Origin of the sequence: Rheinheimera sp. (assembly GCF_030824435.1) — a bacterium.
Taxonomy (GTDB): Bacteria; Pseudomonadota; Gammaproteobacteria; order Enterobacterales; family Alteromonadaceae; genus Pararheinheimera.
On sequence record NZ_JAVBXS010000037.1, the window covers coordinates 1 to 52,217 of the forward strand.

Here is a 52,217-nt window from a genome sequence, read left to right on the forward strand (position 1 = left end):
TTCAATATGGGTTTGCATCACATAAAAAGGGCTGCAGGTTTGGTTAATCATGGCTTTGGCCAATAAAGCCAGTTTGCCATCATCACTGCAGGATGGCACCAGGACTAAAAATTCATCACCACCAAAGCGGCTTAAGACCGCCTCTTGGGGCATCACCGCCAACAACCGCTGCGCCAGCTGCTGCAATACCAAATCACCGGCCGAATGGCCGAGCGAATCGTTTACAGGTTTAAAGTTGTCCAGATCCAGAAACAACACCGCCAGACGCTGATGTTGGTCACGGCATTGTTTTAACAATTGCTGATAACTGAGTTCGGCCAAAATACGATTGGGTAAAGTTGTGAGTCTGTCATGATGTGCCAGTCGTTCAATTTCCAGCTGACTTTGCTTTACCCTTTCGTTTTCAAGTTGCAACGACTGTAATAAACGGCGCAGATCCTTGGTCAGCAAAAACACACTAAAGCCAGTGATTAATAAAATAACGGCCACGTAAACAAGGCTGTTCCAGCCGACGGTCTGGAGCTGGTTCACCAGTACACCTTGCATGCTAAGCAATGCCAACAGACCACAAAAGCCAAGGCAATACAGCAACAAAGACAAAAACAACCCATTGCTGCCAAGAATGGCGGCATACACCAACACACAGGGGTAACCAAAAATAGCGATATCGTGCAAGCCGCCATTGGTATAAGCGAGGCCAGATAACATTAACACCAGCGACCACAGCAGAATATAAGCCGCCAGCAGGGTTTTGTGATAACAAGCCACCACGCCGGCCACAGCCAGTGCCAGACAACCACCGAGCAGCCATAATTTGGTGCTGCCGGCAGCAACCGCCATGGCCAGCACCAGACCAACAAAAGACACCGCTATAATTTGCAGCAGGCGTTTTAAACGAAAACCGTTCAGTTGTTGCAACGGATCTGCAGCACCGACCGGCTCAGCCAATTTTTCCAGCATAAAAAACAACACCAACCCACTGCGTTTATCTAATGTTGTAAAGATAGTTCTGATTTTGCTGATAAAGCCTGATTTTGCAAAGAAAATCAGCCATCTGATTATTTTTCAATCAGGATGTGCAGCGCCAGCCCTGCCAAAAAGCTGTGGTGGCATCAGGTGATGTCGTTATAGCCTCTGGCTAAAGGCAATCACAACAGAATTTCACCTTGCTGCCGGCGCAATAAGCTGGCTTGTTCCTGCACCCGTTTAAGTTCAGTGTTGACCATCAGCTGCCAGGCCTGCCAACAGCAAAATACCAGCACCAGCATTAACAAAGCCACTGTGGTTGCCAGCACAGGCAGCTTGGCTAGGTGGTTAAAACGGCAAAATAACAACAGCTCCGCCGTCAATAACAACAAAACCCCGTTAAAAGCCCAGCCCCGGCAAATACGCTGCCTGCTTCTGCTGTATTCATACAACTGGGCAAAACGCTCCGACTGCGCCAGCACCAGAGTTTTATCCAGATGAAACTGCGCCTGTCCGCCCGGATACAGCTGTTGTTGTTTGTGCTCAACCCACCACAGATTAAACAACCTGTCGGCAAAACGGTCAGTCACTATGCCAAGCAGATAAATCAGCACCAGCGCAGGCAATGCAGCGGCCGGCTCTGCCAGTAGCTGTTGTAACAGCGAAGGGTCAACCCCCAACACAGCGAGCAATAACATGGCAAGAGCGCCAAAAGCGCCCAGCCCAACAACAATAAGTTCAACAAATAAATCTGTGGTCGACATAACGGCTCCGGTAAATAACCAACACCATCTTCCGGCCGGACTGATGGCAAAGCGCTGTGGGGCATCAGGGTACCAAAGGCGACAACAGCGCTGGCATAGGTGTAGCTGATATGCGCCATAACAGCCAGATCCGGCCTTTGCCATGACGTGCTTGCCTCAAGCAGCGTTGCAACCAGGCTGTAGCTCAACTTACAATCCGGTCTTTATGCTATTTAACAGGCAACAACCATGGATTATCAGGCCGCCACCAGCTTGTTATTACAAAAAGATGCTTTTCGGTTGCGTTGCCTGCAGGCTGCTTTGTCGCTGCAACTGACGGATTGGTATCTGGGCGCCGGATTTTTGCGTAATGCCATCTGGGATCACCTGCACCAGCATGCAACTGCAACCCCACTGAATGACATAGATTTAGTCTATTTTGACGCCACCGATCTCAGCATCAGTGCAGAACAACGTTATACAACAATGCTCAGCACCTTAATGCCAGATGTACAGTGGGAAGTAAAAAATCAGGCCAGAATGCATCTGTATCATCAGCATCAACCTTATCAAAATTGTGCCGAAGGCATTCAACAATGGGTAGAAGTGCCAACTTGTGTTGGTGTACGGTTAGAAGCTGACGGTAGCTTCAGTTATTACAGCACTTTTGGTTTACAACACAACTGGTCACTGGAGCTTAAGATCAATCCGCTCAATCCAAGACCGGCACTTTTTCAACAAAGAATACAACAAAAAGGCTGGCTGCAACTCTGGCCAAAATTGCGGCTTATCACAGCTGAATAAACGGCGTTTTACACCATCAGACTGGCGGTTAAGGTCAACCGGAGCGGATATGGGTCGGGCTTTTACTGGCAACAACAGTGCTCAGCGGCCAGATGATTGCCGCTGAACACTGACAATAAGCTCAATAACAGATGGCAGCTGCTGCGCCTTGTTATTTTGTTGATCGCGACAGATCCCGCGCTGCTTTAAACTCTTTGCCTTCATACCAGTTTGGCCACAGGGCAGAATTGGCAAGTTCGGTACCCACCTGATAATACAACCATAAATCCTGTTGTGAACCACGCAGGTCCCAGGCCGGACTAAATTCATCATTTACTTTATGGTAATAGTTGGCGGTGTAATCACGCCTTTTTGCCAGGCCCCATGCTTTGCCATGCAAAAAGCTGTCGACCCCCCCTCTGGCATACAACATAGGCACCCCAAAACGCGCCAGCTGGAAATGGTCTGAGCGGTAATAAAAACCATCTTCAGGGGTTGGCTCGGGCCCGATATACCGGCCCTGTGCTTTGGCGTATTTATCCAACAGAGGTTCAAGTTCAGAGGCGCCATAGCCAAACACCTGCACATCCCGCATCGGGCCATACACGTTCATCACATCCATGTTAATGCCCGCCACTGTTTGCGACAGCGGAAACAGCGGGTTGGCAGCGTACCAGCGCGAGCCCAACATGCCACGTTCTTCAGCTGTGACGGCAATAAACACCACTGAACGTTTTGGCGCGACGCCCTGGCTGAACTTTTCCGCCAGCGCCAGCAAACCGGCAATACCACCGGCATTGTCCTGAGCGCCGTTAAAAATTTTGTCTTCTTTGCGACTGAAATCGAGGCCAAAGTGGTCCCAATGCGCCATATAAAGCACGGCTTCATCCGGTTTTTCGCTGCCTTTGATATACCCAATCACATTGTGTGAATCGATTTCCCTGAGCTGATTTTTAATTTGAATCGACGCTTTGCCATCTAGCGGTATCGCCTGGAAATCAGCTTGAATAGCTTTGGCACGCAAACTTTGCAGACTGTGGCCACGGGCAGCAAAAATCTGCTCGGCACTTTCAGTGGTCAACCAACCTTCAACTGCAGCTTTGTGCATATTTTTGTTAGGAGCGCTTAACTCAAAACGGATCGGGCTGGTGCCTGCCACCACATTCCAGCCATAAGCAGCGGCATCGGTTTCGTGCACTATCAGCGCCATAGCAGCACCTTGTCTGGCCGCTTCTTCAAATTTGTACGTCCAGCGGCCGTAATAAGTCATGGCTTTGCCGGTAAAAAGTTTGGCATTGCCGGTGGCAAAACCCGGATCGTTCACCAGAATCACCACAGTTTTGCCTTTTACATCGACATTTTTGTAGTCGTTCCAGCCGTATTCAGGCGCCACTATGCCGTAACCAACAAACACCATGTCGCTGTTTTGCACCGATACTTCAGGCAACATCCGGGTCGACCAGGCCATCATCTGGCTTTTATAGCTCAGCGCTTTCGGAAGCTTGTCGCCACTGAGTTGCAAGCTGGATACAGCCACAGGGTCAATCTGCACCACAGGCACTGCCTGGCGGTAACTTTGTTTGGCAAAACTTTGCAAGCCAAGACGTTGAAAGTGTTGCTCTATATAAGCAACAGTGCGCTCTTCCCCCACAGTTGCCGGTGCTCTGCCCTGCAACTCATCGGACGCTACTTCGGCAAAATAACGGCCAAAGTTTGCATTAAATTCTGTTTGCTGCAGCTGCGCTGTCGCAGTTTCTGCCGCAGTTGCCGCGCCAGATCCAACCCCAGGCCAGCTGAATATCAGCAAGAACAGGCCTGAATAAAACATCATTTTTTTCTGCATTTTCTTCCCCCCTTTTTCGGTTCACGAAAAAAAACGGCGGTACCAACCGCCGTTTTTATCAAAGCTGCCGTTATTTGCCGGCTAAAGATGCATCCCGTGCTGCTTTAAACTCTTTGCCTTCATACCAGTTTGGCCAGGCGTTCGAGTCGGCGAGGTCGCGGCCAACACGGTAATACAGGAATAAATCCTGCTGCGCGCCGCTTAAATCCCAGCTGTCGTTATATTCATCTTCCACTTTGTGGTAACAACAAGTGTTGAAGTTCTTCGCTTGCTCTAAACCCCACTCTTTGCCGTTGGCAACACTATCCACGCCGCCTTTGGCGTACAACATAGGTACACCGGCTTTGGCCAGGTTAAAGTGGTCTGAGCGGTAATAAGAACCAGCTGCCGGATTTGGCTCAGGTGCAATATAACGGCCTTGCTCTTTGGTGTATTTTTCTAAAATCACTTCAAGCTCTGAGTTGCCATGGCCAACCACCACCATATCTTTCATCGGACCATTAACGTTCATCACGTCCATATTGATACCAGCGATGGTTTTATTCAGTGGGAACAATGGGTTTTTTGCATACCAGGCCGAACCTAATAAACCACGTTCTTCAGCGGTGACAGCAACAAAAGCTACACTACGTTTTGGTTTTGGCTGGGAGGCATAATATTCAGCCAGGGCCATTAAACCACCAGTGCCTGAAGCGTTGTCCACAGCACCGTTAAAGACTTTATTTTTCGGGTTAGAAAAGTCCACGCCCAGATGATCCCAGTGCGCCATATACAGCACCACTTCATCCGGTTTTTCTGTGCCTTCAATAAAACCAGCGACGTTGCCTGATGTTAATTCACGCACGTTACTTTTTACCGAAACAGAAGCTTTGATATTCAGCGGCACTGGCGCAAAATCTTTGCTCAGCGCTTTTTTACGCATAGATTCAATATCTTCGCCAATAGTGGCAAAAAGTGTATTGGCAGACTCTGTGGTGACCCAACCTTCAATGGCGGAGCGATCGGCATTTTTGTTGGGGTTAATTAAGTCAAACTTGGTGGCAGAACCGCCGGCAACCACATGCCAGCCATAAGAAGCAGCTTCGGTTTCATGAACTATCAGCGCCATAGCTGCGCCCTGACGGGCCGCTTCTTCAAACTTGTAAGTCCAACGACCGTAATAGGTCATGGCATTACCGGTAAAAAGCGCCGGATCTTTAGTGGCAAAACCAGGATCGTTGACAAACATCACCACTGTTTTGCCTTTTACGTCCAGGCCTTCATAGTCGTTCCAGTTGTATTCAGGCGCCACTATGCCGTAACCCACAAACACCATGTCGGATTCTTTCACTTCTGAAAGCTCAGTGACGCGGGTGGTCCAGGTAAACATCTGGTCGCGGTATTTAAAAGGCGCCGGCGCTTTGTCACCGCTAAAAGTCATGTCTGACACTTCTTTCGGGTCAATTTGCACCAGTTGCACCGGCTGCACAAAACTGTCGCCGACCAGCGGTTTTAAACCGATGTTTTTAAAATGGTCAGAGATATAAGCCAAAGTGAGTTCTTCACCTTTGGTGGCCGGCGCCCTGCCCTGAAATTCATCTGACGACAAAGTTTTAATATATTCACCCAGTTTTGGGTTCATTAAAGAGTCTGGCAGTGCGGTATTAGCGGCTGCTGTGGCGGCCGGTGCAGTGCTTTCGGCACTTGCTGTGGCAGCTGCTGGTGCTGCTTTGTTTTCTTCTGCAGGCGTTGGCGGCTTTGAGCAAGCAGCCAGGCCAAGGCAGGCAGAAAGCGCCAGCGATGTTCCTGATAACCAAAAATTCGCTTTCATAAAAGCTCCGGTGGATTGTTATTCACATCATTATTATTGGAATAGATTGTGCCATTCAAAGCACAGGCGGTTGGATGTTAACAAAGCACAGCAGCTACTGGCTAGTTCATCTAACGCAGCAACTGCTCTGTCGGACTGAATCACAGTGTCGGGCGGAAGCGTTTTATTTGTGGCCCCATGGCGCCGGTGGTGCTGTCACTGCTTTGGTTAAATCAAATTCCACCATAAATTCACGGCCTTCCCGTTTTAAACCATAACGGTAAATTTTGCCGGGCTGAATTTCCAGCAGCCAGGTGTTGCCGTTGGACACGGCCATCTTATTGGCAATAAACATGTTTTTGGAATATTGGTCGGCCGGGAATAGCTGGAGTTCTGCAGTGCCTGTTGTGGTGGTGTCACCACCATACATTGTGACTTTATCGGCACTGCCGTCTTTGTGGCGGTGATCGTGTTTTAATCTCAGGCCAGTGTCGGTTTTACTAATCACCCAGGTGCGGGATCTGTCTTCGCCAACATGGAACGGCACTTTAATTTCAGTGTCACTGCATTCACGCACATGCATCAGCAGTGGCTGGCTGCGCATTTTGTCGTCGCTGGCATTACCTTTCACAACTGTGCCCACAAAAGCTTTGCCACAAAGCGCGGTAAGATTCTGAAAAAACTGCTGTTGTGTTGCTGTTATGTTATTAGCAAAAGCGCTGTTGGCACTACACAACAACACAGCCCCCAATAAAGCTTTGTGAGTAAAAAAGCGGGAAAAAATCATAAAGTCTCCTGTTCAGTTGCGCCGACTATACAAAGTGCATTTTTAGTCTGCAAATAAAAGCGGTCAGCACGCCAAAACTACCGCCGGATCAAGCCTTTGTTGCCTATCGCCTTTGTTGGCAAGTCATTTGCTGCTCACCCATACTCAACAATACCCTAAGCTGAGAACTTGTTGTTATGTTGATCATGCCCGCGCCACAGCTGCTGCTGAGTGTTTTTGCCAAAGTAGAAACTTTTGGTCAGATTGCAGACACGCCTTTTGGCGTGGGTTATCAGCTGGATGGTTTACAGGTGGCGGTGAGTTTTTTTGGTCATCAGGTGTATTTTTGTTATCAGGGTGCTGTGCTGGTGCTTGAGAGTGACACCCGACTGAGTTTTGCTGAGCCTGAGCACTGGCAAAATAGCCCTCTGCTGGACAACATCAGCGCCATTGACCGGCGTTTTACCAGTTAAACGCAACCACTGGCCCTTCACCGCTCTGGTCGGCTGCATACGTTTGCAGGAACAACGCCGGCAACAGCCTTTATGCTAGCATGGAGCTCAAGTTAGCCGAATGAATCATATAAATGAACAAATTCAAACACTTATCATCAGCTATTGCCACTTTATTGCTGCTGGGCTGTCAGCCGGCAGCAGAACAAAAAGCCGAAACTCAAGTGAGTAAACCACTGCAGGTTCAGGACACCAAAAATCAAATTGCTGAAAAGCCGCAAGGTAAAGTTGTGATTTATCAGGCCTTTACCCGTCTGTTTGGCAACAGCAACAACAACAATCAGCCTTGGGGCACAAAAGCGCAAAATGGCGTGGGTAAATTTAACGATATCAATGACGCAGCACTGTTGTCGTTAAAAGCTATGGGCGTCAGCCATTTATGGTTAACCGGGGTGCCACACCATGCGTTGGTCGCTGACTACAGCGCTTATGGCATCAGCCATGACGACCCTGATGTGGTGAAAGGTCGTGCCGGCTCCCCTTATGCGGTGAAAGATTATTACAGCGTCAATCCGGATCTGGCGGTTGATCCGGCCAACCGTATGGATGAATTTAAAGCGCTGTTAAACCGCGCCCACCAGCAGGGTATTAAAGTGATCATCGATATAGTGCCCAACCATGTGGCGCGCCATTATCTGTCTTTAGGCAAACCTGACGGCGTGCATGATTTTGGCGCTGACGACAACACAACGCTGGAATATCACAAACACAACAACTTTTATTATGTACCTGGCCAGGCTTTTGTGGTGCCAGATACCAATATCAAGCCACTTGGCGGTGAAGCTCACCCGCTTGCTGATGGCAAATTTGCTGAAATGCCGGCCAAATGGACCGGCAATGGCGCACGTGCTGCCAAACCCGACCAAAACGACTGGTACGAAACAGTTAAAATTAACTATGGTGTCAAACCAGACGGCAGTTACGATTTTGACCGCTTGCCCGCTGAATACAACACAAAAAGTTATGCTGAACATGCCACTTTCTGGCAAGGCAAAGAGCTGCCAAATTCCTGGCTGAAATTTCGCGATATCACGCAGTTCTGGCTGGATTTGGGCGTCGATGGTTTTAGGTTTGATATGGCCGAAATGGTGCCGGTAGAATTCTGGAGTTATTTAAACAGCAACATCAAACTAAAAAAACCGGATGCTTTGTTGCTGGCCGAAGTGTATCAGCCCAAGCTTTACCGCGATTATGTCCAGCTTGGCAAAATGGATTATCTGTACGACAAAGTAGGGGTTTACGACAGCCTGAAACTGTTGATGCAAGGTAAAGGCACGGCATCTTCGGTGCTTGGTAAACAAGCCGAAGTGGCCGATATCGACCAGCATATGTTGAAGTTTTTAGAAAACCACGACGAGCAGCGTATTGCCAGCCCGGAGTTTGCCGGTTCTGCACAAAAAGGCAAACCCGCTATGGTGGTGTCCACCCTAATAGGCAAAGCCCCTACTCTGTTGTATTTTGGCCAGGAAGTGGGTGAAGCAGCTGCGCTTGACGCCGGTTTTGGCAAACCAAGTCGCACCAGTATTTTTGATTATGTGGGCGTGCCTGCCCATCAAGGCTGGCTGAATGGCGGCAAGTATGATGGCGGCGGCTTAACAGCAGCGCAAAAACAGCTGCGTGATTTTTACCAGAAACTGCTGAGCTTCAGCAGCCAAAGTAGCGCACTTCAGGCTGAATTTTATAACCTGCATCAGCCAAACCTGGCGGCCAGTGGCAAGAACCAGGCCAACAGCAAAAGCCAATATAGCGAACAACAACTGAGTTTTGCCCGCTGGAACACAGCGGAAAAGCTGGTTGTGGTTGCTAACTTTGCTGATACCGAGGCCAGTTTTACCCTGCAACTGCCGGCAGATCTGCTGCAACAATGGGGCTGGCAACAAGGTGAATACCAGTTCACCGATATACTGACAGGCCAGACTCAGTCACTACACATTCAAACTGACGCGAGATCGCTGCAGGGGGCGTTCACACTACAATTAGCACCACTGGCTTCAGTGGTGCTGCAGCATAAAACAACTGCGGCACAAGGGCGCTAACAACCACGCCAGCAGAAACGGAACAGCATCAAGTCACTTTTGGCAATGGCTTGATGCTGTTATTGTAAAACTCAGATAACACTTGAAATTAAACACTGGCCGGGGAATTTATTTTCATGCTGCTGGTCAGTTGCATTCAGACATCATCCTCACAATACAATCAAGCGGAGCAACAATGCTGAAATCAGGCCGGTTATTGGTGGTATGGCTGCTGGGTGCAGCCGGCTTTGTCTGCACGCTCAACCAGGCAGTGGCAAAAGCCGACATCACATTTGAAATTTCCACTCTGGCGCCTATGCCTATCGCAGTACAGGAAATTTACCCCACATTACATCAAGGCGAAATTTATGTGGCGGGCGGTTTAAGCGATAGCCTGCCGCTTGCACAGGGCCAGATGACGGATGCGCTGCAAATTTATAACCCGGCACAAAACCGTTGGCTGATGGGGCCCAAGCTGCCTGAGCCGCGCCATCATGCCATGCTGGTCAGCACCAAAGATGCGCTGTGGATTATCGGTGGTTTTGTCAAAAACCCAACAAGCCTGACAGCCAATACTGCGCTTAGCGACAATCAACAGCAAAATGCACAAGTCAAAGCCAGCGATTTCTGGCAACAAGGCAACTGGATGGCCAGTGCCGATGTGTTAAAGCTGCCAAATGGCAGCAAAAACTGGCAAAAAGTGGCAAGGTTGCCGGCACCTTTGGCCGAAACTGTCAGTTTTGTGTTGGGGGATCATATTCATCTGGTGTCGGGCCGAAGCCCACAAGGCAAAGACAACAGCGAATGGGGCCATCACCAGGACACTGCTGTGCATTATGTGTTGAACGTCAAAACCCTGCAGACCCAGCAATTAGCACCAGTCGCAGCTGCCAGAAACAGCGCAGCCCTTGTTATGGTGCAGCAACAAGCTTATTGGGTTGGTGGCCGCCATCGCAACCTTGGCAATCTGGCCGGCAGCGCCCGTTTTGACCCAAACACACAAAGCTGGCAGAGCATCAATGATATGCCTCAAGCTCAGGCCGGTCTTGCCGCTGCCGCCATCGGCAACAACCTTTATGCTTTTGGTGGTGAAGGTGCCAACAATAAAAGCGGTGTTTTTGCCGGGATTTGGCGTTTTGACATCACTACAAAACAATGGCAGAGCGCCGGTGAAATGCAGCCAGCCCGGCATGGTCATGGTGCTGTGGCCGACAAAGATGCAATTTATATTTTAGGTGGTGCCACCACACAAGGCTTAAAACACAGCACGGCGTTAATGCAGCTATACCGCCCCACCCAGCCAACGACAAAAAGCAGCCAGCGTTAAACTGTGGTGGCTACTTATTGTGCCTTAGCTGACAGCGCCGGCTTTTGCATGGGCAGTCAGATAATTTACATATCTATTTTCTGTAACATGACAAAAAAGTTGCGGCTTATTTTCTGAAAAAGCCGGACTGTTAGCAGATTTTCACTGGAAAAAACTCAGATTTCAGGTATGGTGTGCAGGTTTTTTACCCCCTGAAGGCGCGGGGGCCCTGACCGACGTTTAATCAGCTTTGGCACCCGGACAGACTGCATAGCAATGCAGCCTGCCGTTTTTGCTTTTATAAAGCTGCTAGTCTGTTGTTGATGCTGTTATTTTTGCTCCTTTATTGAGGAATCACCACATGCGTTTTTATTTCCCTCTGGTCATTATTGACGAAGATTTCCGCTCGGAAAACACCAGCGGCTCCGGCATTCGCGAACTGGCGTCTGCTATTGAAAAGGCCGGTATGGATGTGGTGGGTTACACCAGTTATGGTGATTTAACCTCATTCGCCCAACAACAAAGCCGCGCAGCCGGTTTTATTTTGTCGATTGACGACGAAGAATTTGGCAGCGGCAGCAAAGAAGAAAGCCAGTCGGTGCTGGCGCAACTGCGCAGTTTTGTTGAACAAATCCGCCACCGCAACCCGGATATTCCTATTTATCTGTACGGCGAAACCCGCACCGCCCGCCATATTCCTAATGACATTTTGCGTGAGCTGCATGGTTTTATTCATATGCATGAAGACACGCCGGAATTTGTGGCACGCCATATTATCCGCGAAGCCAAAAGTTATTTAGACAGCCTGGCGCCACCGTTTTTCCGCGCCCTGACCCATTATGCGCAGGACGGCTCTTACAGCTGGCACTGCCCGGGTCACTCTGGTGGTGTTGCCTTTTTAAAATCACCGGTTGGCCGTATGTTCCACCAGTTTTTTGGTGAAAATATGCTGCGCGCCGATGTTTGTAATGCGGTAGATGAACTGGGCCAATTGCTGGATCACACAGGCCCTGTTGCGGCTTCTGAGCGTAACGCCGCCCGCATTTTTAACGCCGACCATTTGTTTTTTGTGACCAACGGCACTTCAACCTCCAACAAAATTGTCTGGAACAGCACAGTAGCGCCGGGCGACATTGTGGTGGTCGACCGTAACTGCCATAAATCTATTTTGCACGCCATTATGATGACAGGTGCGCTGCCGGTGTTTTTAATGCCAACGCGCAACCATTACGGCATTATCGGCCCTATTCCGCGCAGCGAATTTGAACCAGCTACCATTCGCCGCAAAATGGAAGCCAACCCTTTTATCCGTGAAGTATTAAAAACCAACCCGGACGTAAAACCAAGGGTGCTGACCATTACCCAAAGTACTTATGACGGTATCTTGTATAACGTCGAAGAAATTAAGTCCTTGCTCGATGGTGAAATTGAAACCCTGCATTTTGATGAAGCCTGGTTACCACACGCCGCTTTCCACGATTTTTATGGGGATTACCACGCCATTGGTGAAGGCCGGCCGCGTTGTGACACTTCGATGGTGTTTTCAACCCAGTCCACCCATAAACTTTTAGCCGGTATTTCGCAGGCGTCGCAAATTCTGGTGCAGGACGCCAATCAGAATAAACTCGACACCAATTTGTTTAACGAAGCTTATCTGATGCACACCTCGACCAGTCCGCAATACGCCATTATTGCCTCTTGTGATGTGGCAGCTGCCATGATGGAAGCGCCGGGCGGCACTGCGCTGGTGGAAGAATCGCTGGATGAAGCTTTGGAGTTTCGCCGTGCCATGCGCAAAGTGGACGACGAATATGGTGACGACTGGTGGTTTAAAGTCTGGGGCCCGGACGATTTAACAGCCGAAGGTTTAGATGGCCGTGAATCCTGGATGTTACATGCCGACGAAAACTGGCATGGTTTTGGTCCTATCGCTGAAGGTTTTAACCTGCTCGACCCTATTAAGGCCACCATTTTAACGCCTGGCCTGAATGTTGACGGCAACTTCTCCGACTCTGGCATTCCGGCAGCCATAGTGGCCAAATATCTGGCTGAACACGGTGTGGTGATTGAAAAAACCGGCCTGTATAGCTTCTTTATTATGTTTACCATCGGCATTACTAAAGGCCGCTGGAATACCATGGTGACAGCGCTGCAGCAGTTTAAAGACGACTACGACAAAAACGCCCCTTTATGGCGGGTTTTACCGGAGTTTATTCAGGCTTTCCCACAATATGAGCGTATTGGTTTAAAAGACTTGTGTGACCAAATTCACGACATTTACCGCGCCAATAACATTGCCAAACTGACCACTGAAATGTATTTGTCAGAAATGGTACCGGCAATGAAACCAGCCGATGCTTTTGCCCGCATGGCCCACAAAAAAATCGAACGGGTGCCGCTGGACGAACTGACCGGCCGTATTACAGCCGTCATGCTGACCCCTTACCCACCTGGAATTCCGCTGTTGGTGCCTGGCGAAGTTTTTAACGAAACTATTGTCAGCTACTTAAAATTTGCCCGTGAATTTAACGGCAAGTTCCCTGGTTTTGAAACTTATATTCACGGCCTGGCTTCAACCGAAATAGATGGCAAAAAAGTGTATTATGTCGACTGTGTGGCTTAAGCCAACAGTCAATAATCAATAGTGCTGTAGCTGTGTAGTGTTCTGACTGACAGCTTGTTGCTACGCCAAAGGCGCTGTTAAAACAGCGCCTTTTTTATCGGCGTTTTTCCACCACAAAACGTCTGCTGAACACAAGGGGCACTGTCGCTCACAGCAGCACCTGGTCCTTTTTACCAGACCAGGCTGACCCCAGATACCACAGCAGCATCCCAATATCACACAAATTAATCTTTGATTAACCAAATTAAAACCATAACAAAACAATAATAACATTATGATTTGTCTGGTTTTTTTACAAAAGCTGTTTTTGCAACAACACCAACAAGCCTAGTTACAGCTGTCACTGTTGGGTAACTTATTGTTTTGTATTTTATTAAATTCTAATGCTCAGACTGTGGCTTATTTTATGCACAAAGCTTTCGCTTCATGCACTCAGCAGGTAAGGATCGGGCGCCCGCCCATCCTTGTGGTCCGTTGGGTTCATTGTCTGCCGATAAAAACATAACAATAGAGGAATGCACTTTGAATCAGCGTCATATCAATACCTCATACAAACACAACCCCCTCACAAAACTCAGCACCCTGGCCTTACTGGTCGGCCTTGGCATGGGCCAGGCACAAGCCAGCAGTGTCAGCGTTGCAGAAGCCGAAGGTGGCAATCTGTGGTTTGTTGAACTGACAGCCCAGCCCGTTGCCTCAGGCAACAGCAAAAAAAATGTTCAGGCCGCCAAAACTGCCTTTCGTCAGGCAGCAAACGAAGCTGGTGTGAACTTTAAAGAACGTCGTGCTTTTGACACCCTGTTTAATGGTTTTTCAGTAGAAATCAGCCCGGGCGAGCGCGCTAAATTAATGCAAATTGATGGTGTTAAAGCAATTTATCCGGTGGAAGTCATTCAGGCACCTAAAGCGGAAACCATCAATACAGGTATTATCGGTGACATGGCAACCGCCTTGTCGATGACAGGTGCAAACATTGCACAAAACAGTCTGGGTCTGGACGGCAGCGGCATTAAAGTGGCTGTGATGGACACTGGTATTGATATTGACCACCCTGACTTTGGCGGCAGCGGCGCTAATGGCACCACCAGCTTCCCAACAGCACGGGTGCAATATGGTTACGACTTTGTTGGTGATGCTTTTAACGCCGACTCCAGCAGCCCAAGTTACAACCCGGTGACAACACCGGATAATAATCCGGACGACTGTGGTGGCCACGGTACCCACGTTGCCGGCATTGTGGGTGCCAACGGCACTGTGAAAGGTGTAGCGCCAGCTGTTACTTTTGGTGCTTACCGGGTGTTTGGTTGTAATGGCAGCACCACAGCAGATGTGATGATTGCCGCAATGGAACGTGCTTATGCCGACGGTATGCATGTGTTAAATATGAGTATTGGTTCGGCCTTCCAATGGCCACAATACCCAACAGCTCAGGCGGCAGACCGTCTGGTGGCCAAAGGCATGGTGGTGGTTGCTTCTATTGGTAACAGTGGTGCCAGCGGTTTGTATTCAGCAGGTGCTCCAGGCCTTGGTAAAGATGTGATTGGTGTGGCTTCATTTGATAACAGCCATGTGCTGCAGTCGGTGGCTACAGTCAATGGTCAGGATGTAGGTTATGCGCCTATGACCTTCTCACCCCCTATTCCAACTACAGGTGGTGGTGAAGTTGTTGCGGTAGGTGAAGCTTGTTCTGCGCTGGCAGCTGGTTCTTTAACCGGCAAAATTGCGCTGGCAGCCCGTGGCACCTGTGCTTTTGGCGTGAAAGCAACCAATGCTATTAATGCCGGTGCTGATGCAGTGTTAATTTCTAACAATGCACCAGGTCCATTTGGTGGCACTCTGGGTGCACCTATTCCAAATGGTAAGCCTGTGGTCAGTATTTCTCTGGCCGATGGCAATGCCATCCGTGCTATGGCGGCTCCAGTGTTAACCTGGACTGACCGCAGTGGCAGCTTCCCATCAGCCACTGGTGGCCTGATCTCCAGCTTCAGCTCTTATGGTTTGTCGCCTGATCTGGCGTTAAAACCGGATATTGGTGCTCCTGGTGGTAATATTTATTCAACTTACCCACTGGAAAGTGGCGCTTTTGCCACTTTAGGTGGTACTTCAATGTCGTCCCCTCATGTGGCGGGTTCAGTGGCCTTGTTACTGCAAGCAAAACCAGGCACAGCACCGGCTTCAGTGCGTGACATTCTGCAAAACAGTGCAGATCCGAAAAACTGGCAGGGCAGCCCAGGCTTAGGTTACCTCGACCAGGTGCACCGTCAGGGTGCTGGTATGCTGGATATTGCCGGCAGTATTTTGGCAACTACCCTGGTCACTCCGGCTAAAATTGCCACCGGTGAAGGCGAAGCAGGTGCATTTACCCAACGTCTGACTATTCAGAACTCGGGTGCTGAAGCAGTGACTTATAACATGAGTTCAGTCAATGCCTTATCAACAGGCGGTGTAGTGACGCCTTCGGCCAGCCTGAGTAATGCCACTGTCACTTTCAGCAGCCCAACGGTTGAAGTTCCGGCCGGCGGCAGCGCTACTGTGGATGTCACCATTAACCCGGCTACTGCTCCGGTTAATGGGCAGTATGGTGGTTATGTGGTGTTAACCCCAACCACTGAAGGTCAGGTCTATCGTGTGCCATTTGCCGGTTTTGTTGGTGATTATCAGGCGATCCCAACTGTCACCCCAACAGCCAGTGGTTTCCCATGGGCGGCAAAACTGAACGGCGGTTTCTTCAACAAGTGTGTAGACGACTGTAACTTCAGCATGCAGGGTGACGACATGCCATTCTTCCTGGTGCATTTTGAACATCAGGCGCAATACATGGAAATGAATATCCTGCATGCGGGCAATATGACTCCGGTACATCCGGTATTCCACAAAACCAACGTTGAAGAGTACCTGCCACGCAACAGCACTGCGACTGGTTTCTTCACTTTTGGCTGGGATGGTACCCGTATCCATAGCAATGGTGGCAAAGGTAAAACCAAAATGGTACCTAACGGCAGTTATGTACTGGAACTCAAAGTGTTAAAAGCTTTGGGCGACCCAAACAATGCTGCACACTGGAATACCTGGACTTCACCGGTGATCACTATTAACAGGCCTTAACAGTCAAACGCCGGCGGCTAACCCGAGGGTAAAAGCCGGCGTGACAGTCAACCTGAATAAAAAAGCCCGGTGTTAGCACCGGGCTTTTCCTTTTGGATACAGCGCTTACAGAACGACTGCTAAACCACGACTCTGACACCACCGCTCCTGCAACAAGCTCTGGCGCAGCAGCTTGCGGGAACACATCGGTTCAGACTGAGCTTTATTGTTGCAATCAACTAAGGTTAAACCTGCTCCGGCTCCCCTGCCAGCACTATCTGATTGCCCCCTTTGTGTTTGGCGCTGTACATGGCCACATCGGAGCGCAACAACAACTGACGGCTGTCCTGACCATGCTCAGGGTAAAGTGCAATACCAATACTGGGATAAACACAAAATTGTTGTCCGGCCAGCATAAAAGGCGGCAACAAGGCTTGCCGTACTTTTTCGGCAATTTTTAACACTGTGGATTTTTGATCAATCTGCTCGAGCAAAATCACAAACTCGTCACCACCAAAACGGGCCACAGTGTCGGTCTGACGCACAGCCCGCAAGATGCGCTGTGCCGTTTGTTGTAACAGCACATCTCCGGCCTGATGGCCCACCGAATCATTTACCAGTTTAAAACGATCAAGATCCAGATATAACAACGCCAGCGGCCTTTGTTCACGACTGGCTCTTTGTAACGCCAGTTGCAGTCTGTCATGCAACAAGGTGCGATTGGCAAGGCCGGTCAGACTGTCATGCAGCGCCAGCTGCTCCAGCCGCGCCAGCATGGTTCTGCGCTCTATGGCGGCTGAAATCTGCGCAGTGACAAAAGTTAATAAAGCGATATCTTCCGCACTGTAATCCTGGCCTGCGCCCGGATGCAGCAATAATACCCCTTGTAAACCGCTGCCGGATTGCAGCGGCAATGCCAGCCAGCCGGCCTCTTCACAGTCGGCAGGCCATTGTTGTACCTCCAGCTGCTGCGCCACTTGCACACAGAATTTTTTGATGTCTGGCGGGGCAACTTGTGCTGTAGCAGCACAAGTTAACAATTGTTGATAACGGCATTGCCACTGCGCAGTCTCGTCATCAGGCATTGCAATAATAAAATGCTGCACCGGCAACAAAGCAGCCACTATGGCGGCTATCTGCTGATATAACTGCGCCAGATCATCACTCTGATGGGCAGCTTCAGAAATTGCATAGACAGCATTTTGCCGCGCCTGTGCCTGTTTTACCTGACTGATATCACGCGCCACAGCCACCCGGACGCCGTCAGACTGTGACCAGCGCGCTGACCAGGACAAAAACACCGGCTTGCCTTCTTTATGCCGGTAGCGATTTTCAAAGTTGGTAATGGCATCACCGGCCATCACCCGTTCGGCCTGCTGCAGGGTTTTTTCCCTGTCGTCAGACCAGACATAATCAATCATGCGCCTACCAATAAGTTCACGGATGGGATAACCCAGAATAGACTCAGCACTGGCGCTGACATAGACAAAATGTCCTTGTTGATCAACAACACAGATCATATCAAGCAATAGATCGATGTAATTACCAAGCGACTGATAATGTTTAGCTTTCATGTTGGTGAGAACCCTTAACCAGCTGGTTGTAATGCTAAACGCCGGTGGCGGAACGCTAAGAGCCGCCTGAAACGATACAGGCCAATCATAGTTGATTGGCCGTTATTTTACTTTGTTATCTTTTTTTGTGAACAAAGACAGCAGATTGAAAATTCAGCCATCTAAACAGCTAAAAGTGCTGGGCAAAAACCACAAAATCCGTTTTACTGTAGAGCTCGTTTTAGCAACAACCTCAGCTCTGGAGTGATTAATGTTTAAAATAAATCAGTATTTTGATGGTAAAGTGGCATCTATTGCCTTCGCCGGTGAAGAACTGCCGGCAACAGTGGGCGTGATGGCGCCAGGCGAATACGAATTTGGCACCAGCCAGCATGAAACACTGACGATTATCAGCGGTGGGTTAAAAGTGAAATTACCAGGCCAGTCTGACTGGCAACAATTTCAGCGTGGTCAGTCCTTTGAGGTGGCCGCCCATCAGAAATTTCAATTAGACGTCACGCAGGACACGGCATATCTGTGCACTTACGCTTAGTTGACAGGCTGCATCCGGCCAAAGATGCAGCCTGGTTCCGGCGTTACAATAGCCTGCCCTGCCTAAGGAATATGTATGCGCGGAATGGGCACTGCGGCCAAAAGACCTGATGTTGGCCGGTCAAGTCAGGCACTGAATCTTCAACAAACTATTGCTTATATTCTGCCTTATTTACTGGCTTTTAAAGGCCGGGTCATTTTTGCTTTGCTGGCCTTAGTGGCCGCCAAAGCCGCCACTTTAGTGTTGCCTTATTTATTAAAACTGATAGTCGATAGCCTGGACCGCAGCCTGCAAACAGTAGTGGTGTTACCGCTTTTGTTGCTGCTGGCTTATGGCCTGATGCGTTTTGGCTCAGTGTTTTTTGGTGAAGTGCGGGATGCACTTTTTAGCCGCGTCACCGAACATGCCATGCGCCAGATTGGCTTAAAAGTATTTAACCATTTGCATCAGCAGGAGCTGAGTTTTCATCTGGACCGCAACACAGGTGGTATTAGCCGCGATATTGAACGTGGCACCAATGGCCTGAGTTTTTTAATGCGGTTTTTAATGTTTAACATAGTGCCGACTTTGCTGGAAATAGTGTTGGTTGCGGTTATTTTCTGGAGTTTGTTTTCGTTTTGGTATGCGCTTATTACCGCAGTTGCGGTGGCTTTTTATATCTGGTTTACCGTGCAGGTGACCGAATGGCGCAACCAGTTTATCCGTGATGCCAACCAGGCCGATTCTGCCACCAACGGCCGGGCGGTGGACAGTCTGCTGAATTTCGAGACGGTAAAATATTTTAATAACGAAGCTTATGAAGCAAAAATGTATGACGATTTTCTGGCGAAGTGGGAAACAGCCAAGCTGAAAAACCGTATGTCGTTATTGCTGCTGAACTCTGGTCAGGCGCTGATTATCGCTGCTGCTATTACGGTGATGATGCTGATGGCAGCACAAGGTGCACTTAAACAAGAGCTGACACTTGGCGACATTGCGATGGTGAACGCTTATATGTTGCAGCTGTTTATTCCTTTGAATTTTTTAGGTTTTGTTTACCGTGAAATTCGCCGTGCTCTGACCGATCTGGAAAATATGCTCGGGCTTTTAAACCGCAAATCACAAATTACTGAATCTGCTGATGCCAAAGAACTACAACTGCAACAAGGCCAGATTGAGTTTCGTCAGGTGCATTTTGCTTATCAACAGGAAAGGCCTATTTTGCAGGACTTTAACCTGACCATTTTGCCTGGCCAAAAAGTGGCGGTGGTGGGCAGTTCAGGTGCCGGTAAAAGTACCTTAGCGCGGCTGTTGTATCGTTTTTACGATATAAACCAGGGGCAAATATTGCTGGATGGTCAGGATATTCAACAGCTGACCCTCGATAGTCTACGTCGTGCCATTGCCATAGTGCCGCAGGACACTGTGCTGTTTAACAGCAGCATCCGCGACAATATTGCTTATGGCAACCCCGCTGCAAGCGATGTTGATATTGAACAAGCTATTGATATGGCGCATTTACGCAACTTTATTAACAGCCTGCCGCAAGGGGACGCCACCCTGGTTGGCGAACGGGGTTTAAAAGTATCTGGCGGCGAAAAACAACGTATTGCCATTGCCAGGGTACTGCTGAAACGCTCGCCAATTCTGGTGTTTGATGAAGCCACCTCAGCGCTCGATTCACAAAGTGAAGCCGCTATTTTGCAGGCCATGCGCGAAGTGGCCTCTGGCCACACCTCTTTGGTCATTGCCCATCGATTATCCACTGTAGTGGATGCCGATCAGATTGTGGTGCTGCAACAAGGCAAAGTGGTGGAACAAGGGCAACATCAGCAGTTGTTGGAAAAAGGCGGTTATTATGCTGAACTTTGGGCTTTGCAGCAGCGCCAACATCAACAGACTGAAACTGGATTTGTTTGAGCCACGCCCGCATCAGACCTTGAAGCTTTAGCTTTAAAGTTCAGCCGCAAGAGCTGCGGCTGAACACTTGTTATCTCTGCATGCAGTGCAGCAAAGGCAGCAACATGCTGCTGAACTGATTTTCCCAAATACGCCCTGCTAAAGCCGAATAAATCCGGCAAATTCCTGCACTCTATAAGCGTTGTTTTTTTAACATCAAATCAGTAGGCTGTGCACAGTTTATTTAACAGAGTGAGTACAACAATGATGACATGGTTGTTTTTAGCTGTTGGTTTGGTGCTGCTGGTGATTGGCGCCGACCTGCTGGTTAAAGGGGCCGCCCGCCTCGCTGCCAGTTTTGGCATTCCAACTTTAGTAATTGGCTTAACTGTGGTGGCTTTTGGTACCAGTGCGCCAGAACTTGCGGTCAGTGTGAAAGCAGCTTTTGCCGGTCAGGCCGAACTGGCAATCGCCAATGTGGTGGGCAGCAATATTTTTAACGTGTTGTTTATCCTGGGTGCTGCCGCCGTCATTATGCCGCTGATTATTTCACGTCAGCTGATCCGTCAGGATGTGCCCATTATGGTCGCTGTGTCTGTTGTTGCAGTTCTGATGGTGCAGGACGGGCAAATTAACCGATTTGAAGCCGCTATTCTGACTTTTGGTTTATTAAGCTACACCTGGTTTTTGTTTAAACAAGGCAAACAACAAGGCACAGACAGCGCCGGTGACGATGAAGTCGAAGAGATGCTAAAAGAGCCACACCCCACCTGGCAAAATCTGGCTTTTGTGATTGGTGGTTTGGCGCTACTGGTATTGGGTGCCCGCTGGTTGGTGCAAAGTGCAGTTGAACTGGCAACAGCCTGGGGTGTGAACGAAGCTGTGATAGGTTTAACCATAGTAGCGGCCGGTACTTCGTTGCCGGAAGTGGTTACTTCTATTGTGGCTACTATTCGTGGTGAACGTGATATTGCCGTGGGTAATGTGGTCGGCAGCAATATTTTTAATATCCTTTGTGTGCTTGGTATCTCTGGTCTGGTGTCACCTACGCCGCTGCTTGCCGGCGAGCAGATGTCACAAATTGATATTCCGGTGATGCTGGCCGTCGCGGCGCTTTGTATACCGCTGTTTTTTGTCGGTGCCATTTTGCACCGCATCGAAGGTGCCATGTTTCTGGTGTTATACGCGGCCTACACCTGGTTCCTGATTGCCATGGCGTTGCAAAAACCTTATCTGCAACAGCTACAGGAAGGCATTTTATATGGCCTGGTACCGCTGGTCATTGCTTATGTGCTGATAAGCCTGGCTTGGGATTTCAGGAAAAAACGTCAGTCAGCCTGAAAAGCAGTTTGCTAAAAACGCTTCTTCGGAAGCGTTTTTTTTGCCTGAACAAAGCAAAACACCACAAAAATTGCCGTGATTTGCTATCAGGCGCTGTTGCAAAACAGGCGCTGGGCGCTGTATAGAAATAACCTGAACCCTGGTTCAGGTGAAGTAAAACAACGACATAGCCAAAGCGGAATAAGGCCATGCTGATTATTTCGTGTTGGGGCTCTAAATTGCGCTTTTGTCAAAGCGCCCTTTCGATATAATATCCGTCTTTATGGCTAAATCTTTCAGGTGTACCAATGACGCAAGATGAAATGAAAAAAAATGCAGCCTGGGCTGCGCTGGAGTATGTTCCCCGTCACACAGTAGTGGGTGTTGGCACAGGCTCCACCGTCAATCATTTTATCGACGCTTTAGCCACCATCAAAAACGATATCAAAGGTGCGGTGTCCAGCTCCATTCAATCCACTGAAAAAATGCGTGCTTTGGGTATTCAGGTGCTGGATTTAAACGACATTGACACTTTTAGCGTGTATGTCGACGGCGCCGACGAAATTAACAGTCAACACCATATGATTAAAGGTGGTGGCGCAGCGCTCACCCGCGAAAAAATTGTTGCCGCTGTTGCCGAAAAATTTATCTGTATTGTCGATGCCAGCAAACAGGTGGATGTACTGGGTAAGTTTCCCTTACCGGTGGAAGTAATTCCAATGGCACGCAACTATGTGACAAGAGAGCTTGCCAAACTCGGCGGTCGCCCGGTCTGGCGTGACAAAGTAATCACAGACAACGGCAATATTATTCTGGATGTGTTTGATTTACACATTGTTGATCCTGTGGCACTTGAACAACAAATCAACCAAATTACCGGTGTGGTCACGAACGGCATTTTTGCCGTACGCCCGGCCGACCTGGTGCTGGTGGGCAAAGCTGAAGGCACACTGGTTTTATCCTGAACATCAGCAAACCCGATGCGCCGGGCTTGCCTGTTTAATTGCCGTGCTGCTGCGTTTTTTATATCCAAAACCGCAGGCAGCCCATGGTTCCGATATTGTGAACGAGTTTTTTGACACCAAGGCCAGTACCCAATTTTACCGGACGCTGATTTTCTAAAATTATTCAAAGCGCCTGTACTACGCCAAATTTTGCAACATTGAAGAGATAGGAAAAATGGAAAAATACTCACTGCCTAAAGACAAAATAAAAATCCTGTTATTGGAAGGTCTGCATCAAAGTGCAGTACAAACTTTCAAAAATCAGGGTTACAGCAATATTGAATATCTGAAGACGTCTTTATCTGAGGCTGAGCTGATTGAAAAAATCAAAGATGTGCATTTTATTGGCATTCGCTCACGTACCCAGCTGACAGAAAAAGTGCTGGAAGAAGCCGGTAAACTGGTGGCCATTGGTTGTTTTTGTATCGGCACCAATCAGGTGGATTTAGACGCTGCTTTGGCCCGTGCTATTCCGGTGTTTAACGCACCTTTCTCCAATACCCGCTCTGTTGCTGAGCTGGTGCTTGGACAAATTATTATGTTATTACGTGGTATTCCGCAACGTAACGCCGCTGCCCACCGGGGTGAATGGCAAAAAACCGCCACTCAGTCTTATGAAGCCCGTGGCAAAACCCTGGGTATTATTGGTTATGGCCATATTGGAACTCAGCTGTCTATCATGGCTGAGAACATTGGCATGCGAGTGCAATTCTATGATATTGAAGACAAATTAGTACTGGGTAATGCCACCCAGGTTGATTTATCTACTTTATTAAAAACCTCAGACGTCGTTACGTTACACGTGCCTGAAACCCCACAAACCCAAAATATGATTGGTGAAGCTGAACTGGATCTGATGAAAGCCGGTTCTATTTTGATCAACGCTTCCCGCGGCACAGTGGTGGATATTGATGCTTTAGCCCGTGCTTTGGCCGAGAAAAAACTGGCCGGCGCTGCTATTGATGTATTCCCGGTTGAACCTACCGGCAATGATGAAGAGTTTGAATCGCCGCTGCGTGCTTTTGACAATGTGATTTTAACGCCGCATATCGGTGGTTCTACTCAGGAAGCGCAGGAAAATATCGGTTATGAAGTGGCCGGTAAACTGGTGAAATACTCCGACAACGGCTCTACCCTGTCGGCCGTCAACTTCCCTGAAGTGTCGTTGCCGGAACACAAAGGCCGTTCACGTTTATTACATATCCACAAAAACCAGCCTGGTATGCTGACCAAAATCAACGAAGCTTTTGCCAAACATGGCATCAACATTTCGGGTCAATATCTGCAAACCAACAGCGAAATTGGTTATGTGGTGATAGACATCGACAGTCTGGACCACGAGCTGGCGCTGAATGAACTGAAAGCCATTCCAGGCACGTTAAAAGCGCGGGTTCTGCATTAAAGATGCTGTGGCACTAAGCCATTGCAAGTAACAAGGAAAAGGAGCTGATATCAGCTCCTTTTTTATGTCCGTGTTAAAACAAACTTATCAGAATGAATACACCAGAGTGGCCGAAGTTTCAGTATCGGTTTTCTGACGGAATTCACCCGGGCTTGAGTCGTATTTCATCACAAAACTTAACCGCATCGACAACTGACCACTGACCTGAGAGGTCAACACACTGCGGCTTTGCCAGCTGGAGTTTTTACCATCCAGCGACACCGACCATTCCAGCGCCTGGCGGAAACTGTTGGTTTCACTAAAAGCATAATCGACGTTGGTTGCGACAAACCAAATAATACCGGTGCTGCGCTGACCATCAGAAGTTTCCTGATGGGCAAAACCAGGGCCTGTTTCAAAGTCCCAATAACTTTCACCCCGTTCAAATAAACGTTTGGCATAACCGGCCGCCACTGACGCCTGTTCATGGAAAGCGCCAAAACGGTCATTTAAATAAGCGGCACGGCCGAAAATACTGTGTTCACTCTGGTAAAACTTGTAGTTGCTCTGACCTACCAGATTGATCCGCTGGCCCGTGGTGTAACGGGTTTTGGTATTGGTTTCTTCATCAAACTGGCTGTTGCGTTGCAGCAGCGTCTGGATCAGATATTTATTCCGGAAGTCTTTCATCTCGTGCATCAGTTCGGCATTGGCACGAATAGCCGTTGATTCAGTGTTACCACTGTTGAGTACCAGACCTAACTCCAGATCACCCGCCCAGGGTTTAAAATCATCCCCACCAGCGTTATCGAAGTTGTCGAGTTGTTTTAACTGCTGATAAGTCTGACCCGACTTTAACCGCTCTGGCGGTAACTGGCTCTGACCATAAGGCACTGCCACTATATTGTTGGCAAAAACACCTGCTGTTTCTGCTTGTACCGAAACGGTAAAAATGGCACAAACTCCCACCCAAAAAGTTGCTCCCCAGATGCGCAACGACATACCCATTTCCTTTTACTTCAACAAAAAGATGCGGATTTTAATCACCACACCTGAACCACAGCTTGCTGGACTTTAACAACCAGCAAAACAACATTGATAAAAAACAACGACTTTTGTGCCCAAACGCAGCTGTACCTTTGGTCCGGACACTCGTAAAGACCCTGTACATAAAAAAGCCAGTCGGCGACTGGCTTTTTTATCACCAAGCGGAAGTTAAGCGGCGTCGCCGCGCGCCTTGATAAAGGCCAGCGCCAGCTCAATACGCGCCAGGCTACGCTCTTTGCCAATCAGCGTCAGGGTCACATCCAACGAAGGTGAATTACCACCACCAGTGACTGCAACCCGCAGTGGCATACCCACTTTGCCCATGCCAAGGCCCAGGCTTTCGGCAGCGGTGTTAATAGCAGCATGCACAGTTTCGGCATTCCAGTCTGTCAGCGCAGCCAAATGTTGTGCAACGGCCTGCAATGGCTCCGCAGCTACTGGGCGTAAATGTTTTTTCGCGGCATTTTCTTCAAAGTCACTGAAGTCTTCATAAAAATAACGACTGACTTCCACCAGCTCTTTTAAGGTTTTCACCCGCTCACCCTGCACTGCAATCACTTGCTCCAGGCTTGGGCCCTTGCTGATATCCAGTTTTTGCTCAGCAATATGCCACTCAAGGTGCTTGGCTACTTCAGCAGCAGGCAAAGTGCGGATGTAATGCTGGTTTAACCATTGCAGTTTTTCGGTGTTAAAAGCCGAAGGAGCACGGTTACAGGCCGATAAGTCAAAAATTTCCACCAGCTCGTCCAGGCTGAAAATTTCCTGGTCACCATGAGACCAGCCCAAACGCACCAGATAATTTAATAAGGCTTGTGGCAAATAACCGTTGTCGCGGTATTGCATCACACCTACAGCACCATGGCGTTTAGACAGACGTTTACCATCATCACCCAGAATCATCGGTACATGGGCGTATTTTGGTAACTGTGCACCCAGCGCCGACAGAATATTCATCTGACGTGGGGTGTTATTCACATGGTCATCACCACGAATCACGTGGGTCACACCCATTTTCCAGTCGTCTACCACAACAGTCAGGTTGTAGGTTGGGGTACCGTCACTGCGGGCAATAATTAAATCGTCCAGCTCAGCGTTGGCAACTTCAATGCGGCCTTTAATCAGGTCGTCAATCACCACCACGCCATTCAGCGGATTTTTAAAACGGATGCAATAAGGTTTGTCAGTTGGATGATCAGTACGGTCACGCCACATACCGTTGTATTTTGGTTTTTCGCCGGCCGCCATTTGTGCTTCACGCATGGCGTCTACTTCTTCAACAGTGCAAAAACACTTATAAGCTTTGCCTTCAGCCAGCAGCTGAGCCACAACTTCTTTATATAAATCAAAACGTTTAGTCTGGTAAAACGGACCTTGATCCCAGTCCAGCCCCAGCCAGTTCATGCCGTCTAAAATGGCATCAACAGACTCTTGAGACGAACGTTCTAAGTCGGTGTCTTCAATACGCAGAATAAAAGTACCACCGGTTTTTCTGGCATATAACCAGCTGAATAACGCAGTACGGGCACCACCAACGTGCAGATAACCTGTTGGGCTTGGCGCAAAACGGGTAACAATCGACATAATTCATCCAGATTTGAGACAACAAATAATGACGCCATTGTAACAATCCGGGGCGGCTCTTGCACTGCTCTTCAGCCATAGAACCACACGATTTATCAATGAAATGGCAAAAATGACTACTTTTACAGCAGACGGCTGCAAAATGAAAAAATATCATTGACAGCTTTTGCTTGCCCCCTATAATGACCGCCGAACGTTGCAGCGGATTGTTAGCTCAGCTGGGAGAGCACCGCCCTTACAAGGCGGGGGTCACTGGTTCGAACCCAGTACAATCCACCATAACGTTTATATTGATTATCCAGCGGATTGTTAGCTCAGCTGGGAGAGCACCGCCCTTACAAGGCGGGGGTCACTGGTTCGAACCCAGTACAATCCACCAATCAATAACTGCAAGCCCCAGGATGGTTAGCTCAGCTGGGAGAGCATCGCCCTTACAAGGCGAGGGTCACTGGTTCGATCCCAGTACCATCCACCACATTTTCGAGATTTATCCAGCGGATTGTTAGCTCAGCTGGGAGAGCACCGCCCTTACAAGGCGGGGGTCACTGGTTCGAACCCAGTACAATCCACCAAATCTTCAAATCTTCAAATCTTCAAATCTTCAAATCTTCAAATCTTCAAATCTTCAAATCTTCAAATCTTCAAATCTTCAAATCTTCAAATCTTCAAATCTTCAAATCTTCAAATCTTCAAAAAATATCAGCATTGATAAGATTATTTCGCTTCGTTCGCACAATTTTATCCTTTCCCGCCCCTACACCAATAAAAACACAGCTTAGCCGCCAACTTCTCCGGCACAATCTTGTGTTGAAAACATCGGTGCTTCGCTGTGTTTGTAAAAGCCAACAACTACCTATCAACTGGCAGGCGTGAAGTTCAACTCAATATTTTGATAATAAAGCGTTGTTTTGCCTTCAAAACCTGAATCTGTGCCGACAAAAATCCAGACTGCGCCACTGGCATCCGTGGTTAAGGTTAGATTTTTACTGACACTGGAACTGACCAGTTTGCTCTGGTATTTGGAAGCATCACAAGGCAAACCCGGCACTGCAATATCCCCCAGCACCTTCGACTGAGCGCCGTCCTGACTCTGATTACCTTTGGCGACATTGAGCGTATACCCATTTTGTTTAGGTTCAATATCGGCATAACCAAAATGCAGATACACAGCTTCACCTGGCGCACCACCAATGCCAACACAACCGACACCACTGTGTGATAAAAAACTCACGGTTAAACTGGCCTGATAACGGCTGGACGGCGACAAGCCCGTGATACGGCGTTTGAGATACATAAATAAATCGTCGCTGCGATTATGACCGGACAACATAAAACCTGAACCGGTAAAACCAGTGGGCAAGGTTTTAATGCCTGAGTCCAGCTCATAAATGCCGGAATTTTCTTGTGGATAATCAGCAAAACCGGCCTGCCAACCTAAAGCACCTTGTGCAAACTGATACTGAAATTCCGATTTTTGCTCACCATTGTTTAATTCCACTTTGCAGCCGGTTAATAACAATAACGGCAAACACCAATAAGCCCGCTTGTCCATTTTTACATTCCCCTGTTGATGGTTTGTTTCAGCCTAATCAGGGGGCAGCCCAATAGCTGTAACCATCTGTCAGCAGAGTGTAAAAAAAACGGTCTGAATTTTCGCACTCAAGTGCCTGTTTCATCGCCAGTTCTGTCCTGCTATAGTAGCCATAACCTCTTTTCAGACTCGCTGGCTTATTGATGGATCAGAACCTCAGCAGAGAAATTAAAATCCTGATCATCGACGAACAGGCACTAGCACAGAACTATCTGCGTTTTGCGCTGGAGAAGCTCGGTTATACCCAGGTACAGTTTACCGACAAAGCACAAAGTGCCTTGCAGCTGTGTAAAGACCGGCAGTTTGACCTCATTATCTGTTCATTTAACCTGCAACAAGGCAAAGACGGTTATCAGCTGTATGAAGAATTAAAAGTACGGCGTATTCAAAAACTCAGTACCGGTTTTATTTTTATCAGCGCCGAAACAGATCCATCGCTGGTTTATAGTGTGCTTGAGCTGCAACCTGATGAATTTCTGGCAAAACCCTATACGATGCGCGATTTGCAAAGCCGTATTGAACGGGTGCTCAGGCGCAAACAGGAACTGATGCCCATTTACCTCTGGATGGAACAAAACCGCTTGGATCGCGCTTTGCAACAGCTGGATCAGATGTTGGCCGAAGGCCAGAACCCCAAGCTGGTGCCGGTATTGTTACGTTTTAAAGGCGATTTGTTATTACAACTGGCCGACTACGACAAAGCGCAGTTGTTTTTCCGCTCTGTACTGGCCGTGCAACCTTTTAACTGGGCACGCATGGGTTTGGTGAAAACCTTATTGGCCAAAGGAGATATCCAGCAAGCTACAGTGGAAATGCAACTACTGGAACAAAAAGGTGAAACCAAACTTTTTGCGCTGGAGCAACTGGCTGAACTGGAATTTCGCCGCGATGAATTTGAACAGGCGCAGCTCCATCTGGAACAAGCCACAGCTTTGGCGCCACGTAATTTATTCCGTCAGCAAAAGCTGCAACAACTGTCACGGCTGAACCACGACTACGAAAGGCAATATAAAGCCGCCCGTGACATGGTGAAATTCGCCCGTTATTCGATGTATGAACAGCCTGAACTTTATTTAAATCTGGCCCGTGCCTGTATTGATTTTGCCGTCAGTCTGGACGAGGACGGTGAGACCAATAAACTCAGCAAACAAGCCGCCGATTGCCTGAGTAGCCTGAAATCACAATTTCCGGACGCTGACACCAAAGAGCAACAACTGGTGGTGCAGGCCAGATTGTTGTATTTAAAAGATCAAAAAGACAAAGCACAGAAGCTACTGGCCGAACTTGATAACAACAATATGGTGATAGATAACCTGGAAGCGGCGCTGGATAAAGCCAAAGCTTTGCATGAAGTTGGGCTGACACAGGTGTCCAGACAATGGTTTGAACAAATCACCCGTTATTGCCAGCAACAACAAACCGATCCTTACCTGAAAAGTTATCTGCATCAGGAAAGCACCGAACGTGCTGAGCTCACTACCCCGCCACGCGAACTCAACAATATTGCTGTTATGCATTTTCAGCACGGCAACTGGCAATCCGCTTTGGCGGCTTTTGAACATGCCTTTCGCTTATTACCACGCAACAGCGGTATAGCGCTGAACTTATTACAAAGTATGCTGACGGCACCTGAACATTTGTTGCCTGCGCAAAAACGTCAACTGCTGACACAGGCTTGTTTACGCGCTATTGAAAAAGGTAAATTAAATCCGGAGCAAAGCCGGCGTTTTGAACAGCTGAAACTCAAACATCCGGCCGTATTCGCCCGTTAAGGTTATTTCTGTACTTTATCTTCCGGCCATTCTGCAAACACCAGCGGCAGCTTTTTGCTGCCAAGCAACCAGCCAAACGCCAGTAGCAATAACAAAGGTGCTAATAACAACCAGGGTGCGTTTATCGCAACAAACTGCGGTAAATGGCTAATAGTCCAATATAAATCTACAGCAACCACCGCCAGCAACAGCCATTTGCTGTAACGCCAGACAGCAAACCAGAACTTTTTGGCTCTGCCTCTTCTGAGTTTTTTGTCATAAGGCACCCTTTGGGTGAAAGCAGCAAACACCAGCAGCACCGGCAGACAGATCAGACAAGCACGGACAAAATCGGCACTTTGCGGATAAATCCAGGCCAGCATCGAACGTTGCTCGGCCGGCAAAGTTAAGGTTAACAACCAGCAAATATAAGGCCGTAACAATAGCAACAATAACAAATACAGCCGGTTGGGTACCCGGTGCAGGCCATCAGCGTCCAGCAGCGGCAGCTCGGCGTATTTTTTTGGTTGTTCTGTCATCAGCCGTCAGCACTCCCGCTTCCGGCCATCAAAACGCCGGCCACTGCAGCTGGCACCACAGTCGCTAACCGCAAGGCGTAGACAGCAAAGCGCAGGGGCTGCTGATTCTTGTGACTGCACAACCTCCTATTCATGTTAAAGCCCGTGCTCAGCAAAAAGCGCCAGCATCTGATCTTCGGTCCAGACCGCAACACCCAGCTCTTCAGCCTTGGCCAATTTAGAGCCGGCGTTATCCCCTGCGATCACCGCATGGGTTTTGGCCGACACTGAGCCTGCCACTTTAGCGCCCAGTTGTTGTAATTTATCTTTGGCTTCATCCCGCCCCATCGCCGTTAAAGTGCCGGTTAAAACCAGGGTTTGACCTGCCAGTGGTTGTGCAACTTCGGCTTTGGCTTCAATGTCAGGCCACCTGATACCCACCGCAATCAGCTCGCTGACCACTTGTTGTTGATGGGCGTCCTGGAAAAAATGTAATAACCGACCGGCCACTACAGCACCCACATCGGCAACAGCTAAAAGCTGCTCCAGACTAGCCTGCTGCAAGGCCGGTAAAGTGCGGAAATGGTTGGCTAAATTCAGTGCTGTGGCTTCACCCACATCCCGAATGCCCAGCGCATAAATAAAACGCGGCAAAGTGGTATTTTTGGCAGTGTTAATGGCGGCTAACAGCTTTAGCGCCGACTTCTCGCCCATGCGCTCCAGCCCAACCAAGGCTGGCATATCCAGTTTAAAAATATCGGCCGGGTTATGCACCAGGCCTTCATCAACCAGCTGCTCTATTAATTTATCGCCAAGACCATCCACATCCAGGGCTTTACGGGCGACAAAATGTTTCAGCGCTTCTTTACGCTGCGCCGGGCAATATAAACCGCCACTACAACGGCTGACCGCTTCCCCTTCGACCCGCTCAATGTCGGACTGACAGACCGGACATTGGCTAGGGAATACAATAGGCTGGCTTTGCTGCCGCTCTGCCATAACCACTGCAACTATTTGTGGGATCACGTCGCCGGCGCGGCGCACTATTACAGTGTCGCCAATCTGAATGCCTAACCTGTTGATTTCGTCCTGATTATGCAAAGTGGCGTTGGACACAGTGACACCACCAACACTGACAGGCTCCAGCCGTGCTACTGGTGTGATAGAGCCGGTACGACCCACCTGAAATTCCACATCCAATAAACGGGTGGTTTTTTCCTGTGCCGGAAATTTAAAAGCAATGGCCCAGCGTGGTGCGCGCGACACAAAACCAAGCGCCAGTTGCTGCGCCAGATTGTCTACTTTGAGCACTACCCCATCAATTTCATAAGGCAAGCTGCTGCGTTTTTCACCAATTTGCTGATGATAAGCAAGCGCTTTGTCGGCGCCCTGGCATAAACGAATTTCCGGGCACACCGGCAAACCCCAGTTTTTCAGCTGTTGCAAACGACCATAATGGCTTTGGTTATCCAGCAGATTGTCGGGATCTTCCACCACGCCAACGGCATAAGCATAAAAACTTAACGGACGGCTGGCGGTAATTTTGGGGTCGAGCTGGCGCAAACTGCCGGCAGCGGCATTACGTGGGTTGGCAAATATTTTATCACCGCGTTGTTTGGCCGCTTCGTTCATTTTTTCAAAACCAGCCAGTGGCATAAAAACTTCACCCCGCACTTCCAGTACTGCCGGATACTTCCCTTGCAGCGTCAGCGGAATACAACGGATGGTTTTGATATTGCTGGTAATATCTTCGCCGGTATAACCATCACCACGGGTGGCGGCTTGCACCAAAACCCCATTTTCATAACGGATACTAACGGCCAAACCATCGAGTTTGGGCTCGGCGCAAAATTTAAATTCTGTTTGTTGATCCAGCCGGTCGGCCATACGCTGATAAAAGGCCAGGAAATCTTCATTGGCAAAGGCGTTATCCAACGACAACATCGGCAACTGATGTTGTACCTGACCAAACTTATCCAAGGGTTTGGCACCAACCCGCTGTGTTGGCGAATCAACACTGACCAGCTCAGGAAACTGTTGCTCCAGCTGTTGCAATTGTTTGAACAGCGCGTCGTAATCGGCGTCAGGGATACTTGGGTTATCCAGCACATAATATTGATAATTATGCTGATTTATTTGCTGGCGCAGCTGGTCTATCTGCTGTTTAGCAGCATCTGATGAAAAAATTTGAGTCATAACATCCACAAGATCGGGCATCACACTTTTTTGATGGCATATAGCATGGGGTCTAGTTGGGCTGAGTGCAAGAGGCAAAAGATGTTGTGTGATCAGATGGCAAAAAACTGCACAAATAATTGCAGCCAGCAATCAACAAGGGGGGCTCTGCAGCCCCCGGTAACAGCAACTAATTTTGTTGCCAGCTTAAAGTGACACCACTAAAGCTCGTATAAGCACGAAGGCCAATATACCAGCTGCCCGCCTGCGGATTGCTGATACTGCAACTTTCGGTATTGCCGTTTTTATAAGGCCGGCACTGATAACTTGTGGTAGTCGGGTTACTGCCAAAACGCAGATATAAATCGGCATCACCGCTACCACCAGCACTATTCACGACCAGGGATGTGGCGCCTGCAGGCACTGTCACTGTTTTATAAATCCATTGACCTGAAGTTGCCGCAAGATTAGTCCATTGCCCGCTGTTGCCGGGTGGTGGTGTGGTACTGCCGGCATTGGCAAGCTCAAGTGCAAAAGACAAACCCAGTTTGGCAAATTTCAGCGCATGTAAAGCACTGCTGTCTGAATTAGCCAATGTGTCATTCACTGTATGAATGCGCGGGTTTGAGCTATTAAAACGCGCTTCAAACGGCATAGCGGCGGCAAAACCTGCGTTGTGCCATGAAGCATGGTCGGAGCAACCATAACCACAGACATCATTGGCCTGGCGTAGTGTTGGCTGATAAGTGCTGATTAGGCTGCGTAAATAGCTGTTTAACGACGCATTGGTATAGTCGGTGATCAATACTATATCTTCAGCGCTGCCTTTATAGTTGGTCATATCCAGCTGCAATGCCGCCACTATATTGTGTCCTGCGCTTGCCGCCGCATTGGCAATATCTTTACTGCCCCGAAGCCCCACTTCTTCAGCGGCATAACCATAAAATTTGATGGTGCGTTTAGGCCGCAGATTTTGGCTGGTGATCACCCGGATAATGTCGGTTAATGTGGCAATACCGGAAGCATCGTCGTCTGCACCAGGCGCTCTGGTGCTTTCAGTGGTGCCACTTTGGTTGATGGAATCCAGATGACCACCAAGCACCACTATTTCATTGGGCCTTTCACTGCCGGTGATGGTTAACAGCACCGATTGCTGGTTATAACCACTGTGGCTGACACGGCTGACACTGACCCAGCTTAAACCCGATGCCAGACTGCTCCACTGACTGGCTATCCAGTCGGCGGCATTTTTACCAACAGTGGTGTTGTAATACCTGTTGGTAAAAGCGGATAAATCGGCGATGGTCTGGGCAATGCTGGCGTTATTCAGTAGCGGCAAACTGGCGTTGACCAAAGTGGTTTGTGTAAGAGGTGGTGCGTTAAAAGTGGCCAGCGATACCGGATTGGCCACAGCGGCCATGGCTTCTTCCAGGCTGTTATGGGCAATAAAACCACCACAACGATGTAATTCACGGTGAATTTGACTGCTCAGCGCGGCAATATCTTCTTCCTGAATTTGTGCCAGTACCGGCAACAGAGTGCCGCTGCTTAACGGCAAAGCTGCTGATTGAGCCTGTCCGGATGTTTCGGTCAGTTCGCGCTGATGTAAGGTATAAGGTGCATTTTTCAGTTGTTTGGCCGTGGCCGGATCCAGGGTGATCCAGACCGGATCAGCAAGTACAGGTAAAACCAATATTGTCAAAGGTAAAAAAATTAAACTTTTCATAGCTGTTCCTGGTGTTTTTTATAAAAAATCACTATCGGTTGATAGCGCACCAAGCCTAGAAAAGACACTCAAAAGCACCGGATATTTAGATGACAATTTTGTGATATAGCCATGACAACACCAATTCCCGGCAACAAGACAAGCATCGCAGCAGAGCCTGAAACAAATAGCACCACAGCAGCTTTTTTTTGCATTCATCAGGCAATAAAAAACCGGCCTGAGCCGGTTTTCTGAGATTTATCGTTATAGTGACGGCAGTTTAGCCCCGCAACAGCTGCTGACGCTGGAACTCACGAATACGTTCAACATAATGCCGTACTGTTTGCACTGTAAGCATGCTGCGTTGGCCGTCCAGCACCTGACCACCAAATTCTTCTGCCAGCTTTTTCGCGGCATTGTGCATCAGGTTAAAATTCTGCAAGGCTTCACCAGGCCCTGGTAAGGTCATAAACAGGCTTAAACCACGGGTTTGCAGCTTGTCCATTTCTTCTAAATCAAAAGTGCCCGGGTTAAACATATTGGCCAGGCTAAATAACACTTCACCCGAACCTGCGCTGTCCTGATGGCGGTGAAAAATATTCATCTCACCGTATTTAAAACCTAAAGTCAGCAGGCTTGGCAATAACATAGCGCCGTTAATATCCTGCCCTTCCGGCATCAGCACATATAAAATAAGTACTTCATTGGCAACAGCTTCAGCCTGCGGCGCTTCATCTTCCGCCTGATACTGCTGATGATGTTGCTCGTCGTCAGCACCAGCGCTAAATGACATCGAAGGCTCTTCACGTTCGCTTTGGCTCAGCTCTGTTTCCTGACGGCGGATTTTTTTCACTGGCTCACGCAGTCTGTCGCTGCGGGGCGCTTTAATCACTTCAGGTTTAGGTTGTGGTTTTTCACCAGGCGCCAGTTTACGTTTTTTACCGACGCCAAACTCGTCAAAACCTTCAGCAACTTCATTGTTTTTGCTTTCGTCAAAAAAACGGCTTTTGGCTTCGTGATTGTTTTTGCGGTTACTCCATAAACCATGGATCACCAACGCCGCCATCCCTAACACACCTGCAACAATTAACGCATAACGAAATTCTTCAGCCATCATTTTTACCTTTTTGTTCTGTCAGGCTTGAGCCATTTTCACGGCATCTTCCACATCTACTGCCACTACACGTGATACACCGGGTTCCTGCATGGTCACCCCCATCAACTGTGCAGCCATTTCCATCGCAATTTTATTGTGACTGATATAAATAAATTGCACCGTTTCAGACATCTCCCGGACTAAATTACAAAAACGCCCTACATTAGCGTCGTCCAACGGAGCATCAACCTCGTCCAGCATACAAAAAGGTGCCGGATTGAGTCGGAAAATTGAGAACACCAATGATAAAGCGGTTAAGGCTTTTTCTCCACCTGATAATAAATGAATAGTACTGTTTTTTTTACCAGGTGGGCGCGCCATAATGCTCACACCTGTTTCCAATAAATCTTCATCTGTTAACTCAAGGTAAGCACTACCACCACCAAACACTTTAGGGAACAAAGTTTGTAAACCCGAATTCACCTGTTCAAAGGTGTCTTTAAATTTCTGCCTTGTTTCACGGTCAATTTTGCGAATGGCCGTTTCCAGCGTTTCCAGCGCACTGACTAAATCCTGATGTTGTGCATCCAGATATTGTTTACGTTCATCCTGTTGGGCAAATTCATCAATAGCAGCCAGGTTAATAGGACCCAACCGGTTTAATGCTTCACTGGTTTTGTCCAGCTGTTGTTGCCAGACCGATTCAGTAGCGTCCGCCGGTAAATTTTGTTGTAACTCGCGAAAATTCACTTTCTGCTCTGTTAACAGCTCCAGCATATTGTTAGCGCGCACCCTAAAACCTTCAGCGTCGAGTCTGGCGCTTTCAATTTGTTTTTGTTTTGCGGCCAGCACCTGTTGCAAACCATGTTGGCCCTGCTCCAGCTCACGGAGTTGTTGCTCAAGGCCTGCTTGTTGATTTTGCAGTTGTAATTTTTCTGCGGCGAGCCCATCGCGCTCGAGCAACCAGGCTTGTAATTGCTCCTGATCTTCACCGTCCGGCTCGTCCAGCAAATCAAGTTGCGCCGTTAACAATTGCAGTTTGTCGGCAAGTTGCTGCTGTTGTTGCTGGCTGCGCGCTAAATGAGTGCGGGCCGCTTCCAGTTGCCGCTCCAGACTGACCTGATTTAACGCAAGTTGTTGTTGTTGCTGGTTTAGCTGCTGTTGTTGTGCCCGTCTTTGTTGTAGTTGTTGTTGCGTCTTTTGCAGCTGCGCCTGCTCGTCCTGCTGCGCTTGTTCATGCTCAGCCAGTTCAGCCTGAACTGCCTCCTGCTGCTGTTGCCATAACGCCAGTTCGTCCATATATTGTTGCTGCTGTGTTTCAAGCGACAACAGTTCTTGTGTGATGTCACTCAGCTGTTGTTGCTGCTGCTGTTGTTGTTGCTGCGTCAGTATCACAGCTGTATGCAATTGCTGCTGCTCTGCCTGGAGTTGCCCTGCCCTGCCGTGTGCCGCCACAAGTTCCGTAGCGCACTGTTGCAACTGAGCTGCCAGTTGCTGTTGTGCTGCTGCTGTTGCTGCCCGTTGTGTCTGCAGGTTGTTTAACTCAGCTTTTATATCAGCGGCACGCTCGGCCAAAGCCTGTGGATTGTCCTGTTCATTTTTACCGGCCACCATCCGCCAGTTACTGCCATACCAGTGGCCATTGGCACAAATTACCGACTGATGGCGCTGTAACTGTGGCAACACTTTCAGTGCTGCATTGTCATCAGCTGCCAGCAGAATATCGGCAAAATAAGCAGGCACATAGTCAGCTGCAACTTTGCTTGCCAGGTTCTCCAGCGGCGCAGCTAAAGCTGTGGTCTGGGTTGTAGCCAAAGTTGTCGTCAAAGCTGTGGCCGCCGGGAAAATATAAGGCCCGGATTTTTCTGCCTGATGCGCCGCCACAACTTCACTAAAATTCAGCGCCGACAAAGCAACAGCCACTGCCACTGACCAACCTTCAGCCACCTGTAACTTTGGCAACAAAGGCTGCTGTTGCAGCAGTTGTTGTTGCTGCAATTGCAGTTGTTGTTGGTTTTTTTGTAGTTGTTGCTGTTGTTGGTTTTCTGTTTGTTCTGCCAGTTGCAGCTCAACTTTTTGCTGTTGTAATTCAGCCTGCTGGCTACTTAACTGCTGTATTGTTTCATTTTGCAGTTCAAGCTGTTGTACGTTTTCGGCCAGTTGCGCTTTTAGTGCTGCTACTTTGGCGGTTAAATCTTCATTGGCAAGTGTTTGCTGCTGCGACCTTAACTTTTGCCGGCGCTCTGTAGTTTGTTGTAACAAAGATCTTTTATGCTGGCTTTGTAATTCAAACTGTTTGAGTTGTTGTTGCCACTGAAACTGCTGTTGCTGCGCAAGCAACTGCGCTTGTTGCCGGTTTTGCAGGCTTTGTTCCAGCACCAACAGTTGTGCCGTTGTTTCTTCCAGTTGCTGTAATGAAATCTCAGCTTCAGGCTGTTGCTCCAGCAACTGTTGTTGCAATGCTTCCAGCTGCGCCTGCTCTTCGCCGATCTGATCCAGGCCATGTTGTAAATTTAATGCCAGACTGCGTTTTTCATCTTGCAGACTTTGCCGGCGCTGGCGCTGATGCAACAGCTGCTGTTCAAGCGCGCTGATATTTACACCCAGCTGATAATATTGTTGTTGTTTGGCATCCAGCAGCTGGCGCACTTCATCAAGCTCAGCTTTAAGTTCTGTCAGCTTTAAAAAACCACCACTGCCCTGGGTTTCAAACTGGGCTAAATCCAGCTCAAGCGCGGCCAGTTGTTGTTCTGCCTGCTGCAACTGATTGTTATAAAACAGCCATTTTAAACAAGTAAGTTCGGCTTTATAACGTCGTTCAGTGGCTTTCAGTTCTTTGTAGCGCTCGGCCGTTGCGGCCTGACGACGCAATTTATCGAGGTTTTTACCCAGCTCTTCCCGTACGTCCGACAAACGGTCGAGGTTATCGCGGGTGTGTTTAATGCGGGTTTCGGTTTCGCGGCGTCTTTCTTTATATTTGGAAATACCGGCCGCTTCTTCAATAAAAACTCTGAGCTCTTGCGGGCGCGATTCAATCAGCTTAGAAATCATGCCTTGTTCAATAATGGCATAACTGCGTGGCCCAAGGCCTGTGCCTAAAAAGATGTCGGTAATGTCACGGCGGCGGCATTTAGTGCCGTTGAGGAAATAATGCGACTGGGCGTCACGGGTCACCAAGCGTTTCAGGGAAATTTCACTGCGATCAGCCAGACTGCCCTGCAACTTGCCCTGGGTATTTTCAAACACCAATTCAACTGAAGCTTGCGACACGGGTTTACGCTGGGTTGAGCCGTTAAAAATAACGTCAGTCATGGCGTCGCCACGCAGATTTTTGGCCGAACTTTCGCCCAGCACCCAGCGTACTGCATCTATCACATTGGATTTACCACAGCCGTTTGGCCCCACCACGCAGGTCATGGCCGCTGGAAATGGCACCTGAGTGGGGTCAACAAAAGACTTAAAACCGGCGAGTTTGATCTGTTTAAGACGCATGCTTTCGTTATTATCGGCCTTATTGCACTTACAGAATGTAACAAAATGACTTGGGGGTGTCACGGTAAAACTATTGCCGATCAGGGCTTTGCCTTCTAAGCTAGCGCCAATCTGGCATCAGCGTTGTTGCTTTGGGCAAAATGTGTATAGCGGTGATGTGATAAAAGCATGTGATAAAAGCACTGTGATAACGCCATCGGTTGTAGGGAGTTGATATGCATTATTTTTTTCAGGGTCTTGGTTTATTAAGCACCAAAGGTTTACGTCGTTTTGTGATTATCCCGCTGACTATTAATCTGGTGTTATTTGCAGTGGCGTTTTTTTTCCTGCTGCAACAGGTGCAGGGTTGGGTCGATTACCTGATGGGTTTTGTGCCTGAGTTTTTATCATTTTTATCTTATGTTATTTGGCCTTTGCTGGTGCTGAGCACAGTGCTGACGTTAGCCTTCAGCTTTACCATGATTGCTAATTTTATTGCCGCACCTTTTAATGCGCTGTTAAGTGAAAAAGTAGAACAACATCTGACAGGTCAGGTGTTGCCGGATCAGGGTTTTGCCGCTTTTCTCAAAGACGTACCGCGGATGCTGGCGCGGGAGTGGACTAAGTTTGTTTATTGTTTCCCAAGGGCTTTGGTATTTTTGCTGGCGTTTTTCTTTCTGCCGTTAATTGGTCAGCTGATGTGGTTTTTATTTACCGCCTGGATGATGGCGATTCAATATTGTGATTATGCCTACGACAATCACAAAGTGCCTTTTGACACTATGCGCCAGCAGCTACGCTCTGATTTGAGTGGCAGTTATGGTTTTGGTATGACTGTTGCCGTTGCCAGTATGGTGCCGTTTTTAAATTTACTGGTGATGCCGATTGCCGTTTGTGGTGCCACAGCACTTTGGGTAGACAGGTTTAAAACCAGTCATTATCCGCGTTAACTGTTATTGCGGTTTAAACAACGAGTTACAGCTTTTACTCAGTATAAAAAACGGCGTCTCTGGACGCCGTTTTTATGTTTTCTGTTCTTGCTGATACTTGATAAAACTTATGCTTTATAAACTTATGCTTTATGTAATAGCTGGCTTTTTTGCCGGCGTTTTTTCCAACGTTCCAGCTGTGAAATAGCAGGAGATTTTAAACTTTTGCCATAACCGTCAGATTTCACCACCACAGGGCGCGACACTATCAGGTTATTTGGATAGACCACCAGCTCACCATCTTTGGTGCGCAGCACAGTGCTGAATAAATTCACTTCCACTATGGTGCCTTCCACATAATTACTGCCATCAATCACCCGCACTGTGGCGCCTTGGGCAAAGCTGCTTTGGCCTAACAGAATAAAAAAAGCGGTGATATTACTGAGTAAACTCCAGGCGGCAAATAAAGCAACACCCACTACGGCAATCATTGAAGATGCCAGTACCAGCAGGCCTTTAATGTCGATGCCCCAGACAATGCTTAGCACCACAACCAGCAATAAAAACAATAAGATATGAAACACCACCATAGCGCGGCGGTTCATTTCTTCTTTGAGCATAGTGGCGGCAATAGTACGGTAAATAAAAGGCGCAATACGACGGCTTAATACCGCATAAAACAGCAGCACTATGCTACTGATAATGATCTGCGCTATCGCCGGGCTAAAAGCCAATAATTCTTTATATTCGGCTAACCAGTTCACCTGAAAATTTCCTTTTTAATTCAACAGACTAATCTAAATCGTTCAGCGGCCAGCTAACAATATGATCTTCAAAATCTTCCAGCCTGACGGCGGCTTCTGAAATGGTTTTATTGCGCACCGACATCTGTTTTTTATGCATCAGACTTTTTTTACCGTCATTAAGCAGCGGATGCCAGCCCGGCAAACCCCGGCCTTCCTGCAAACGGCGGTAACTGCAGCTGGTGGGCATAAAAAAGATATCTTTTAAGTTTTCTTTGGTTAACTTGACGCAGTCCGGCACCAGCACAGTGCGGTTGTCGTAACAGGTACATTCACATTTATTGCTGTTGAGATACTGGCAGGCAATATTGGTGAAATATACTGTTTCTTCCGGCATGATGTAGTCGGTTGGCCCTTCCAAGCTTTCGTCTTCTTCATGAATAAATTTGTTCAGACAACATTTGGCACAGCCATCACAAACGGCTTCCCACTCTGCTGTTGTCATTTCTTGCAACGTTTTGGTTTCCCAAAACTTATCTTGTAACGTCATTTGGATTCCTGCGTGGGTTCCTGTGTGCCCAAAGGCAACATATTAAGGCTGGATGCTGACACTGGTCTGAACGTCGAGCAATAGATCCGAACCCGATTGAAGCTTTAATTGTAACTTATCACCAGCGAGCAAAGGACCAACACCGGCCGGCGTGCCGGTCAGCACCACATCACCTGGTTGCAGACTAAACCACTGGCTCATTTCGCTGATCATGCGGTTGATGCCACGGATCATCAAACCGGCATCCCCTTGCTGACGGTTTTCACCGTTCACAGCAAGTGAAAATGTCAGCTGCTGTGGCGCCTTGATATTGGCTGCAGGGACAAAACCCGCCAGCGGACAAGCGCCATCAAATCCTTTGGCAATTTCCCATGGCCGGCCCAGTTGTTTCAGTTGCGCCTGTACATCACGCAAAGTTAAATCAAGCGCCAGACTATAACCCCAGATGGCGTCCATCACTTCATCTTCTGTTACTTTAGAAAGCGGCTTTTGAATGAGCACCGCAATTTCAGTTTCGTTATGCACAGCACCATGCTGGGTTGGAATGGCAAATTCAGGTGCTAAAGGCCGCAAAGCAGTAGCAGGTTTGATAAAAAACAACGCCTCAGGCGCAGTTTTGCTGTGCATTTCCTGAATATGATCCAGATAATTTTGCCCGATGCACACCACTTTTGCTGTTGGCAAATGAATAGGCTTGCCTTGCCAATCCTGATGTTGATACTGATGCTGATAGGTCATGCCAACCTCGTTGTTTGTCGTTTTCACTGTCTGCTTAACCGCGGCTGATTTCATCGGCCAGATAACCCACACTGCTGACAAAATAATAAGAGCGGTTCCAGTGCATCAGCGTCTGATAATTGTGATACGCCAGATATGCCCGGCCTTCTTTATCATCCGGCATCACCAAAGCCGCTTTTAAATTGGCAGCAGGCAAAGCAGAACCGTCAATATTGGTTAAACCCAGCTTGTGCCAATCGCGAAGCGTTCGTTCTGATTTGGCCCACCAACTCAGCCACTGCGCTCTGTCTTTACTGCCTTTTGGGATCACCAGACTAAAATCAAAATTGTCCGGTAGTTTCACCTGCCGGCCCCAGGTTACGCCTTGTTGCCAGCCTTCGGTTTTTAAATAATTGGCAATAGACGCAAAAGCATCGGACCTGTTGGTCCAGATATCTTTATGACCGTCACCGTCACCGTCCTGCGCATATTTCATAAAAGAGCTAGGCATAAACTGGGTGTGACCCATGGCGCCGGCCCAGGAGCCTTTCATATCTTTGAGGCTGATATGGCCTTCGGCCAGAATATCCAAAGCTAAAAAAAACTCATCTTTAAAAAAGGCTTCCCTTCTGCCTTCATAAGCCAGAGTGGCAAGGGCAGATGGCACTGAATAATTACCTGTGATACGGCCAAAGGCACTTTCCAACCCCCACAGCGCCACCACAAAACGCGCCGGCACACCGTACTTTTTTTCCACCTGCTGTAATTCAGTCTGATGGGTCTGGTACATTTTGCGCGCCATATCAATACGCTGTTTATTCACCCTTTTTGGCAGATAGGTATCTAAAGTTTCGACAAATTCCGGTTGGCCTTTATCAGCGACCACCACTTTGGCGTGAAATTTCAAGCTGGCAAACACTTGTTCCACCAGCTTTTTGTCGTAACCACGCGCCAGCGCTTCTTTTTTAAGCGCCTTGCTGTATTTGGCAAAACCTCTGGCGGTTTTGGCTTGCGCCTGGGCTGTTGTTTTTTTCGTTTCAGCTTTATTTTTTGTTACTTTTGGCTGTTTGATCACTGCGGTCTGGCTTTGGCTGCTTGCACCAACAGACGAAGTTGCAGTATCAGAAGCGTTAGAACTGCAAGCTGCGGCAGAAAGGGCCAATGAGGCTATCAACACAAATCGAAACAAAACAAATATCCTTAATCTTTAGCTAACCAGTCTTTATGCTCGGCCAATAAATCTTCTGGTGGTGGCGGTAACTGCAGATAATAACCCTGCTCTTTGAGCATGGTTTTTACTTTTTCCAGTTCTGCACCGGCCAAATGTGTACGCCTGGCCAAATCCAGTACTGTTACCAGTTGCGGTTTACCAAAAGTTTCCAGTAAAGGTTTTGGCACGCTACTGAAGTCGTCACGTTTATGCAGATACAAATAGGTTTGATCTTTACGCGGGCTTTTATAAATCACGGTCAACATGGCACAAAATCTACTCTGGGTAACTTGCCTAACACAGGCGCAGACTATACCATGAAGCGCTTATCTTGCGAACCGTTGCAGTTGCCTGCTTAACTTTGCTCAAAGGTTGGTTTTTGCGCTGCTAACGTCAGGAATAAGTATAAAAATAAACCTAATCATTCATTTGCACTCGCGGTTGTTATGTCGGATCACTCATTTGAGTTAAAAGGAAATTTGTTTCCTTTATCAGTTTTATATTGTCAGGATTTCAGCGTTGCGGCGCTGCGTAGCCAACTCCAGCAAAAACTGGCGCAGGCACCGGGCTTTTTTCTGCAGGCACCAGTGGTGATCAATGTAGAAAACGCCAAACAAACCCCTGATTTTATTGCCATTAAACAGCTGTTTGTTGAACTGCAACTGGTGTTGGTTGGTGTTTGTGGTGCCAGCAGCGAGCTGAAAAAAGCCGCCCATCAGGCCGGTCTTGCCGCCTTGCAGCTGAGTAAAAACAGCAAAGCAGAGCCTGCCAAAACAGTGGCAGCCACGCCAACACCTGCGCCCGCCCCAGCACCTGTGGTGCCGGTGGAAAACAAACTGATTGAGCAAAATATCCGCTCAGGCCAGCAAATTTATGTCAAGGGCGCTGATTTAATTATCAAAGGCACAGTGGGTGCCGGTGCTGAAGTGATTGCCGATGGCAACATCCATATTTACGGTTCTTTGCGCGGTAAAGCTATTGCAGGCGCCAGCGGGGACAGCAGTAAAAAGATCTATTGTTACAATATGCAAGCCGAGTTAATCTCGATTGCCGGTAACTATTGGTTAAGTGAAAGCCTGCAAGGCGAATTTTGGGGCAAGTCGGCTTGTATCAGCTTGCAGGACGGTCAATTAGTATTAGCAGAATTATTCTAAGGATTGTGTGCTATGGCAAAAATCATAGTTGTGACTTCAGGGAAAGGTGGCGTTGGTAAGACCACCTCCAGTGCCGCTATTGGTACTGGCCTGGCATTAAAAGGCCACAAAACTGTTATCGTCGATTTTGACATCGGCCTGCGTAACCTTGATCTCATCATGGGATGTGAGCGCCGTGTGGTCTATGACTTTGTCAACGTGATCAACAACGAAGCAAATTTAAAACAAGCACTGATCCGTGATAAACGTCTGGACAATCTGTATATTCTGCCGGCTTCACAAACCCGCGACAAAGACGCTTTAAATAAAGAAGGCGTGGAGCGTGTACTGAACGAGTTGTCGGAAGAGTTTGATTTTATTCTGTGTGACTCACCGGCAGGTATTGAATCCGGCGCCATGATGGCATTGTATTTTGCTGACGAAGCTGTGGTAGTGACCAACCCGGAAGTGTCCTCAGTACGTGACTCAGATCGTATTTTGGGTATGTTATCCAGCAAATCCCGTCGCGCTGAACAAGGGCTGCCGGGCATTAAAGAACACTTATTGTTGACCCGTTATAACCCTGAGCGGGTGGTTAAAGGCGAAATGCTCAGTGTGGAAGACGTTAACGAAATTCTGGCCATTAAACTTTTAGGCGTGATCCCAGAGTCTCAGGCCGTACTGAATGCGTCAAACTCTGGCCAGCCGGTTATTCTGGACACTGAAAGCGACGCAGGTCAGGCTTATTTAGACACTGTAGCCCGTTTGCTGGGTGAAGATGTGCCCTTCCGCTTTTTAAATGTGGAGAAAAAAGGCTTATTCCAACGGATTTTCGGAGGCTAACTGATGTCGTTACTCGACTATTTCCGCTCCGCGAAGAAAAACACCGCATCGACTGCCAAGGAGCGGTTGCAGATCATCGTTGCGCACGAAAGACGCCGTCGCACCAGCCCGGATTATTTACCGCAGCTGGAACGCGACATTCTGGAAGTTATCCGTAAATATGTGGATATTGCCGATGATCAGGTGTCTGTGACTTTGGAAAAAAGTTCGGATGAACTTTCTGTGCTGGAATTAAACGTCACTTTCCCGGAAGAAAAACGTTAAACCGGTATCAACCATAAAAAAGGCCGCTTAGCGGCCTTTTTTGTTTTTTAAATAAAGCTGTTAGTTAAAATCATCCAGCAGAATCAGCCCAAGCGGTGCTGTGCGTTCGGTACCGTCTCGTGCTACTGCGGTATAAATTTTATTACCAGCCAGCGTTAAAGGCACAGGACCAATAGCAGCCGTTTTGCTGCCGGCAGGTGTAACAGTCACCACATAACTACCAGGTAATAACGACACATAACCTGTTTCAGCTTTAAAAGGCACATTAGCAAAAGCCGGTGTTGCTGCGCTGATATCAGCAGTGGCTGTGACATAAATATCCACATTGCCCGCCAGAGTTGAGGCATGCACCAGTCTGACCTGCGCTTCGGTGGCAATACGTCTTGGTGTGTCTGCCAGCACCAGTGGTGTGATAGTGCCCTGCCCCAGCGATCCTGTTGCCAATACTGTGGCATAACTGCCGGCAGCCAGGTTCAGGTCGGCATTAATGACCACCACTGAATTGTCGGCAGCAGCTGCGACTTTGACGTTATAAGCGCCCGGTGTCAGATTGGCGTAGCCGGTAAAATTTGGGAAAGACAAGTCTGGAATGGCTTTGTTGTTGTTTAGCAATACATCAACAGCAGGTGCATCAGACACCGCATGCACCACTCTGACATCAGCAGTACTTGCCGCATCTTTAATATCAGCAAAGGTACCGTTGGCATTCACCGATAACAAAGAGACTGGTGAAGGCCCGGCAAATCTGTTGTTAATAGCCGCAACAGTTAAATCTGAGCCAGCGGCCAAAGCCAGAGTGCCTGAATCAAATACCACAGTTTCGGGTTTGCCTGGCTGCGTGACACGCACCTGATAACTCCCTGCAGTTAAAGTTAAAGGTGCGGTAAATTGACGGAAACTCAAAGTGGCAGCCACAGTGCCTGAACTTAAAGCCGCACCTGGCGCTGTCACGTGAATATCAACCATAGGCGCAGCAGCTGCAGCATGCACCACCTGCACTCTGATATTGCCCGAAGCAACAGCGGCAACAGGTGATGCAACCACTAAAGGCTCAACACTGGACGTTGCGGCTGTACCCACAGCAAAAACGGTGTAACTATTGGCCGATGATAAAGCTACGCCTTGCGCATTAATTACTCTTGCCTTACCGTTTTGCGGCAACAAAGCGTCTACCGCCAGATTATAGTTGCCTTCCGGCAACATCACCTGATTGGTGCTTTGACCATAACTAAGCCTTGCAACCTGCAGCAGGGCGCCGCCGTCAATACTGACAGCTGGTGCATCACTGACCGCATGGACCACTTTAATACTGCTTTGTTTCACTTCGATGGGTGGTGCCACATCGTCGTTGTTATCGCTGTTGCAGGCACTCAGTGTGGTGAGGGTAAAAACAGCAACAACCAGTTTTTTCATCCATTGCATTTTTGTTCTCCGCTGTTAAATGTCCGGACTTGTTACGCCTGGCATAAAACGCGGGATCAACAGCAACAGTTGGTAAAAATCGGAAAAAAACTTCGAAAAAAAACACTGATCCTGAGGGAAAAAGCCGCGGTATACGCGGCTTGATAAATTTGGATCAACACTGAAGATGCTGTTGGCTTATTGCGCCTGAATCAAGGCCTGCACATGGGCTGGTTGAGGTAAATAAGGCAACAACAGGCTACGACGCCAGCCCCGCAAAAACTCCGGCACAGGCAACAAGGAACGTTCTTCGTCTGTTACCCGCCAGCACCAGTTCAGATATTCATTGAGCTGACGTCTGACACTTAAAAAACCAGCCGGAATATCGGCGGCTTTCGCTGCTTGTTGTATTGCCTCTGTTAAATCCTGTGTCAGCTGTTTAAAACCCGGAAAAGTCGCCAGATGATAAAAAGTCTGTGGGCACTGTTGTGGTGTTAAATTTTTGCTTTCGTTGAGCAAGGTTAAAATCTGCTGCCCATAACGTCTGAGCTCACGCGGGTGCAAATCCGGCAGCTGTGCCAGACTTTCCAGTGTGGCAGGTCTGCGTCTGGCCAGCTCATATAACAACGCATCTTTCAGCACCAGGCCAAGCGCTATATCTTTTTGCTCAGCATAACTTTGCCGCCAGCTGCATAGGGTTTTAAGCACGGCCAATTCGCGTGGCTGGCATTGCCAGCTGTTTTTCAGCTCCAGATATTTAAACTGCAAAGGTAACTGGAACAAACGTCTGGCGATCATCTGTTCACCTTCGGCCAGCAACAGATCAAACAATTCTGGTCTTGGTAACTTATTGACTAATAAATCTTTGAGTGGCCACAAATACAGTACATCATTGGCGGCATAGTCCAGCTGGGTGGTGGCTAAAGGCCGCGCCAGCCAGTCGGTACGGGATTCACTTTTATCCAGCACGCGGCCTGTCAGCTGTTCCACCATTTTGCCATAACCTAAACTCGCGCCCATACCAGCCAGCTCTGCTGCCAGCTGAGTGTCCAATAATGGCCGGATCTCCAGCAGACCAATAGAGGCAAAAGCTTCTAAATCTTCATTGCAGGAATGCAGCATTTTCAGCACTGCAGGCGCACGTAGCAGCGCATCCAGTGGCTGCCAGTCAGTGATACAAAGTGGGTCAACCAGCACCACCTCCTGACCTGCATACAGCTGAATAAGGCCAAGTTTGGGTAACAGGGTATTGGTGCGGACAAACTCTGTATCCACCGCCAGACAATCAGACAACAGCGCCTTTGCACAAAATTCAGCCAGTTGCTGATTTTCAGTGATCATGCGGTACGACATGCAAAACTCCAGACAAAAATCGGACGAAAAAAAACCGGCACAACGCCGGCTTTTTGTTTGCAGTTCAATGGCGTGTTATTGGCCTTTGAGCTCACGGCGTAAAATTTTGCCCACATTAGTTTTGGGCAGTTCTGTGCGAAATTCTACCAGCTTCGGTACTTTATAGCCCGTTAAACGCTCTTTACAGTGCGCAATCAGCTCCTGATCGGTTAAAGACTGGTCTTTTTTCACCACAAAAATCTTCACCGCTTCACCCGTTGCTTCGTTGGGAATACCCACAGCAGCAACTTCCAGCACTTTTTCATTCATCGCGACCACTTCTTCAATCTCGTTTGGATACACATTAAAACCCGAGACTAAAATCATGTCTTTTTTGCGATCAACAATATAAAAGAAACCCTGCTCGTCCATCCGGGCAATATCGCCTGTGTATAACCAGCCGTCTTTTAGAACTTTGTCGGTTTCTTCCTGCCGGTTTAAATAACCCAGCATCACTTGCGGGCCCTGCACCAGCATTTCACCGGCTTCACCTGGCGCAACTTCATTGCCGTTGTCATCAATCAGTTTGATTAAGGTAGAAGGCGCAGGTAAACCAATGCTGCCGTTAAAACCATCTAAATCAAAGGGGCTGACTGTGACCAGAGGCGCACATTCGGTTAAACCATAACCTTCAACCAAACGGCTATGGGTCACTTTTTGCCAGCGCTCTGCCACAGGTTTTTGCACCGCCATACCACCGCCTAACGACAGTTTCAGCTTGCTAAAATCAAGATCGGCAAAACCAGGGCAGTTTAATAAACCGTTAAACAGCGTATTCACGCCGGTAATAGCGGTGAAAGGGTATTTGCTCAGCTCTTTGACAAAACCAGGCATATCACGTGGATTGGTAATTAACAGGTTGGTGCCACCATATTTCATAAAAGTCAGGCAGTTGGCTGTTAACGCAAAAATATGGTACAGCGGCAAAGCTGTCACAATAAACTCTTTACCCGGCGATAAAATAGGCCCGATACAACCTGCTACCTGCTCCAGATTCGCCACCATATTGCGGTGGGTCAGCATGGCACCTTTGGATACACCAGTGGTTCCACCTGTGTATTGTAAAAAGGCTAAATCAGCGCCTGTCACCACTGGTTTCCGGTAAGCCAAAGTGGCACCAACTTTCAGTGCCGTGTTAAAAGTTTTCACTTTTGGCAGCTGATAAGCAGGAATCATCTTTTTGACGTGTTTCACCACAAAATTAACGATGTTGCCTTTGAGTAAACCTAACATGTCACCCATTTTGGTCAGGATCACATGTTCAACTTTTACTTCTGACAAGACATCAGCCAGGGTATGGGCGAAGTTTTCCACTATCACTATAGCTTTGGCTTTGGAGTCATTCAGCTGATGCTGTAGCTCACGTGGGGTATAAAGCGGGTTGACATTCACCACAGTACAACCAGCACGCAACACTCCCAATAAAGCAACCGGGTATTGCAGCAGATTTGGCATCATAATGGCAACAGCGTCACCTTTTTTCAGGCCTAGCTCTTGTTGCAGGTAAGCAGCAAAGTGGGTACTTAAAGTGTCCAGTTCAGCATAAGTAATTGACTTACCCATATTAATGTAGGCAATACGTTCGCTGTAGCTGGCAATAGATTGTTCGAAGATGTCTAACAATGAACTGTAGTGATCGGCATCAATTTCGGCCGGCACTCCGGTGGGGTAACGCTTTAACCAGACTTTATCCACCATCCTCTCCTCGTCGTCAGTTCTAATTATTTTTATAGGTAGCTTCGCTGTGTTATGCAACTTAATCGCATAAGTTTGTAGAACAACAACGAACTCTGAGTTTTTACTCTAATCCTCAATCATCCCACAATTGTTGCTATTGCACAATTAGCCTGCAGCATTCTGTACTGAACCCTTGCAACAAACAACACTTAATAAGTTGATTTAAAAGAAATTAATGCACACTTATTGCGTCAGAAAACTGCGGATTTGCGCCGCAACCTCCATAGAATGTGTCATATGCAGGTGATGGCCACCACTGAGTTCCTGATATTGCAAATGTGGATAAACAGGCAAAAATGCCGGTTTAGCCTGAGCCATCATGGCAATGCCCTCTGTCGCCATAATGGCCAGAGTAGGCGGCTGAATATCGGCAATCAACTGACGGGCTTGCGCCTGAGAAAAACGATAAGCCGACACTTCGCGTAACCGCAGATCGGCCGACCAGGTAAAAAAACCTGCTTTATCATCATTGCCCGGCAACTGAACTGTGCCCCGCTCTGAGAGTAACAACGCCTCTGTGATTGAAAAATCACTTTGTTGTTGGCGCGCCTTTGCCGCAGCTTGCAGGCTTGGGTAATAAGGTTTACGTTTATCCAGCCGCTTTTGTCTTGATAACATCGCCTGACGCAGCTGTTGTGTGGTGTTGCCTTCAGGTGCTGTCACCAGCCCTAAACTATCGATTAACACCAGACTTTTGACATACTCCGGAAATGCAGCCGCAAAAGCGCCTGCAATCATACCGCCCATTGAATGGCCTATCAGATGCAAAGGCTGAGCACCAAGTACAGTGACAAGCTGCAACACATCATCCACCCAATCCAGAAAATGATAATGGGCATCCGGGCTGCGGTGTTGTGACCGGCCGTGGCCTGGTAAGTCAATTGCCAGCAGCTGCATATCTGGCAGAGCACGCGCCAGCGGCAAAAAACTGTTGGCGTTATCAAGCCAGCCATGTAAACAAAGGCAAATAGGTGCTTTGGTGTCACCAGAACGCCAGCCCTGAAGTTCGAGCTGGCGTAACTGAAAACTCAGCTGCTGTAGCGGCACGCTCTGCATTGGCGTTATTGCAGAGGTTTGGTAAATTTCAGCGTCATGCGATCACTTTCGCCTATCGCCAGATATTTATTTTTATCCAAAGCGCCCATCGCCAAAGTGGGAGGTAAGGCATAGACCCCTTTGGGATAATCTTTAGTGTCTTTTGTATTGGCGTTAATTTCAGAGCGATCAGCCAGCACAAAACCAGCTTGTTGTGCGACCGCAATCACATAATATTCATCCAGATAACCTTCACCGGCCCGACTGGAAATTTCCGATAAACGGCTGCTTCTGTGTTCAACAATACCCAAAGTGCCACCAGGTTTCAGTACATCAAACAAAGCACGGTATACATCCAGTAAATAACCTTCTTCATTCCAGATATGGGAGTTTCTGAAACTCAGCACCATGTCGTATTGATTCACCTGGCCCGGCTGCATCATTCCCGGCGGGTCAAATTCGGCACTTTTCACAGCACCAAAATGTTGTGGATTTTTTTGAATATCCTGTTCCAGTTTTTTTGCCAGTCTGGCCCAGAAAATTTTTCGTTCATCGTCCAGCGAACCGTCGTTCTGACGGAAATTGGCGATGGTTAACTGCCCTTTATCTTTCAGGTAAGGTGCCAGAATTTCGGTATACCAGCCGCGGGCAGGCCAGACTTCCAGCACAGACATGTCTGGTCTGATACCAAAAAACGTCAGGGTCTCCACCGGATGCCGGTACTGATCCCGGTGTTTATTGTCGGCAGAACGATAAGGTGCATCAACCACCTGTTGTAATGCTGACACCTGAACTGTGTCAGTATTTGCCGCCGAAACAGCAAATACAGCACAACAGGCCGCCAGGCTTAAATACTTAACGCTGCTGTGAACCTTGGTGCGAATTATCGACATGACCTGACCCTTGTGCTGGTTTTTCACCTGTTGGAATTGTTGTTCTGATCCGGATTGCCGGGCCATGGCCCCAATACGGATAAGGTGTGCGCCACATTGGCCAGGTGTCAATCACATCCACTCTGGTTTCCTGCTGCTTGGGCCATAAATACACTTTGGCCTCTTGAATCACCGGATAAATATACTGATATTGATCAACCATACCGGCTTCGGGCTGACTCAAAGCACCCAGCACTGTGACAGCTTTGCCTTGCTGGTACACCATAGGGTCAACAAAACCCTGCACATAAGCAACAAAACGACCGTCGGTTTTATC

General features: G+C 48.3%; 41 protein-coding genes and 4 tRNA genes. 20 read left to right on the forward strand and 25 right to left on the reverse strand.

What is annotated here, in order from left to right:
- The coding region (locus tag RCH83_RS09270) for a diguanylate cyclase domain-containing protein (protein ID WP_306521273.1) at positions 1-972 on the reverse strand (972 nt) is incomplete at its 3' end.
- A 176-nt stretch (positions 973-1,148) separates the two neighbouring features.
- The gene (locus tag RCH83_RS09275) at positions 1,149-1,730 is read right to left on the reverse strand and encodes a hypothetical protein (RefSeq protein ID WP_306521275.1); all 582 of its coding nucleotides are present in this window, start codon (positions 1,728-1,730) and stop codon (positions 1,149-1,151) included.
- Positions 1,731-1,958: 228 nt separating this feature from the next.
- Between RCH83_RS09275 and RCH83_RS09280 the strand changes: the two genes are divergently transcribed.
- Positions 1,959-2,513, forward strand: a complete 555-nt coding sequence (locus RCH83_RS09280; protein ID WP_306521277.1) for a nucleotidyltransferase family protein — start codon at positions 1,959-1,961, stop codon at positions 2,511-2,513.
- A 151-nt stretch (positions 2,514-2,664) separates the two neighbouring features.
- Here the strand turns inward: RCH83_RS09280 and RCH83_RS09285 are convergent, their stop codons facing one another.
- The 3 genes from RCH83_RS09285 to RCH83_RS09295 form a co-directional block, all read right to left on the reverse strand.
- Complete coding sequence (locus RCH83_RS09285; RefSeq protein WP_306521279.1) at positions 2,665-4,335, reverse strand: M28 family metallopeptidase; 1,671 nt, start codon at positions 4,333-4,335, stop codon at positions 2,665-2,667.
- Between the two features lie 70 nt (positions 4,336-4,405).
- Positions 4,406-6,145 carry a M28 family metallopeptidase gene (locus RCH83_RS09290; RefSeq protein WP_306521281.1) on the reverse strand — a complete coding sequence of 580 codons (1,740 nt, stop codon included), beginning with the start codon at positions 6,143-6,145 and terminating at the stop codon, positions 4,406-4,408.
- Between the two features lie 163 nt (positions 6,146-6,308).
- The gene (locus RCH83_RS09295) at positions 6,309-6,911 is read right to left on the reverse strand and encodes a hypothetical protein (RefSeq protein WP_306521283.1); all 603 of its coding nucleotides are present in this window, start codon (positions 6,909-6,911) and stop codon (positions 6,309-6,311) included.
- A 176-nt stretch (positions 6,912-7,087) separates the two neighbouring features.
- Between RCH83_RS09295 and RCH83_RS09300 the strand changes: the two genes are divergently transcribed.
- From RCH83_RS09300 to RCH83_RS09320, 5 genes are all read left to right on the forward strand, one after another.
- On the forward strand, positions 7,088-7,363 hold the full coding sequence (locus tag RCH83_RS09300; RefSeq protein WP_306521285.1) for a hypothetical protein: 276 nt from the start codon (positions 7,088-7,090) through the stop codon (positions 7,361-7,363).
- Between the two features lie 113 nt (positions 7,364-7,476).
- On the forward strand, positions 7,477-9,438 hold the full coding sequence (locus RCH83_RS09305; RefSeq protein WP_306521287.1) for an alpha-amylase family glycosyl hydrolase: 1,962 nt from the start codon (positions 7,477-7,479) through the stop codon (positions 9,436-9,438).
- A gap of 175 nt (positions 9,439-9,613) precedes the next feature.
- On the forward strand, positions 9,614-10,744 hold the full coding sequence (locus tag RCH83_RS09310) for a kelch repeat-containing protein (RefSeq protein ID WP_306521289.1): 1,131 nt from the start codon (positions 9,614-9,616) through the stop codon (positions 10,742-10,744).
- A gap of 340 nt (positions 10,745-11,084) precedes the next feature.
- Positions 11,085-13,346 carry an arginine/lysine/ornithine decarboxylase gene (locus RCH83_RS09315; RefSeq protein WP_306521291.1) on the forward strand — a complete coding sequence of 754 codons (2,262 nt, stop codon included), beginning with the start codon at positions 11,085-11,087 and terminating at the stop codon, positions 13,344-13,346.
- Positions 13,347-13,868: 522 nt separating this feature from the next.
- Positions 13,869-16,451: a S8 family serine peptidase gene (locus tag RCH83_RS09320; RefSeq protein WP_306521293.1), complete on the forward strand. Its 2,583-nt coding sequence runs from the start codon at positions 13,869-13,871 to the stop codon at positions 16,449-16,451.
- A 224-nt stretch (positions 16,452-16,675) separates the two neighbouring features.
- On the opposite strand, the gene RCH83_RS09325 is transcribed toward RCH83_RS09320, so the two are convergent.
- Positions 16,676-18,004 carry a sensor domain-containing diguanylate cyclase gene (locus RCH83_RS09325; protein WP_306521295.1) on the reverse strand — a complete coding sequence of 443 codons (1,329 nt, stop codon included), beginning with the start codon at positions 18,002-18,004 and terminating at the stop codon, positions 16,676-16,678.
- Between the two features lie 250 nt (positions 18,005-18,254).
- On the opposite strand from RCH83_RS09325, the gene RCH83_RS09330 reads away from it, so the two are divergent.
- From RCH83_RS09330 to serA, 5 genes are all read left to right on the forward strand, one after another.
- Positions 18,255-18,536: a pyrimidine/purine nucleoside phosphorylase gene (locus RCH83_RS09330; RefSeq protein WP_306521297.1), complete on the forward strand. Its 282-nt coding sequence runs from the start codon at positions 18,255-18,257 to the stop codon at positions 18,534-18,536.
- A gap of 75 nt (positions 18,537-18,611) precedes the next feature.
- Entirely contained in the window at positions 18,612-20,435 is a 1,824-nt protein-coding gene (locus RCH83_RS09335; RefSeq protein ID WP_306521299.1) for an ABC transporter ATP-binding protein/permease, read from the forward strand.
- 243 nt (positions 20,436-20,678) lie between these two features.
- Positions 20,679-21,755 (forward strand): calcium/sodium antiporter, encoded by a 1,077-nt coding sequence (locus RCH83_RS09340; RefSeq protein WP_306521301.1) that lies wholly within the window; start codon positions 20,679-20,681, stop codon positions 21,753-21,755.
- 287 nt (positions 21,756-22,042) lie between these two features.
- On the forward strand, positions 22,043-22,699 hold the full coding sequence (gene rpiA, locus RCH83_RS09345) for a ribose-5-phosphate isomerase RpiA (protein WP_306521303.1): 657 nt from the start codon (positions 22,043-22,045) through the stop codon (positions 22,697-22,699).
- Between the two features lie 214 nt (positions 22,700-22,913).
- The gene (serA, locus tag RCH83_RS09350) at positions 22,914-24,140 is read left to right on the forward strand and encodes a phosphoglycerate dehydrogenase (protein ID WP_306521305.1); all 1,227 of its coding nucleotides are present in this window, start codon (positions 22,914-22,916) and stop codon (positions 24,138-24,140) included.
- A gap of 87 nt (positions 24,141-24,227) precedes the next feature.
- Here the strand turns inward: serA and RCH83_RS09355 are convergent, their stop codons facing one another.
- Together RCH83_RS09355 and gltX are read right to left on the reverse strand one after the other, a co-directional pair.
- The gene (locus RCH83_RS09355) at positions 24,228-25,121 is read right to left on the reverse strand and encodes a YdiY family protein (protein WP_306521307.1); all 894 of its coding nucleotides are present in this window, start codon (positions 25,119-25,121) and stop codon (positions 24,228-24,230) included.
- Positions 25,122-25,334: 213 nt separating this feature from the next.
- Positions 25,335-26,747 carry a glutamate--tRNA ligase gene (gene gltX, locus RCH83_RS09360; protein WP_306521309.1) on the reverse strand — a complete coding sequence of 471 codons (1,413 nt, stop codon included), beginning with the start codon at positions 26,745-26,747 and terminating at the stop codon, positions 25,335-25,337.
- Between the two features lie 203 nt (positions 26,748-26,950).
- Here gltX and RCH83_RS09365 point away from each other — a divergent pair.
- The 4 genes from RCH83_RS09365 (at position 26,951) to RCH83_RS09380 (ending at position 27,319) form a co-directional block, all read left to right on the forward strand.
- Positions 26,951-27,026 (forward strand) — tRNA-Val (locus tag RCH83_RS09365).
- Positions 27,027-27,050: 24 nt separating this feature from the next.
- A tRNA-Val gene (locus tag RCH83_RS09370) sits at positions 27,051-27,126 on the forward strand.
- A 20-nt stretch (positions 27,127-27,146) separates the two neighbouring features.
- Positions 27,147-27,222 (forward strand) — tRNA-Val (locus tag RCH83_RS09375).
- Positions 27,223-27,243: 21 nt separating this feature from the next.
- Positions 27,244-27,319 (forward strand) — tRNA-Val (locus tag RCH83_RS09380).
- Between the two features lie 284 nt (positions 27,320-27,603).
- Here the strand turns inward: RCH83_RS09380 and RCH83_RS09385 are convergent.
- Positions 27,604-28,299: a hypothetical protein gene (locus RCH83_RS09385; protein ID WP_306521311.1), complete on the reverse strand. Its 696-nt coding sequence runs from the start codon at positions 28,297-28,299 to the stop codon at positions 27,604-27,606.
- Positions 28,300-28,481: 182 nt separating this feature from the next.
- On the opposite strand from RCH83_RS09385, the gene RCH83_RS09390 reads away from it, so the two are divergent.
- Positions 28,482-30,110: a response regulator gene (locus tag RCH83_RS09390; protein WP_306521313.1), complete on the forward strand. Its 1,629-nt coding sequence runs from the start codon at positions 28,482-28,484 to the stop codon at positions 30,108-30,110.
- 2 nt (positions 30,111-30,112) lie between these two features.
- Here RCH83_RS09390 and RCH83_RS09395 read toward each other — a convergent pair whose 3' ends face one another.
- The 5 genes from RCH83_RS09395 to smc form a co-directional block, all read right to left on the reverse strand.
- The gene (locus RCH83_RS09395) at positions 30,113-30,628 is read right to left on the reverse strand and encodes a DUF2919 family protein (protein ID WP_306521315.1); all 516 of its coding nucleotides are present in this window, start codon (positions 30,626-30,628) and stop codon (positions 30,113-30,115) included.
- Positions 30,629-30,763: 135 nt separating this feature from the next.
- A complete protein-coding gene (gene ligA / locus RCH83_RS09400) occupies positions 30,764-32,803 on the reverse strand; it encodes an NAD-dependent DNA ligase LigA (RefSeq protein WP_306521317.1) in 2,040 nt (679 codons plus the stop codon).
- A gap of 169 nt (positions 32,804-32,972) precedes the next feature.
- A complete protein-coding gene (locus RCH83_RS09405; RefSeq protein WP_306521319.1) occupies positions 32,973-34,508 on the reverse strand; it encodes a M20/M25/M40 family metallo-hydrolase in 1,536 nt (511 codons plus the stop codon).
- Between the two features lie 259 nt (positions 34,509-34,767).
- The gene (zipA, locus tag RCH83_RS09410) at positions 34,768-35,601 is read right to left on the reverse strand and encodes a cell division protein ZipA (RefSeq protein ID WP_306521321.1); all 834 of its coding nucleotides are present in this window, start codon (positions 35,599-35,601) and stop codon (positions 34,768-34,770) included.
- A 21-nt stretch (positions 35,602-35,622) separates the two neighbouring features.
- Complete coding sequence (gene smc, locus RCH83_RS09415; protein ID WP_306521323.1) at positions 35,623-39,075, reverse strand: chromosome segregation protein SMC; 3,453 nt, start codon at positions 39,073-39,075, stop codon at positions 35,623-35,625.
- A 215-nt stretch (positions 39,076-39,290) separates the two neighbouring features.
- On the opposite strand from smc, the gene cysZ reads away from it, so the two are divergent.
- Positions 39,291-40,004 (forward strand): sulfate transporter CysZ, encoded by a 714-nt coding sequence (gene cysZ, locus RCH83_RS09420; RefSeq protein ID WP_306521325.1) that lies wholly within the window; start codon positions 39,291-39,293, stop codon positions 40,002-40,004.
- A 122-nt stretch (positions 40,005-40,126) separates the two neighbouring features.
- On the opposite strand, the gene RCH83_RS09425 is transcribed toward cysZ, so the two are convergent.
- From RCH83_RS09425 to RCH83_RS09445, 5 genes are read right to left on the reverse strand one after another with little or no spacing between them, the layout of a single operon-like run.
- The gene (locus RCH83_RS09425; protein ID WP_306521327.1) at positions 40,127-40,747 is read right to left on the reverse strand and encodes a mechanosensitive ion channel domain-containing protein; all 621 of its coding nucleotides are present in this window, start codon (positions 40,745-40,747) and stop codon (positions 40,127-40,129) included.
- A 28-nt stretch (positions 40,748-40,775) separates the two neighbouring features.
- Entirely contained in the window at positions 40,776-41,276 is a 501-nt protein-coding gene (locus RCH83_RS09430; RefSeq protein WP_306521329.1) for a YcgN family cysteine cluster protein, read from the reverse strand.
- 42 nt (positions 41,277-41,318) lie between these two features.
- Positions 41,319-42,041, reverse strand: a complete 723-nt coding sequence (locus RCH83_RS09435; RefSeq protein ID WP_306521331.1) for a fumarylacetoacetate hydrolase family protein — start codon at positions 42,039-42,041, stop codon at positions 41,319-41,321.
- Between the two features lie 7 nt (positions 42,042-42,048).
- Entirely contained in the window at positions 42,049-43,182 is a 1,134-nt protein-coding gene (locus RCH83_RS09440) for a lytic transglycosylase domain-containing protein (RefSeq protein ID WP_306521333.1), read from the reverse strand.
- A gap of 11 nt (positions 43,183-43,193) precedes the next feature.
- Positions 43,194-43,469, reverse strand: coding sequence for a YcgL domain-containing protein (locus RCH83_RS09445; RefSeq protein WP_306521335.1), 276 nt, complete (start codon positions 43,467-43,469; stop codon positions 43,194-43,196).
- Between the two features lie 180 nt (positions 43,470-43,649).
- Here RCH83_RS09445 and minC point away from each other — a divergent pair, with 180 nt between their 5' ends.
- Genes minC through minE form a run of 3 tightly spaced genes read left to right on the forward strand, consistent with a single transcriptional unit; the run spans position 43,650 to position 45,443 of the window.
- A complete protein-coding gene (minC, locus tag RCH83_RS09450; protein ID WP_306521337.1) occupies positions 43,650-44,357 on the forward strand; it encodes a septum site-determining protein MinC in 708 nt (235 codons plus the stop codon).
- 12 nt (positions 44,358-44,369) lie between these two features.
- Positions 44,370-45,179 (forward strand): septum site-determining protein MinD, encoded by an 810-nt coding sequence (gene minD, locus RCH83_RS09455; RefSeq protein ID WP_306521339.1) that lies wholly within the window; start codon positions 44,370-44,372, stop codon positions 45,177-45,179.
- A gap of 3 nt (positions 45,180-45,182) precedes the next feature.
- Positions 45,183-45,443, forward strand: a complete 261-nt coding sequence (gene minE, locus RCH83_RS09460) for a cell division topological specificity factor MinE (RefSeq protein ID WP_306521341.1) — start codon at positions 45,183-45,185, stop codon at positions 45,441-45,443.
- Positions 45,444-45,503: 60 nt separating this feature from the next.
- On the opposite strand, the gene RCH83_RS09465 is transcribed toward minE, so the two are convergent.
- From RCH83_RS09465 to RCH83_RS09490, 6 genes are all read right to left on the reverse strand, one after another.
- On the reverse strand, positions 45,504-46,865 hold the full coding sequence (locus tag RCH83_RS09465) for a DUF4397 domain-containing protein (protein ID WP_306521343.1): 1,362 nt from the start codon (positions 46,863-46,865) through the stop codon (positions 45,504-45,506).
- 177 nt (positions 46,866-47,042) lie between these two features.
- Complete coding sequence (rnd, locus tag RCH83_RS09470) at positions 47,043-48,197, reverse strand: ribonuclease D (protein ID WP_306521345.1); 1,155 nt, start codon at positions 48,195-48,197, stop codon at positions 47,043-47,045.
- Positions 48,198-48,272: 75 nt separating this feature from the next.
- On the reverse strand, positions 48,273-49,931 hold the full coding sequence (gene fadD, locus RCH83_RS09475; RefSeq protein ID WP_373689762.1) for a long-chain-fatty-acid--CoA ligase FadD: 1,659 nt from the start codon (positions 49,929-49,931) through the stop codon (positions 48,273-48,275).
- 225 nt (positions 49,932-50,156) lie between these two features.
- Complete coding sequence (locus RCH83_RS09480; RefSeq protein ID WP_306521349.1) at positions 50,157-51,029, reverse strand: alpha/beta fold hydrolase; 873 nt, start codon at positions 51,027-51,029, stop codon at positions 50,157-50,159.
- A gap of 5 nt (positions 51,030-51,034) precedes the next feature.
- Positions 51,035-51,901, reverse strand: a complete 867-nt coding sequence (locus RCH83_RS09485) for a class I SAM-dependent methyltransferase (protein ID WP_306521351.1) — start codon at positions 51,899-51,901, stop codon at positions 51,035-51,037.
- On the reverse strand, positions 51,864-52,217 hold a 354-nt coding region (locus tag RCH83_RS09490), incomplete at its 5' end, for a Slp family lipoprotein (protein WP_306521353.1). The genes RCH83_RS09485 and RCH83_RS09490, both read right to left, overlap by 38 nt.

Excerpts from the sequence above, each read along its gene's own strand:
- RCH83_RS09340 (WP_306521301.1), top strand. The coding sequence starts at position 20,679 with ATGATGACATGGTTGTTTTTAGCTGTTGGTTTGGTGCTGCTGGTGATT.
- minC (WP_306521337.1), top strand. The coding sequence starts at position 43,650 with ATGTCGGATCACTCATTTGAGTTAAAAGGAAATTTGTTTCCTTTATCA.
- RCH83_RS09285 (WP_306521279.1), bottom strand. The coding sequence starts at position 4,335 with ATGCAGAAAAAAATGATGTTTTATTCAGGCCTGTTCTTGCTGATATTC.
- RCH83_RS09335 (WP_306521299.1), top strand. The coding sequence starts at position 18,612 with ATGCGCGGAATGGGCACTGCGGCCAAAAGACCTGATGTTGGCCGGTCA.
- RCH83_RS09485 (WP_306521351.1), bottom strand. The coding sequence starts at position 51,901 with ATGTCGATAATTCGCACCAAGGTTCACAGCAGCGTTAAGTATTTAAGC.
- minD (WP_306521339.1), top strand. The coding sequence starts at position 44,370 with ATGGCAAAAATCATAGTTGTGACTTCAGGGAAAGGTGGCGTTGGTAAG.
- RCH83_RS09445 (WP_306521335.1), bottom strand. The coding sequence starts at position 43,469 with ATGTTGACCGTGATTTATAAAAGCCCGCGTAAAGATCAAACCTATTTG.
- RCH83_RS09300 (WP_306521285.1), top strand. The coding sequence starts at position 7,088 with ATGTTGATCATGCCCGCGCCACAGCTGCTGCTGAGTGTTTTTGCCAAA.
- RCH83_RS09395 (WP_306521315.1), bottom strand. The coding sequence starts at position 30,628 with ATGACAGAACAACCAAAAAAATACGCCGAGCTGCCGCTGCTGGACGCT.
- smc (WP_306521323.1), bottom strand. The coding sequence starts at position 39,075 with ATGCGTCTTAAACAGATCAAACTCGCCGGTTTTAAGTCTTTTGTTGAC.
- RCH83_RS09290 (WP_306521281.1), bottom strand. The coding sequence starts at position 6,145 with ATGAAAGCGAATTTTTGGTTATCAGGAACATCGCTGGCGCTTTCTGCC.
- RCH83_RS09480 (WP_306521349.1), bottom strand. The coding sequence starts at position 51,029 with ATGCAGAGCGTGCCGCTACAGCAGCTGAGTTTTCAGTTACGCCAGCTC.
- RCH83_RS09310 (WP_306521289.1), top strand. The coding sequence starts at position 9,614 with ATGCTGAAATCAGGCCGGTTATTGGTGGTATGGCTGCTGGGTGCAGCC.
- RCH83_RS09465 (WP_306521343.1), bottom strand. The coding sequence starts at position 46,865 with ATGCAATGGATGAAAAAACTGGTTGTTGCTGTTTTTACCCTCACCACA.
- RCH83_RS09325 (WP_306521295.1), bottom strand. The coding sequence starts at position 18,004 with ATGAAAGCTAAACATTATCAGTCGCTTGGTAATTACATCGATCTATTG.
- rnd (WP_306521345.1), bottom strand. The coding sequence starts at position 48,197 with ATGTCGTACCGCATGATCACTGAAAATCAGCAACTGGCTGAATTTTGT.
- minE (WP_306521341.1), top strand. The coding sequence starts at position 45,183 with ATGTCGTTACTCGACTATTTCCGCTCCGCGAAGAAAAACACCGCATCG.
- RCH83_RS09430 (WP_306521329.1), bottom strand. The coding sequence starts at position 41,276 with ATGACGTTACAAGATAAGTTTTGGGAAACCAAAACGTTGCAAGAAATG.
- RCH83_RS09355 (WP_306521307.1), bottom strand. The coding sequence starts at position 25,121 with ATGTCGTTGCGCATCTGGGGAGCAACTTTTTGGGTGGGAGTTTGTGCC.
- RCH83_RS09390 (WP_306521313.1), top strand. The coding sequence starts at position 28,482 with ATGGATCAGAACCTCAGCAGAGAAATTAAAATCCTGATCATCGACGAA.
- RCH83_RS09275 (WP_306521275.1), bottom strand. The coding sequence starts at position 1,730 with ATGTCGACCACAGATTTATTTGTTGAACTTATTGTTGTTGGGCTGGGC.
- RCH83_RS09305 (WP_306521287.1), top strand. The coding sequence starts at position 7,477 with ATGAACAAATTCAAACACTTATCATCAGCTATTGCCACTTTATTGCTG.
- RCH83_RS09295 (WP_306521283.1), bottom strand. The coding sequence starts at position 6,911 with ATGATTTTTTCCCGCTTTTTTACTCACAAAGCTTTATTGGGGGCTGTG.
- RCH83_RS09315 (WP_306521291.1), top strand. The coding sequence starts at position 11,085 with ATGCGTTTTTATTTCCCTCTGGTCATTATTGACGAAGATTTCCGCTCG.
- RCH83_RS09385 (WP_306521311.1), bottom strand. The coding sequence starts at position 28,299 with ATGGACAAGCGGGCTTATTGGTGTTTGCCGTTATTGTTATTAACCGGC.
- gltX (WP_306521309.1), bottom strand. The coding sequence starts at position 26,747 with ATGTCGATTGTTACCCGTTTTGCGCCAAGCCCAACAGGTTATCTGCAC.
- zipA (WP_306521321.1), bottom strand. The coding sequence starts at position 35,601 with ATGGCTGAAGAATTTCGTTATGCGTTAATTGTTGCAGGTGTGTTAGGG.
- serA (WP_306521305.1), top strand. The coding sequence starts at position 22,914 with ATGGAAAAATACTCACTGCCTAAAGACAAAATAAAAATCCTGTTATTG.
- RCH83_RS09330 (WP_306521297.1), top strand. The coding sequence starts at position 18,255 with ATGTTTAAAATAAATCAGTATTTTGATGGTAAAGTGGCATCTATTGCC.
- RCH83_RS09405 (WP_306521319.1), bottom strand. The coding sequence starts at position 34,508 with ATGAAAAGTTTAATTTTTTTACCTTTGACAATATTGGTTTTACCTGTA.
- cysZ (WP_306521325.1), top strand. The coding sequence starts at position 39,291 with ATGCATTATTTTTTTCAGGGTCTTGGTTTATTAAGCACCAAAGGTTTA.
- ligA (WP_306521317.1), bottom strand. The coding sequence starts at position 32,803 with ATGACTCAAATTTTTTCATCAGATGCTGCTAAACAGCAGATAGACCAG.
- RCH83_RS09280 (WP_306521277.1), top strand. The coding sequence starts at position 1,959 with ATGGATTATCAGGCCGCCACCAGCTTGTTATTACAAAAAGATGCTTTT.
- rpiA (WP_306521303.1), top strand. The coding sequence starts at position 22,043 with ATGACGCAAGATGAAATGAAAAAAAATGCAGCCTGGGCTGCGCTGGAG.